Raw genomic sequence first — 57,671 nt, forward strand, 5'->3', positions numbered from 1 at the left:
GTGCAAGCTGCGGATAAAAATGACCAACAATCACCGCAAATACCCAGGCCCCGGCACTGTGCCCCGAGGGCAGACTAAATTTATCACTGGGACGAATATGGGCATAACGGGTTAACACATCACAGGGACGGACACGCTGGAACAGGTTTTTGGTGAAAAAGTAGATAGGCCGCTCAATGGCATAACCAAGCAGCAAGACCAGCAGCAAGGTAATTTGCTCCGGCGTGCTGTAAATCAACAAATAAAGTCCAAACAAAGCATACAAGATGCCGTCGCCGGATCGCGACATCAAACGAATGCCATGATGCTGCCAACGCCGGTACCTAGCTCGAAACAACACCTTAAATAACGCCCGATCAAAACGATCCAATTGCGCAAGTATCATGCTCTTTCGCCTGAAATATGTTCATAGCTTTGAATATAGTCAGCAAAAATAACAGATACATGACGTTTTTTAGACAGTAATATGTCTAACTTTTTTGTTGCTCTTTATAGGTCAATACCTTAGCTTGCTAAGCCCCATAACCTAGGTATACTTGAGACAACAAAGTCTCTAGGAGAGTCCGATGGAATATAGTACCTCTGAACTGTGTGATCACTTTGCTGATGTAGTCGATGTACTCGAACCTATGTTCATTAATTTTGGTGGCCGCGGCGCCTTTTGCGGGCGTATTCGCACCATCAAGTGTTTTGAAAGTAACCAGCTTATTCGCGAAGTTTTGCAACAAGACGGTACCAATTCGGTACTCTTAGTCGATGGCGGTGGTTCAACCCGTCGCGCCCTAATCGACATAGAACTGGCGGAACTTGCGGTGGAAAACAATTGGGAAGGGATCATTGTCTATGGTGCCGTGCGTCATGTCGATGAGCTCGAAGAATTAGAGCTGGGCATTCAAGCCATTGCCTCCATTCCCGTGGCCGCCGATAACCTCGCCCCTGGTGAAGAAGGCGTTCCGGTTAATTTCGCCGGCGTTTCCTTCTATGAAGATGATTATCTCTACGCCGATAGCACAGGTATTATTATCTCCGCCGAAGAGCTTGAACTCGAATATGTCGAGGACGATGAGCTTATTGGCCTAAACGATTAATGCCGCTATGGAATATGCAGTTAATATCTATGACGAACAGAGCATTGCCGATTTAGTCGCCGCCCGCAGCGCCGAGCAGCGAGTATTTCAGAGCATTGCCCTGCTCGATACCGAGGTGGAATTTAGCCAGGCGCTAAAAGACGCCAAAGATTTCGGTATTCGCTATGTCGTTGTCGGCATTCCCGAAGACATAGGCCCCCGGGCGAATCTCGGCAAAGGCGGCGCAGACCAAGGTTTTCGTGCCTTTTTGTCGAAGTTCCTCAATATTCCGGTTAATGAATTTACTCCGGTACAGGATGTCTTACTACTCGGTGAGGTCGATTGTGCCGATCTGCAACAGCAAAGTCAGGCTCTCGATAACGGTAATGCCGACGATTTGGCGAAGTTACGCACCTTATGCGGCGAACTGGACCAGCGTATCGAGCCGGTTATTACCGCCATTTTCGAGGCTGGGCTGACGCCCATAGTTATTGGCGGTGGCCATAACAATTGCTACCCACTGCTGGCGGCCAGCGCCAAGCATTACAATACAGCTGTTAATGCCATTAACCTTGATCCACACGGCGATTTCCGCGCCCTTGAAGGTCGCCATAGCGGCAATGGTTTCCACTACGCGGCGGCAGAAGGTTACCTTAAGCACTATCATGTGGTGGCGCTGGATCAGCAAAAGAATAATGCTGCCATCCTAGCGGCTATGGCGCAGCATCAAAGCACCTACACCAGCTATCACAGCCTTAAGGTGTTGGCACAAACCTCGATTGTGGAAAGTGTTAATGACGCCCTGGACAGCTTTACCCACCAGGCACCATTGGCCATAGAGCTGGATATAGATGCCATTACTTTGGCACCGGCCAGCGCCTTAAATTATCGTGGTATGTCTTTGAATGATGCCGAGCAATATGTTTATAACGCCACCTGCGACAGCGATGTGGCCTATTTGCATTTATGTGAAGCGGCGCCGAGCCAGGACCCTAATGGCCTTAGCGCCGGCTTTAATGCCGCCGGGCAACTGCTTAGCGCTTTAGTGATCGCCTTTTTACGCGCTCGCTACCACAGCTAAGAGCCTGAGCTAAGCACTTGAGCGCCTCTACCAGCTAGGGGCGCTTTGCTGTTCCACTTTTTGCTGCCATTGACGTGTCCAGCTCAATAAGCCATCTGCCGGCAAGGGGTGGGTAAACACATAACCCTGAGCCCCTTGCACATTAAACTCTTTTACATAGCTTAACTGCGTCGTTGTGCCAACACCCTGACAAATCACTTGGGCATTTAGGTGGCGGTGCATATCGATTAAGCCGTTTAAAAGCGCTTTGTTGTTACTGGTGTAGTCGACATCAGCAGTCAGACTTGGGTCAACTTTAACGTATTCGAGATTGATCTTCGGCAACTTGGCCAAGAACAACGGTGTTTCACCCATGCCATCCAGACACAAGTGGATCCCCTTCTGATGCAAACGGGTCAATAACGCCAAGCCGCGCTTATCCAGAGACATAAGCACCGTCAGCGGACATTCGATAATTAAATCTCCCGCCTTTAGCCTGTGCTCACGCAGAATGCGGCCGGCAAACTCAACAAACTCATCGTGCAGTATTTCTTCACCGAAGAGATTGACGCTCACCGGCATGCCCAAGCCTTCCATCTTCAGTCCCTTAGCCATTTCGGCCGCGCGCTCAAGCACATGGAAGGCCAGCTTATAACCTCGGCCCACGGCACGTAAATCGCGGATAAAGTCTTTCGCTTCAACCATGCCACGCTCCGGATGCTGCCAGCGCAGCAGTAATTCAGCATAAAGGGGCTTATTCCCTTCTAGACCAATCACCGGTTGGAAATACAAAGAGAAGTCTCGCTCAAAGTCTACCGCGCTCAGCAAGCGTAGTTGCTGCTGATGAGCGGCAGCCTGCTGCTCAAGGGAGTCATGATAATGGCAAATACGTTGCTGTGGATGAAATTCGATGGCCCTGTAGCCCTGCTGTAGTAAATCATCCAACGAAGTGTCACCGGCCATACCGGTACTTAGGGCGATATGTGGCTTAAGCTCCACCACCCCGTGACGAGAATTAAAGGGTTTTTGCAGCACCGCTGCTATGTCTTCGGCTAGACGCTCATGGCAATGACTGTCCGGACTGATATCTATCACCAGGCCATAACACAGAGGCGCGACCTGAAAAACTTCAATGGCAAACTGCTCTCGCAGCTGCAGATTCAAAACGCTTGGCTGCGCTGCCACCTTATTAATACGCGCCAGACTTTGCATCAAAACCAGTTCGGCAAACTCCTGACCTAGTGAGCGATTTAACTGCTCATAGCCTTCTACCTGTAATAGCAAGAGGGCAACCTGATGATTATTCTTTTGGCGCCACAGGTTGTATTGAGTAACCGCCTGGCCCCAGGAAATAACGGGCAGGCTGCGGGCGTTTAGTTCATTATGCTGAGCCTTTAACAGCTGTTCATCATCGTTGCCTTCCAGTTCCATAAAGGCCATAACTTGCAATATCAAAGGCAGGATGCACAGCCAGGAAAAATGCAATGGCCACACCAGATTGAGTGTAACAACCAGTAATTGCAGGGCCACTAGCGCGCCCCGCACCTGCAGTATTTGAGGTGCTTGATGGCGGTAAAACCACCACCAACGTGCGGTAAAGACTAAAATTAAAATACCGCTGGCGACATGCCATTGACCACCGACATAGGCCAATCCCGCAAGCGAATAGCACATCGCACTGATGCCGTCTTTACGTTCGCTGATCAACACCAGGCTGATCAATAAGGCCATTATAAATAAGCCACAAATAAAGGCACCAAGATGAATACTGGTTATCATAAGTTTTTATTATCACTGTGTGAGTGGCCGAGATCCCGGCCACTTAGGATTTAGTCACTTATGATTAAAAAGCCTTACTTAATACCCCCTGAATCCAAAGCTTTTTCAACGGATTTGTACCGAATTCATAACTTAATTGCGATGGGTGTTCAATATCCCATAAAGCGATGTCGGCACGCATATTAGCAGCCAACTGACCACGGTCATTCAGACCCAGAGCCTTAGCAGCATATCGCGTTACTCCGAGCAGGCTTTGCCCTGGCGTTAAGCGGAACAGGGTGCAGGCCATATTCATCATTAATTGCAGCGAACACAGGGGCGAAGTACCCGGGTTGAAATCGGTAGCAATGGCGATCGGCACCTCATAGCGCTGCAATAGCTCGATAGGTGGGTACTTGGTTTCACGCAGGTAGTAAAAGGCCCCAGGCAACAGCACGGCAACCATGTCTGCGTCCTTCATCGCCTTCACACCTGCTTCATCCAGGTGCTCCAGGTGATCCGCCGACAATGCCTGATAACGCGCGGCCAAGGCCGTGCCATGCATGTTAGATAACTGCTCGGCGTGCAGCTTTACATTAAAGCCCAGCTCTTTGGCACGCTTAAATACGCGCTCGGTCTGTGCCTGATTAAAACCGACATTTTCACAAAAGACGTCAACCGCGGTGGCTAGTTTTTGCTGCGCTACCGCCGGCAGCATCTGCTCGCATACCAGATCGATATAACCATCGGCATCGCCCTTGTACTCAGGTGGCAGAGCATGAGCACCCAAGAAAGTGCTTTCGATATGCACTGGGTGGTGCTCCTGAAGCAGCGCCGCCACTTCCAGCAACTTAATCTCGCTGGCCAAATCCAGACCATAGCCCGACTTGGTTTCCACCGTGGTAACACCCTCACGCATAAGTGCATCAAGACGCTGCTTGGCTTTGGTAAAAAGCTCTTGTGGCTCGGCCGCACGCGTGGCGCGTACCGTGGTGGCAATACCGCCGCCTTGTTGAGCGATGCTTTCGTAGCTTTCGCCCTGCAGACGACGCTCAAACTCCTGAGAGCGATTTCCACCGAAGATAATATGGGTGTGGCAGTCAACCAAGCCAGGCGTCAACCAGGCACCGCCAGCGGAGTACACGGGTAACGACAGCAGATCCACTTGTGGCATCTCAGCCATGGGGCCCACCCAAGCGATCTTATCGCCGCTTAGCAATACGGCGCCGTTTTCGATAATACCGTAGTCATCATTTTCTGATGCAACCATGGTCGCGATATTGGCATCAATAATAACCTGATCAATTTGCATGCGGCTCTCCAAAATTAGCCCTACTTGTATAGACAAGAAAATATGCGCCATGTTACACAGCGCCCGTGGGCAGCGCAAAATTTATAGGCGCGACATAAAACCTGCGTTTACCGAGACTGTTAAGTTAATTGTGCAATTATCTTTGCACTTGCCTTTGCGCTTTGCTGCGCACCTTAGATATCGCGGCTGTAGGTAAAGCCAAGGGCCTGGATGGCGTTGCCATTTATCACTCGCGCCACCGCCTTTTCGGCGCTAAATTGTGGCATTTCACTTCCCAAACGCTGGCAATGCCCACGGTAGTAATCCTGTTTTGATGGGTGGCTTGGGTGTACCAGATTATAAATAGGCTGCGCTTGTGGATAGTGTTGAATCAAGGTCAGAATGCCGGCTATTACATCATCGCGATGGACCATATTGACTACATCCTCAGCATGGGAGGATAAGGTTTTACCGGCAACAAAGCGGCCGGGCTCCCGCTGCGGCCCAACCAGGCCGCCTAAACGCAAGACCTTGGCACCGCATGCCAACGCAACTTGTTCCGCCTCGCTCAGACCTTGCTGACGCGCTGTTTCCAGCGTTAACGCACTGTGCTCATCATACTGGCCATTTTGTTGATCATAAATCCCGGTACTGGAGCACAACACAAAGCCTTTGCCCTTAAGTTCTTGATAGAGGGCCAAGGCCTGTTTCAGGCTTTGCTGATAATTACTGGGTTGGCGTCGGGCGCCCGGGCTCATGGCGCATACCCAATAAGCATCGGTGAGCGAGACATTGTGTACCAGGGTGCCGTCATCTTGCAGTGCAAACTGGCGCTCATGGGCTTGGGGCCCCAGCTCTCTGTGTGTAGCCTCTACCTGCCAGCCCTGAGCCAGAGCAGCTTGTGCCAAGGCCTCACCGAGCCAACCGGCGCCGATTATCACTAGTTTCTTATCCATTTATTGCCACCATTTGCTGCAGGAGCCAAGCCGTGCAGCATATCTGATAGGGTTTATGCACATCATACTATTGCCGCCACAAAGCAAACAAGAGCCCCAATTATTGCTGCAGATCAACAAGCAGCCAGGGACTTTTATTTACACTGCCTAGGGTCTGTTGACCTTTGTTGTTTGTTTCTGCAGCAGTTTGTAGTGAATTTATACAAGGCGGCACCTGTGTGGTGTAGTTATTCTACATAAACATGTAACAACACAGTAGAAATGCGCTACAAACGCTGCCCTGCGGGTTCATCTAAACGCATCCTGCGCTGTGTTACTCGCCATGTACATAGGCGAGCAAGACCGAAGCAATGCTTCGCAGCTTAGCGAGGTGAGCGCATGGATGCGCGATGTAACCAAGCTTCATGGATGAATTTAACCACATGAATCAGTGATTATATTCATCAGAATGCGTTTAGATTGAACATAAAGTAAACCGCAAAGATAAACAGACCCAATTATCATTAACCAAAGTGGATATGCGTCGTGATCAAACAAGTGCAATGGCAAAGCCAGCTAATCAACAAATACAATGTCTCCGGGCCAAGATACACCTCTTACCCAACGGCCTTACAGTTGCAGCCCGGGGCCAATACGCAAACCCTGGTGCAAGCCTTACAGCGATGCCCCAGCGGCGGATTATCCCTGTATATTCATATCCCCTTCTGTCATCAGCTGTGCTACTACTGCGGCTGCAACAAGGTAGTTACCCGCCATCAGCATAAAGCCGATTTGTATCTGGATTATCTGGGTAAAGAAATGGCCCTGCTGAGCGAGCATTGTCGCCACTTAAACGTACAGCAACTGCATTTAGGCGGTGGTACACCTACCTTCCTAGACACAGCGCAGATGGCACGTTTAATGGCCATGCTTGACCAGCACTTTCAGTTCGCCCAAGATGGCGAGCGCAGCATAGAGGTTGACCCCAGAGATTTGCCTCTGGAGCGCATCGATGAATTGCAGCAGCTGGGCTTTAACCGCATCTCATTCGGCGTCCAGGACTTTAATGATGAGGTACAACTGGCGGTCAACCGCCCGCAATGTGCCAGTGAGGTCGAGGCCTTGGTGCGCCGCGCTAAAGAAGTGGGCTTTAATTCGGTTAATGTGGATATGATCTATGGTCTGCCGCTGCAAACGCCCGAATCCTTTGCTGTCTCCATTGAGCGCCTATTGGATATAGGTCCGGATCGGGTATCGGTATTTAACTATGCGCACCTGCCGGACCTTTTCGCCGCACAGCGTAAGATCAAAGACGCCGATCTGCCCGATGCCACGGCCAAACTCACCATGTTTAAACAAACTCTGGAGCGCATGATAGCGGCAGATTATCAATTTATCGGCATGGACCACTTTGCCAAGAAGGACGATGAGCTGGCCATAGCCCAGCGCGAAGGACATCTACATCGCAATTTCCAGGGTTACACCTTGGGTGGCGATCTGCCCTTACTCGGCCTTGGGGTGTCGGCCATTTCGCAATTACACGGACATATCATCCAAAACCAAAAAGAGCTGAAAAGCTACTATGGGGCTTTAGAGCAAAACCAGCTCAGCGCCTGCAAGGAAATCCATTTAAGCGCAGAAGACGAGCTAAGGGCGGCGGTGATCAAGCAGCTTATTTGCCACTTCGAGCTGGATATGGCGGCATTTTCAAAGCGCTATGACTTCGATTTTAAAGAGCATTTTGCCGCTGAATTAGCACAGCTACAGGGCTTTATCGACGACGGTATGCTCACTATCGAGGACGATATCATAAGCATTAACGCCTCTGGCGTACTCTTTATTCGCATCATCTGCATGTGTTTCGATGCTTACCTGCAAAACCAGCTCAATCAGCAGCGCTTCTCGCGGGTGATCTGAAAACGCTAGACAGCAAAAAGCCGCCAAGAGGCGGCTTTTTTTGTGAACATGTTTGCCATGTATGGCACAAATAGCTACATAAATACGTGTTTGCTATTTGGGTCTGCATCAAAATGCATGACCAGCTTTTCGCTGTCGGCCAGGATCTGCTCTTCAAGCTCCTGCTCTTTACGCCAGCGGGCACTGTCCTGCTTAAAAATTTCCTTTTTCGAGTACTTCTTGCGGGCCTCATGAGTCGGCAAGTCTTTCACCGCCTCATACATGGCAAACACACCCGGATATTCCTCTTCCAGGTTAGCTTCCTGCGCCTTGCTGTGTTGGCTCATCAACACCCATACTCGCAAGCAACCCTCTGAGTATTCGCACTGCCCCTCTTTCATCGCCTTGGCGATCAGGTTAATGCTATCGCTCAGTTTGGCGTTACGGGCGGCACGTTTTTTTGCGTATTCGGCCTGTTGTTTTGCCAAGCGCTGATTTTGCTCACGCACCTGCCACAATAAGCGACCGGCATAAAAAGCCAGGGCGGCAATGATCAAGGCGCCAAAAATTAGAGCTATGATCCAGGGGCCACTCATTTTTCGTCCTCGTCATCAAGCCATTCATTGGCCAGAGAGTCATTCATATAGTCATCAAGCAAGTCTTCATCATCCTCGAAGTCGTCATCATCCAAACCGAGGATTTCACATAGCTGCTGATGACGCTCAACCTTGGCATTAAAGTACTTAGCATCTTTACCTTGCAGGATCTCGCCATTGTCGTGACGGTCGATCAAGGCCAACAGACGCTCATCGGACTCTAACTGCTCCAATTCTTGTTCAGGCGTCAACTCCGGCTCTTTGTAGGTGCTAAGTACCGCTTGTGGTTTCAGATCTTTACGCACCTGCGGCTTTTGCGGTTGCGCCGTTGTGACCTCAGGGGTCAGGCTTACCGGCTTTTTACTGCCAACGCGATTATCACCGCTGGCACTGCCCTTGGCCTCTGTGGTTTCCACCTTCAGTAGCTGGGAGTTACGGTTACCCGCCTGGGCACCCTTGGTCTTTTTCTTGGCGCGCAGCTCTTTTAGCGCACGAAGCTCTCTTAATTTGTCTTTACTTAAGCGCGCGGTGCCATTATTAATGACTTTGCGTGACTTTTTCTTTCTGGTCATAGCATTCTCTAGCTTGCGGGCTTTGTTAAAAAGATGACATCGGCCGCGATAAATTCAAGGGTTAATCCAAAACGCTCAGCAATATAAGCAAAGGTTTCTTTGCTATAAAAGGCAATGTGCGTTGGATCATTTTTGTAATGCCAGGTAGCAAAGCGTTGTACATCGATCACCAATTTTGTCATTAACGCTAACGTCCCACCTGGGCGTAATAATTCTAGCCACAAGTGCAACTGCTGCTGCGGTTGTGCTAGGTGCTCGATCACTTCGGTACTACAAACGAAGTCATAGCGAGCCTGTAATACCTCTTGTTGAGGCTGGTAGTACAGATCATATAAGGCCACTGTGTGCCCCTGCTCTCGCAGCATGCTTGCCAATAGTGGCGCCGGGCCACAGCCAAAATCCAAACCTGAACTGGCCGTCGACAAACGCTCATTTAAGGGCGTAAAGATCCGTGTCAGAAAGCGGCGATAACCTTCATCATTGAGGTCATTCTCGTGCTGATCATAAATGGCTTTTTCATCCGCTGCGCTGAGGTGCTGAGGTGCTGCCACAAACACTAAGGCGCAACTGGCACATTGCCAATAGTCGCGTACTTTATCTTGATGATAATGGCTGATTTGCGCACTGTTGCACAAGGGGCAGGAGATCGCTTTCATGGTGCGCATTGTAACAGGACAAATAAAAAGGCGGTAGAGCAAAACTCTACCGCCGGATAACTCGAGCGCCAACTACTAATTGGACACTTCTCCCTTCGACTTTTATCAGTCTGTATTTATTATTTTTATTATTATTACTTTCCGTATTGTTGTTATTTTTCTTCCGTGTGGTGTTTTATTTTTCTCGGTCTTCCTAACGCTTTCTACTTCTTCCTTGTGGTGCATCTATTGATGCTCCCCTAGCGCACTAGCTTGTCGCGCTTCCTATGCTCTGATCCCTGTTGTAATTCTTTGTTGCGACAGCAGATAATTTACTGACTCATAAATTAGTTACAACTAATTTATAACTTTTTTATTAAAAAACACTAATTCAGTTATAGCTAACACTAGCTTTTTCATTAGGTTAGCATCACCCGAACATTAAATTTGAGTAATAGCTCACATGCATATATGGTCAATGTCCTACAGGAAAGTAGGAAATATCCCTAGGTTAGACTACCCACAAAAAAAGCAGCTAATGCTGCTTTTTTTAAATACTTAACCAATGCTTAGTGAAGGCCACCAAGATATTTAGAAAGTACTTCAATATCTTTGTCCGTTAGCTTCATAGCGATATCACGCATCATGCCGTTGTGATCATTACCACGAACGCCGCTGCGGAATTTTTCTAACTGGCTCTTGATGTACTCAGGGTGCTGGAATGACACCTTAGGGAAACCTGCCAGTGAGGTACCGTTACCACGAGGACCATGGCAAGCTGCACAAGCTGGAATACCACGCTCGGCATCACCGGCTTTGTAAAGCTGTTGACCAACTGCTACTACATCTTCAGGAGTCGAGCCTTCAGACATATTTAATGACGCGAAGTAAGCAGCCAAGTCTTTCATATCTTGGTCGCTCAGTGGCATAGCCATACCACTCATTACCGGATCCATACGACCCTCTTTGCCCCCAGAGATCATGCCTACTTTGAATTCTTTCAATTGCTTGTAGATGTACTCGGCATGCTGACCCGCAATCTTGGGGTACATAGTGACAGGCGCGTTACCATCTGGGCCGTGACAAGCAGCACAAGTTGCCGATTTGTCTTTACCAGCGTTAATATCGCCATCGAATGCTGCCGCGTTGTTTGCACTCAACACACCAACCAGCATAGTTAAAGATAAAACTAATTTCTTCATGGTAAATTCTCTGTTCCAGACCCTGTATTCAAATACAATCGTTTCGATGCAATGGCATTATTCTACACGATAAAAATTTCTCTGGCACGTTTTCTACCCATATTAAACTTATAAAAAGCGGGGTTTTAAGGAAAAAAAGTGATGCAAACCAGATTTAAATCAATTTATCCTGCGCTTGTAGAGCCTTTAGGTTCACCCCAATCTGATATAAAATAGCCTTTAGATCAGTTTCGAGCCCCCACTTCAGGAGTCAATGTGGCAAAATCACGTGTCAATTACACCCAAGCGCAATTCATTACCAGCGCTCCGGATATCACTAAGTTACCGGAAGATACTGGTATTGAAATCGCTTTTGCTGGGCGTTCTAACGCAGGTAAATCTAGCTCGCTCAATACCCTGACCGAGCAAAAATTGGCGCGTACCAGTAAAACTCCCGGCCGTACTCAGTTAATCAATGCCTTTGCCTTAGGCGAAGATCAGCGTTTGATCGACTTGCCCGGTTATGGTTTTGCCAAGGTACCGCTGGAAATGAAAAAGAAGTGGCAAAAATCTTTGGGTGAGTACCTGCAAAAACGCCAAAGCCTTAAGGGCCTGGTGGTACTGATGGATATTCGCCACCCGTTAAAAGATTTGGACAGACAGCTTATTGAGTGGGCCAGCGGCAGCGGTATTCCGGTGTTGGCACTGCTTACCAAGGCCGATAAATTCAAACAAGGCAAGCGCAACTCAGAAGTACTTAAGGTACGCCGAGAGCTTGCCGAGGTGTCTGAATTAATCAAGGTGCATGCCTTTTCATCCCTTAAAGGCACAGGCCTGAACGAACTACAAAAACAGCTCGACGAGTGGTTTTTGGGCCCGGTTCAGGTTAATCCGCCGAGCGAAAACGAAGCCGCTCCGGAATAAAGCATAAACTCCTGCTGCGTGGTCTCAATCAATTCCTGAGCCCACGCATAAAATACCGCCCGCGAAATCTTCGCCTCGACATTATGAGGCAACTGCAAATAAGGCACTTGCTGGCCTTGTGCATCCTGATGCAACACCAAGGGATGTGTTTCTCCAACAATAAATTCACGGCCTATATTATCGCGGCAGATCAGCAGCGGATGATGTGTGTCATGCTCGGGCAACTCTTGCAGGCGCCAATCAACAATCAACAAAGGCGCATCGGCTACGCTGATGGCCATTTTCTCAACCGGCGTTTTTAGGTAATACTGATCCTGCTCACGACACAGCACCTTGGCAAAAAGTTGCACCAGGGGCAAACGCTTAATCGCACTGCCTTGATGGTGCCAAATGCCGTCGGCGCTGATATGAATATCAATGGCGCCGCAATGCTGCGGCTGCCACTGCTCCATCGGCGCGCTTTGCTGTTCGATCAAGCGCGACAAGGAAGCTAAGGGGTCGTTATTTTGACTCATTCAGGGTCAGCACAAAGGAGACCGGCACGGCGCGGGTAATGGATTTCAACCCGGCCACTTTTTGCAACTCGTCAATGCCCGAGGTCAGGGCAAAATCAGCAGGCTTTACCAATACAGGTGCCATTGAACTTACCTGGATATTATTGTTTTTATCCAAGCTGGCCAGCAGGTCGATATTAACGGTTTGCGTTTTCCCATGCAGGCTGACGGTCGCATCCAGGTTGGCTTGCGCGCTACCTTGTTGCTTAAGCTCGGCCAAAAGCGCTTTAACATCCGCCTGCAAAGTTAATGCAGGAAATTCTACGGTGTTAAATAACATCTTCTGCATGCGCTCGTTGCGAATAGGGATCTGCGTTTCCACGCTGGCCAGGTCGATAGTTAAATTAAACTGACCGGCGTCGCTCAACACCCCGGAAATCTGCTTAAAGTAATGATTTTCTGCTATTTGGTTATTCTTAACGGAAACAAAATTCACACGGCTTTGGTCATTGGCCACCTGCCAATCGGCATGAGCCTGAGCACCAGCAAATAGAGCAGTGGTAACCAAAAGTGTACGAGTAATAGAATTAAACATAACGCAGTTCCTTAATTAGCGGGATGAACCCTGAGTGTAATTCAGTTAACGGCGAAAGTTAATATAGGAAGAAAAAGCCGGCTTACCAAATAGCAAGCCGGATATAGCAATCTGGGGAGAAGCTATCAATACGCTGTACCATCGCTAAGCGAGTGGCACATCATCAACAGGATGTCCTACAGGATGAGGACGCGCGGACTTTAACAAATCACCCCCCATAAATAAACGCCCCAGCAGCCATTACATGCATATTTAATTCCGTATAAACCAAAAAAAACCAAATATTATACAATTTTACAAAAGGTTAACTATTGGAAAGTTTTTTCAATAAATTTGCGCAGATACCCGGCCACAACCGATTAAGTGAGGTTAAGTGGGCGGACAGAGGCAGAAAGAATAAGGGGAGCCTCTGCCCCCCTTTGATTTTAATTAATGTGCTTGTTGCCAGTTATCACCACTGTCGGCTTCGGCAATCAAGGGCACATCCAGCTTGGCAGCGGCGGCCATTAGGTTACAGATCTGCTCGGTGTAGGCCGGCACATCCTGCTCCTTGATTTCAAACACCAGTTCATCGTGTACCTGCATCAGTATCTTAATGCTGTCCTTGGGTTGTTCTTTTACCCACTGATGCACGCTGATCATGGCTTTTTTTATGATATCGGCGGCGGTTCCCTGCATAGGCGCATTAATTGCGGCACGCTCAGCGGCCTTACGACGCGCTCCGTTACGGGCATTGATCTCAGGCAGATGCAGACGACGACCAAAGAGGGTTTCCACATAGCCTTTTTCGGCGGCGCTTTCGCGGGTGCGCTCCATATACTCTAAAACGCCGGGGAAGCGTTCAAAGTACTTATCCATATAATGCTGAGCTTCGTGGCGCGGAATATCCAACTGACGGGCTAAACCAAATGCCGACATACCGTAGATCAAACCGAAGTTAACGGCCTTGGCCTTACGACGCATATCGCTGGTCACCTCATCAAGCGGCACGGAGAAAACCTCGCTGGCGGTGGCGCTGTGCACATCCAGCCCCTCGGCAAAGGCATTCAGCAGGCCTTTATCCTGAGACAGGTGCGCCATAATGCGCAGCTCTATTTGCGAGTAGTCGGCAGCGACTATCTTATAACCTGGGCTGGCGACAAAGGCTTCACGGATACGACGGCCCTCTTCCGAACGAATAGGAATATTCTGCAAGTTAGGGTCCGTCGAGCTTAAACGCCCTGTGGCCGTAACTGCTTGGTGATACGAGGTATGCACCCGCTTAGTTTTCTCATTGACCATCAGCGGCAGCTTATCAGTGTAGGTGGACTTAAGCTTAGATAAACCGCGATGTTCGATGATCACTTTAGGCAACGGATAATCGTGCGCCAACTCCTGCAACACCTCTTCGGCGGTTGACGGCGCGCCCTTCGGGGTTTTCTTAATAATCGGCAGCTCAAGCTTTTCGAATAAGATGGCCTGGAGCTGCTTGGGTGAGCCAAGGTTAAACTCCTCACCGGCCATATCATAGGCTTCTTTTTCCAGCTCTTGTAAACGCTCACCTAAGCGCTGCGAGTGCTGAGCCAGCATCTGCGAGTCGATCACCACGCCGGTGCGCTCTATATCGGAAAGCACTTCAACCAGGGGCAATTCAATATCGCAGAACACCGACTTTAACTTGTCGTCGGCGGCGACCTTAGGCCATAAATGCTGGTGCAAACGCAGGGTAATATCTGCGTCTTCGGCGGCATAAGGAGCGGCATTCTCCAACTCGATTTGATTAAAGGTCAGCTGCTTTTTACCCTTGCCGGCAATGTCTTCAAAGCTGATATTCTTGTGGCCCAGATATTTTAGCGCCAGCGAGTCCATATCATGGCGGGTACCAACGCTGTTAAATACATAAGACTCAAGCATGGTATCGAAGGCGATGCCGTTAAATTCAATGCCGGCATTGGCTAGTATGCTCTTATCATATTTAAGATTTTGCCCGACCTTGGGCTTATTTTTGTCGCTTAGGATAGGTCCCAGCTTGGCCAGGATCAGTTCTAACGGCAATTGCTCCGGCGCTCCCGGATAGTCATGGGTTATGGGTAAATAGGCAGCCTCGCCCACTTCCACGGCAAAGCTCATACCCACTAACTGCGCCTGCATATAGTCCACACTTGTGGTTTCGGTATCAAAGGCGATCAGCTCGGCATCTTGTAACTTCTTCACCCAGGTATCCAGCTGCGCTTCGGTCAAGATGGTTTCATAATGGGCGTCTGCTTTTGGTACTTCCTGCACCTCGGTAGGAGCGTCCAGGTGAGTGTCTGTGTCCGTGCCCTTATCCAGCAATTCACCAAGCCAACGGCGGAACTCACATTCGCCATAAAGCCTAATCAATGCATCCGTATCCGGTGCAAGCAACTTAAGCTGCTCTAAGTCTTCTTCCACTTCCACATCAAGCTTGATGGTCGCCAGCTCGTAGCTCAATGGCAGTTGACCAACGGCATTGCGTAACTTTTCACCAATTTTGCCTTTGATCTCATCGGCGTGCTCAATAACCCCTTGCAGAGAGTCGAATTGATCCAACCACTTCACCGCGGTTTTCGGACCACAACCTTCAACACCCGGGATGTTATCAACCTTATCTCCCATCAGCGCCAGGTAATCGATAATGCGCTCAGGGCCAACACCGAACTTCTCCTTCACCGAGTCGGGATCGGAAATACTGTTGGTCATGGTGTTGATCAGGGTGACATGCTCGTTCACCAACTGCGCCATGTCTTTATCACCGGTTGAGATCAACACGTGGCGTTTTTGTTCGCTGGCGATGCGCGCATAGGTGCCGATAACATCATCGGCTTCTACACCTTCAATGCTGATCAGCGGAAAACCCATGGCACGGATAATATCGTGCAAGGGGGCAATCTGGCTGCGCAGATCATCTGGCATAGGCGGACGATGCGCCTTGTATTCGCTGTACATATCGTTGCGGAAGGTTTTGCCCTTGGCATCAAACACCACCACCATATGCGATGGGTCGTATTGCTTCACCAGACTTTTCAGCATATTCACCACACCATAGATGGCACCTGTGGCTTCGCCTTTGGAGTTGGTTAAATGCGGTGGCGCATGATAGGCACGAAATAAATAGGAGGAACCGTCAACTAAGATAAGCGGATTTTCAGGGATTTGCGCCATTTTTCAGCACTCAATTAGGGTAATTGCTAATGGCTAAAGGATGCCATAAGGCGACTAAGAAAACGAGCAGCAAAATGGTGCAAACCGTCTTTACGCTGAGTTTTAAGATCTGATCTTGGCCTATTTATTATCGATATGCTGGCCGGCCCTAAATGATCGGGGCAAAGCCGCTTAGCAAGCGCCTGAGAAATGTACTATTAGGGCGCAGTTGCACCATGATAAGCTGTGGATAACTTTGTAGATAAAAAGCACGAGAAAATATCCGAAGTCATAAAACTGACATCAGATTAAATTTAACTTTTTGTTTTTTAACGAAAAAAAGAAGAAACTCCGTATCTTATTTTCTTATTATTTTTTATATCCATTGTGGAAACCGGTTATTTGTGGGTCGTTTTTAGAGTAACCCTTCTAAATAACCAGCTAAGCATTCTAGCATAATGGATCAAAGATCCCAGCGATCCTTTATAACTTTTTTCTCATAAGCTATCGTTCATAAAGCATAAATGAGCATTGACGGGAGCTGGCTTAGCTGGCTACCTTACTGTTTTAGTTATTTTTCAGTTAGGAATTCAAAGTTATGACCAAGGTAGCGATCATCCTTAGCGGCTGTGGTGTATTTGATGGGGCCGAAATTCATGAGTCGGTATTAACCCTGCTTTATCTCGATCAAGCCGGAGCCCAGTACCAGTGCTTTGCTCCCAATATCAACCAACATCATGTGCTTAACCACCTAACCGGCGAAGAGCAAGCGCAAACCCGTAACGTGCTTGAAGAAGCGGCGCGTATTGCCCGCGGTGAGATCCTGGATCTAAAAGAACTGAATGTCGATGACTACGATGCCCTGGTGGTGCCCGGCGGCTTTGGCGCCGCAAAAAATCTCTGCGACTTCGCCTTAAAAGGCGTAAACAGCAGCCTTAATAGCGATGTTGAGCGTGTATGTAAGGCCTTCGCCGAACAGCATAAACCCGCCGCCTACTTATGCATTGCCCCGGCGCTTATCGCCCACATCTACCCCCAGGGTACCAAGGCGACCATAGGTAATGATGCCGATACTGCTGCCGCCCTAACGGCACTCGGCGCCGAACATGTAGCATGCAGTGTTGATAACATAGTGGTTGATGAGCAGGCCAAGGTGGTGTCCACTCCGGCTTATATGTTGGCGGGATCTATTAAAGAAGCGGCCAGCGGCATTGAAAAGGCAATCAACAAGTTGCTTAGCCTGATTTAATCGCTGAGCAAAAAACAAGCAATGGCAAGTTAAAATTTGCGCTAAAGCATAAAATGCCTACTTTTTAACACATTAATAAAGGCTAGGCATTTTATAAATTGTTTGGCGAGGTTATACTTTGCCGATATTTCGTCACCCGGTCACTTTGACCGTTAGCATCCGAATGAGCAAAGAAACATGAAGAAACTATCTGCCGCATTGTTATTGTTATCCACCGCTGTATACGCACAGCCTCAAGACAACGCTATGACCGAAGAAGCGATCAAGAAACGTCTTCAGCCTATTGGCGAGGTTTACCTAGCTGGTCAAACTGCTGCCGTTGATACCGCACCTGCCGGTCCGCGCAGTGGTGAACAAGTGTATCAGGCTTCATGTTTCGCGTGTCACGGCTCGGGCGCACTAGGTGCACCGAAAACAGCGGCCGATTGGGAGCCTCGTCTAGCTAAGGGTGCCGACACTCTGCTTAACCATGCCATCAACGGTTTTAACGCCATGCCACCTCGCGGTACTTGCATGGATTGTTCTGATGATGAGATCCAAGCCGCTATCGATTTTATGACTAAGCAGTAAGCGCTTAGCACCTAACATCTTGTTTAAAGGGAGGCTTTGCCTCCCTTTTTGTTATCTGACTTCCTTGACCTAGGTTACAAAAGGTGAAATATTCAACGGTTAAGATTTGGTCAAAAACCTAGTGATGCGTTCAGTGGATGAGTGTTCAGTAAATAAGTTGCGCAAGCAAAACAAGCGCCTAAAGGAACTGCTGCAAAAATATAAGCATCAGCATCATTTGCAGTATGCACTTATTGGCCTATCTGAGCAGGCCAGTACTCATCCGGATCTTAATTCCTTTTACCCAGCCATTCGGCAGCTCCTGGCCGATTATGTTCCCAGTAAGAACTTCTATGTGGTGTTGCAAAACCCCATTTCAGGGTTACTTGAGCTCTCCTATTTTGTCGATCAAAAAGATGCTCCGTCGCATCCGGAACTTACCGAGCAGCATTTTGAGCAAAGCCTCACCGGCTATGTGTTTCGGTCCCAGGCTACGGCGTACTTTAATCGAGCCACCATGGCAGCGGCGGCGGCAGAAGGTAAATTTAACTTACATGGCACCCGCTCCGAGCATTGGTTAGGTGTGCCCATATATCAAGACACCCAGGTGATTGGTGTCATGGTGTCGCAAAGTTACGAGCAAGAGCTTGGCTATAGCAAGGAACAAATAGAGCTATTCGAGGTGATTGCCCTGTATCTGGCCACCGCCATAGAGCGGGTAAAAAAGCGCGAGCTCTTAGAACGTCAGGTGGAGCAGCGCACCCTGGCGCTCACACAAAGCAATCACGCCCTCAATGAAGAAATAACCCAGCGTAAAAAAGCGCTGGAGCGCCAACAAACCCTGTTTCAAATTGCCGAGCTGGCCACACAGGCGATCAATATAGATGATGTGTATTACCAGGTGCATCAAATAATGAAGAGCATCACCTATGCCCAAAACCTCTATATCGCCCTCTATGATAATGACAAAAACTGGCTGACCTTTCCCTACGCCGTCGATGAAAGCGACCCTGATTTTAGCCCTCGCTCCTTTGCCAAAGGCTACAGTGAGTTAGTGCTTACCAGTAAAAAATGCCAGTTGATCAGCCGTGAACGTGGCGATCAACTCTGTAAGCAAGGCCTGGTTGAACCCACCCGCGCTCTCACCAGTACAGGGCGCTGCACCAGCTGGCTGGGTGCACCACTAAAAACCGCGCAGGGAGTTATTGGCTTGATCGTCTGTCAGGCCTACAACAATAAATATGAGTTTGTGCAAGAAGATGTTGAGCTGATCGCCTATGTTTCCAATCAGATTGCCAACGTTTTGCAAAACCAGCTATCGCAACAGGCCTTAAGGCTAAGTCACCAGCAATTGGAGCTGCGCGTGGCCGAAAAAACCAAGGAGTTGCGCCAGGCTAATATCCATCTGCAATTGCAAATAGACGAACGCCGTAAAATAGAACAGCAGCTGTATCATGACGCTCATCATGATGCCCTCACCAGGCTGCCCAATCGCAGCCTCTTTATCGCCCAGCTCGAACGCACCCTGGCGCATTCTCAGCACCTACCCGAGCAGAATTTTGCCGTGCTTTTTATCGATCTCGATAAGTTTAAAGAGATCAATGATCAACTCGGGCACCAGTTTGGCGATCAATTCCTGATAGCCGTGGCCACCAAACTAAAGCAATGCGTACGTGAGCACGATTTGATCGCCCGTTTGGGCGGCGATGAATTTGTTGTCTTACTGTCGCGCTTGCAAGACAGACAACAGGCTGAGGATGTAGCCAAGCGTATTATCGCGGTGATGCAACAGCCTTTTTGCTATCAAGGCAGCTGTATTCAGGGTGGCGCCAGTATCGGCATTACCTATAGCGATGCCGGGTATAGCGATATAGATGAGGTGATCCGCGACGCCGATGCCGCCATGTATTATGCCAAACAAAGTGGTAAAGGGCGCTTTGAGTTTTATCATCCCCTGCTCAATTACGCCGAGGTGCAAGCGCACGGCCAAAACGAACACCATTTAATGGACTTACACACCCATTTTCAAAGCAGTCAGGTGCTTGATGCCGAGCAGCAGCCAATTTGCCAGTTGCTCAGCGCCTACGGCGAACATCCGGTGCTCGGCAGCACCAGTTTTGAGCAACTTAAGCGCTTTAGCAGCGACAGCTATATGCTCGCCAAGGTAGAACTCAAGTTACTGCAATATGGTTTTGCCGAGCATAATAACCAGGGCTTAACCCTGCTTAAGTGCTCAACGGTGTTACTTGAAGATGAGCATTTCAAGAGTTTGTATTCTTGGATCAGTCAACTCGATATTATCGAGCATTTATGCCTGTTGTTTGATGAGCCGGAATTGAGTTGTGCCAGTGCCAAGCAACTGCACAATCTTGATGCTTTAAGCCAAAGCGGTGTGTATATCGGCCTGAATAACTTTGCCCAGGAGGGCTGCGAGCTTGGGTTGCTGGCGCAATTCCCCTATTACTGCGTGTTACTGAGCAACAACTTTAGTCGCCGCCTGTTACCAGAGCCAAACTATGCGCTTATTCTGCAAGGCATACTGGCGCTGACCAAAGAGGCGCACTGTAAACTGATGACCAAAAGCCCGGACTCCCAGGCCGAGCGCGATAAACTGGAGCGCCTGGGCATTGAATACTTTATCGGCCAACGCTCACCACTGACACAGCAAAGGCCGTTAAGTCAGTTTACTTCTTTAACATCGCCCGTAAGTTAGCGACCCGCGCCTGCCCTTGCTGCATACGCTGCTCCTGGTTTTGCGGCGGCTTTCGCGCCTCAAAGGCAAGATCCTGCTGCGGCAATTCCTCAACAAAGCGACTGATCTCCGGGGTGATCACCTCACCGAATTGGCGACGATTTTTGGCATAGGTCATCACCAATTCCTGCTGCGCTCGGGTAATACCCACATAGGCTAAGCGGCGTTCTTCTTCAACATTATCCTCATCGATACTGCTTTGATGCGGCAATAAGCCCTCTTCCATGCCCACCATAAACACATAAGGGAACTCCAACCCCTTGGAGGCATGCAGGGTCAGCAATTGCACCGCATCGCTGTCGTCCTCTTCCTCGTTACGCTCCATCATATCGCGCAGCGCCAGCTTGGTGACCACCTCGGGCAAAGTTAAAGGCTCATTATCGGCATCGCCGGTAAGCATATCTGTGATCCAGCGATACAGCTCGGAGACGTTCTTCATACGCATCTCGGCGGCCTTGGCACTGGTCGAGGTTTCGTACAAATAGGCTTCGTAGTTTATCTGGCGCACCAGATCCTTGACCGCCTCCAGGGTGTCGCTGCGCTGGGCATTGTCGGCCAGCTCCACCACCCAGCGGGCAAAGCCCATCAAGGCATTAAAGCCACGCCCCTGTAAACGCCCAGCCAGCTCGGGCTCAAAACAGGCGGCAAACAAGCTAATGTGCTTTTCATTGGCCAAGCTACCCAACTTTTCCAAGGTCACCGGGCCGATTTCCCGTTTCGGTGTATTGACGATACGCAAAAACGCATTGTCATCATCCTGATTCACCAGCAGGCGCAGATAGGCCATCATGTCCTTGATTTCCGCACGGGCGAAAAACGACATGCCGCCGCTGATCTTGTAGGGAATACGGTTGCTCATCAGCGCCTTTTCAAATAACCGGGCCTGGTGGTTACCGCGATACAGGATGGCGTAATCCTTGTAATTAGTGCGCTTGGTAAACTTATGGGAGATGATCTCAGCCACCACCCGCTCTGCCTCATGTTCCTCATCCCGGGTGGCGATAACCTTGATCTCCTCGCCATAATTGAGCTCACTAAAGAGTTTTTTATCAAAGACATGAGGGTTATTGGCGATCAGTATATTGGCCGCCTTAAGGATGCGTCCGGCACTGCGGTAGTTTTGTTCCAGCTTGATCAGACGCAAGCCTGGAAAGTCCTTACTGAGCAGCACTAGGTTTTGTGGTTTGGCACCACGCCAGGAATAAATGGATTGGTCGTCGTCGCCTACCACGGTAAAGCGGGCGCGCTGCCCCACCAAGAGTTTTACCAACTGATATTGGCTGGTGTTAGTATCCTGATATTCATCCACCAGCAGATAACGAAACCGGTTTTGCCAGCGCTCACGCACCTCGGCATTGGAACCCAGCAACAGGGTTGGGATCATAATGAGATCGTCAAAGTCCATGGCATTATAGGCGCGCAACTGAGTTTGATAGCGGGCATAGAGCTGAGCAAACAGCGCCTTTTGCGGCTCTCTAGCCATGGCAATGGCCTGCGGCGGCAGGATCAACTCGTTTTTCCAATCGCCAATCTGCATTTTCAGCAGATTGAGTAAATCTTTATCCCCTTGCAATTCATCGGCGGTCAGCTCATTAAGCAGCTGATTGGTATCCTGATCATCAAACAGGGAAAAGCCCGCCTTAAAGCCTAAGGTCTTCAGCTCTTTTTTAATGATCTCCAAACCCAAGGTATGAAAGGTCGATACCCACAAACCCTTGGCCTCTTGCTTGCCCAAGGTTTGCGCCACCCGCTCACGCATTTCCCGCGCCGCCTTGTTGGTAAAGGTCACCGCAGCAATATTTCGCGCCTGATACTGACAGTTTTGCACCAGGTGGGCGATTTTATTGGTAATAACCCGGGTTTTACCCGAGCCGGCGCCGGCCAACACCAGGCAGGGTCCGCTAATGTACTTTACCGCTTCATTTTGCTGGGGATTGAGCTTCATAAACACTAATTTAAATCACATGGGACCGGCTATTTTAGCCTATCTGGGAGCGCGATACAGCCATGATAGGCAGGGCTTGGGAAATTAGTTACACTTAGGGCAGATAAAGATAGGAGCCAGAACATGATTAACCCGAGCAAAATTGAAGAAATCGCCCGCCAAATAGGCAGCAACATGCCCAAGGGCATGCGCGATATCGCCGAGAATTTTGAGAACAAAACCAAGCAGGTACTGCAAAACAAACTGGCGGAAATGGACTTTGTCAGCCGCGAAGAATTCGATATTCAAAGCCAGGTGCTGGTGCGCACGCGCGAAAAACTAACCGCATTGGAAGAGAAAGTAGTTGCGCTTGAAGCCATGCTGGCAGCACAAGCGAAAGACGCTGACGCAGAGTAAGCTTTCTCTAGCTTTCGTGGTACACCAACCACTGATGCCGTTGTTAATATCTTGGCGCGGTTGCGACGACACCTTAGGGGCGGTTTACGCCCCCCTAAGAACCCCAAGACGCCCCAACATTGCATGATTACCTCAACGCGCTACGAGAAATGAACGTAACCAACATGCCCAGGACGTCCATAAATTGTTCCCTTCAACCTAGTTTCTTTCACTTTCCATCTGATTTAACATGAATTTTTACTTTCATTAGTGAAACCTCATTTGTTTAATGCTCCTACCTTACAAGGTAGGCAAGCTTGCAAGGTCTCATTAATACCCTGTTATACGATTTGCAAGTAAGGATGAAACTGAGAATGAAGTTTATTGAATTAGAAGTAAAAACTGCATTTATCGTGCATGGATTTGATGAGAATAACAAAGAAATAATTGAGAACATTTCGGATGAAGTGTTTGTAAAAAAACTTATATCAATTGATAGAATTCAATCAATAAGTGAAGAGTATGTTTTGGTTACTTCATCACATAGTCGAGTGATGTATTGGGAATATAAGTGCTCTATGGTCGAGTTAACTAAAAAATTAAAATCTGCTGGATTATTAATCGCATAACAAACCGTTCAAGGGGACTGCCAACGCCTGGCGGTTTTTGTGCAAATCGGCACTTGTGATTACGGTTTGTTATTTTGAGTTCAGTGTTTTACGTTGTCAGCCCCTTAACCGGGCGTTATACATCTTAATAGATGAGAAATTAGATGAAAAAATATAGCCTTAAAACATTATCCATTTTTATCACGCTAGGATTGCTCGCCTCTTGCTCAAGTGTAAAAGAAGCGGGAAGAGATTTTGGCGGTGCTGTCAAAGAAGTGACAACAGAAATTGGTCATGCTTCAAGGGATGCAGCAAAAGCTATTAAGAAAGAGACGAAAAAAGTAGTCTCAGAAATTAATAATAATGAAGAATGATTAGCATAATGTCTTATCAAAACACTCCGAAACTAACAGGTATCGGTCTTCCCGTTTAGATTCGCGGAGTTTCCAAGGGGCGGTTGGCGCAAACTGCCCTTTGGTTATCGTCGCCAACGCGACAAATTCTTTCGGAGCAGAACCCCACTCACAGTTATCACCAATAATCTTACATATTGATTTATTAACGTTTTTAATAGATTTCCCCGCCATCTATTTATAGACTGCCCGCTCTCCATAGGGTGGCACAGCCAATAAAGCCACCAGCTTCTTAAATGAAAAAGGAAACCACATTTATGCTCGAGTCTGATGTTTTTAAAAGACGAGTCACCAGTAGCCAAGAAATCAGCCCGGCGCTTTATAACCTGACAATAGGGCTATGTTTACTCTGGGGTTTTTCCGTAAACTGGTTTTTGGTCGTTAATATCGACCCGCAAACCCTGTGGGCCATCAACCCTTGGGTCTTCTTTATAGGCTATTTTGCTTCCTGCCTTGCCGGGGTATGGCTTTTTAACGAGTCGAAAAAACCAATTGTCAGCTTTATCGGCTATAACCTGGTGGTTGTGCCTTTTGGCTTAATCGTCAACATGGTGGTGGCGCAATACAATGAGGTTCTAGTTGTTGAGGCGATTCGCCTTACCGCCGGCGTTACCCTGATTATGATGCTGCTGGGCTCTATGTATCCCAAGTTTTTTCAACGCATTGCCGGGGCTCTCAGCATTGCCCTGCTGGCGGTAATAGTAGTCGAGCTATTCCAGATATTTGTCCTGGGGATACATCATGAGTGGATCGATTGGGCCGTTGCGGTGATTTTTTGTGGCTATATCGGCTACGACTGGGGCCGGGCGAACCAAATACCTAAGACTCTGGATAATGCGGTAGACAGCGCCGCGGCTCTGTATATGGATATTATTAACCTGTTTTTACGCATCCTCCGCATTCTAGGGAGAAAGCAGTAACAAAAAAGGGAAGCACTTGGCTTCCCTTTTTCATCTTACCGAGGTTAGTCGGTCAGCTCGCCACGAACGCGCTTAGCTACGTTCTCCAGCGCTTCCTTATAGCTGTCGCCCAGCTCCTGCTGGCAACGAGCCACAGAATTCATATCGTGCAGGCGGCCATTTTCCAGGCTATACACCCAGCCATGTACCGTCAGTTCCTGGCCACGGGCCCAGGCGTCTTGCACTATATTGGTACGACATACATTACGTACCTGCTCGATAACATTCAGCTCGATTAGGCGGGCAAGACGCTCCTGCTCCGGTGCCTGCTCAAGTAGCTCTAGGTGACGCTCTTTAATATCGCCTACATGGCGTAACCAGTTGTCGATCAAGCCAAATTTTGCTTCATCCAGAACCGCTTTAATACCGCCACAACCATAGTGGCCCACCACCATGATGTGTTTCACCTTAAGCACCTCAACGGCATACTGCATGACCGACAAACAGTTATGGTCGGTGTGCACTACTACGTTAGCCACGTTGCGGTGTACGAACAGCTCGCCCGGCATTAGGTCAACGATCTGGTTGGCCGGTACGCGCGAGTCCGAACAGCCAATCCATAAATACTCAGGATTCTGTTGCTCTGAGAGTTTCTTAAAGAACTCAGGATCTTGTTCGGTAGTACGCTTAGCCCACTGCTTATTGTTTTCAAAAAGATGACTTAAGTTTTTCACAACAACTCTCAATTTAATTTCGCTTCTATAAAGATATTTCTGGGTGTCAGTGACGATTCACAGAACTCGAAAATATCCACCCGGTAATTTGCTTGCTGCAAATATAAAGCACGATCGAGCACGAGCCAAACCTCAATTGCCCGACGAAACAGATGTCTTACCAGTTCAATACGGTCGGTCATATGCTTTCGATCAGCACCAAAGGCCAAATAATGCGGGTAATTCAAGCCCTCTGGCAGGGTTAGCCCTTTCTGCTGTGCCGCCCACTGGCAAAAGTCTTTAAACTCACCGCTAAACACCAGCTTACCCACAGAAGGCACTGGGGTATACTCGTTGCGTTTAAATACATCGCGCACCAATTGATCAAAGCCAAGACGCCACTGCACCTCGGTTTGGCGCAGCCGCTGCACCCTCTGCCCGGCGGTCACTGTTTGCTGCAGGGCTAACTTTAAGTCACTGCTATAAAAGCTGTTTTGGCTGGCTTTGGCGGCGCTGCTCATGGCCTGATAATGTTCACCGTCGATAAACAAATGATAGCAGCAAGGAGAAATAGACAAACGCTGGGTGCCCAAACGGCTGGCCTGGCGCATAAGTTCCTGATGCAAACCGCCACAGGCATGCAGGGCCACAGCATGATCACACTGCTGCAAGTAGCTCTGGCAATCGTCCTCAAGCACATTGGCGACATTAAAACGTATCGGCAAGGCAAAGCGCTGCGCCAACTCTTCTCCCTGAGCGCATAGCTGTGGCTGAATTTCGACACTCTGTACGCCAATACCGTATTGATGCGCCAACAAACGCCCTAAATGGCCCTTGCCCGCACACCATTCCAATACGGTTTTGGTATTTTCTTGGGGTTGTAAATGAGCGACAAAGGCCTGAAGCTGAGTCAGCTTTCTGCCCTTAATGCCATTACTTAACCAAAAGGGTAAGGTCGGCTGCTCGGCCTCGCCTTGACGCAGCGGCAGAGCACTTAGTTTATCCAGCTGTGCCAGCTCGGGAATATAGGGTTGAAAAAAACGCAGCAACTGCTTAGGGTCGGCTTCAAGCTCAGCCACCTGCTCATCGCTTAAGCCATCAAGCACCCCGGCCAGCTCAGGCCAGGGGTATTGGCCACAGGAAAAGGCTACACACTGCCAGTAACGGCGAGTTTGATATAAGAGGTGATCCAGCGCTTCAAAGTGCGCAAGCAAGGCAGGCATAAGGGTACGGCGGTTAACAATTTGCCGGCGATTATAGCAAAGTAAGTGCCGGTACGCCGCAGTAATTCTATGCCTTCTTGGAGTGCCGAGCGCAGAAAAATAAATGAAGATAGGCAGGCACCGCCACCATCATCATCACCAGAGCCAGCACCATCATCCAGGATAAATTCATCGGTGAGTGCGGCGGCGATGGCTGATAAATAAAGCCATCAAAATGCTTCGCCAGCTTATCCGACTCTAAATGGTAGAGCTCAGTGATCACCCGCCAACGGGCATCCGACATAGCCCCTATGGAATTCCCCGACTGCATGATCAAGGGCTTGAGCTGATCCGCCTCAAATGCCAATTGTTCCAAGGATTTATTGGGAGCGTAATGTTGCTGCGTAAGGGCAATGGCATGGTCGAGATTCAGTAAGGCATAGCGCCAGCCGCGCATACTCGCCTGATAAAAGCGTTCAACCACCTCAGGGGAGTGAGTAATCAGGTGTTTCGAGGTAAAAAGCACATCGCCATATACATTCAGGCCATAACGTTTTGGGCACACCAAACGATAGTCCATGCCCAACTGGCTTAATTGATAGGGTTCATTGGTGACATACACCTGCATGGCGTCAATTTCTTGCGCCAGCCAGGCATCTAAATTGGACTTGCCAAGATGCTCTACCACCTCAACATCAACCTGGCGATGATCCAACAAGCTCATTAGCTCGGCATCTTCGCCCTTGGTCAGCAAACTGATACGCTGGCCTTGAAAGTCTTCGGGATTAAAAATGCCAGAGTCTTTACGCACCAGCCAGCAATAGGCTGAAGACTGCAATAAGGCCGCCAGTGCCACCACCGGCTTGCCTTCCAACCTTTGCTTGATAATGCCCGAGTGAGTCACTCCGAAATGAGCCTTGCCACTGAGCACCTTGGCCATGGTATCAGTGTCCGTTGGCGACGCCGGTACTATATTGACTTCTAAACCCACATCGCGGTAATAGCCCAGCTCCTTGGCAACATAATATCCGGCAAACTGAAACTGATGCTGCCACTTAAGCTGTAAGGTTACGTTTGTGGGGGAGTCAGCCCAAGCCCATGGCATGGTGCACAGCAGCAAGAAGCAAACACAGTAGCTAGCGAATACGGTGGCTTTGTTCACGATTCATCCCTGATTACGTTAACTACTCCACTATAAGCAAGCTTCGCTGATATTGCCAGTTGCGCCACCTTGGCGATGGGCCAAAAACTGGCGATAACAAGGGTTTTGCGTTTCATCTATGTATTGATAGCCCAAACGCTGCAAATGCTGGTTAAAGGCCCCCAGCTCCACCTCGGGCACCTCAAATGCCGCCAGTACATTGCCGGTGGCAGCTCCATGGTTGCGGTAATGAAACAGGCTTATATTCCATTTACTGCCCAGGGTATCCAAAAAGCGCGCTAAGGCGCCAGGATATTCAGGGAACTCGAAGCGCAACAAACGCTCTTCAAGCTGGTCGCTGGGCTTGCCGCCGACCATATAACGTACATGCAGCTTAGCCAGCTCATTATCCGACATATCAACATAGTCGTAACCTTGCTGATCAAGGGCTGCCAGCAGCTCTTGCAGTTCACTGGCGCCCTGGCGCAGACCGATACCCACAAAGATTTGTGCCTCGCCCGGACCGGCATAACGGTAGTTAAATTCGGTGATGGCACGGCCGCCCAAGGACTGACAAAAATGCTTAAAACTGCCCTTTTCTTCCTTAATGGTGACCGCCAGCAGGGCCTCATTTTTCTCACCCAGCGCGGTGCGCTCGGCGACATGGCGTAAACGGTCAAAGTTGAGATTGGCACCGGAAAGCACAGCCGCCAGCTTAAGCCCCTTCACACCCGAGTTATTCACCCATTTTTTCAAACCGGCCAGCGCCAAGGCGCCGGAAGGCTCGGCCACGGCGCGGGTGCCAACAAAAATATCCTGTACCGCAGCACAAATTTCATCGCCGCTGACGGTGACTACTTCATCGCAAAACTGCTGCGCCAGCCTAAAGGTTTCGGTGCCGATGATCTTCACCGCCACACCGTCGGCAAAGCTGCCGACGCGCTCCAGTTCCACCGGCTTCCCGGCGGCCATGGCCGCTTGCAAGCAGGCACTTTCTTCGGCTTCAACGCCGATAACGCGAATGTCCGGGCGCAAAGACTTGATATAGACCGCCATGCCGGCGAGTAGACCGCCGCCGCCGACCGGCACAAACACAGCATCCAGCTCGGGCAACTGCTGCATCAGTTCGCGGGCTATGGTGCCCTGGCCGACGATCACATCCGGGTCATCAAAGGGTGGCACAAACACCGCCCCCTGACGCTCGGCAAGAGCCAGCGCATAAGCCTTGGCGGCATCGAAATGATGACCATGAAGTATCACCTCGGCACCAAAATTACGCACCGCATCCACCTTGATCTGCGGCGTGGTCAAGGGCATCACGATAGTGGCCTGATGACCCAGCTCGGTGGCACTTAGCGCCACCCCCTGGGCATGGTTGCCCGCCGAGGCGGTAACCACCTTAGAACCCTTGGGTAACTTGCTCAGCTTGTTATAGGCACCGCGCAATTTAAAGGAATATACGGGTTGCTGATCTTCCCGTTTAAGCCAGATTTTTGAACCCAGCTTGGCTTCCAAGGCACTGAGTTCACTGACCTCGGTCACCTTGACCAGGGGCTCCATATTAGCCTGTATGATGGCGCGAAAATAATCGAGTTCAGTGGCCGCCATCAGCTTAACTCCTCAAGCTTTTGCAGATCGCGCACCGCGCCCTTATCGGCACTGGTGGCAAGCAAGGCATAGGCTTTAAGAGCCGGGGTCACCACACGCTCACGAGCAAGCGGCTTATAGGCCTGCTTACCACGAGCCTCTTGCTGGGCGCGTCGCTCTGCAAGTTGCTCTTCGCTCAGCGCCAGGTTGATGCCACGGTTGGGGATATCTATCACCACCTGGTCACCATCTTCCACCAGGGCAATGGCACCGCCGCTGGCCGCCTCTGGCGAGACATGGCCGATGGATAAGCCTGAGGTGCCGCCGGAAAAGCGGCCATCTGTGATCAGCGCACAGTCTTTATCTAGGGCCATGGACTTAAGATAACTGGTGGGGTAAAGCATTTCCTGCATACCCGGGCCACCTTTAGGGCCTTCGTAGCGAATGATCACCACGTCGCCCTTTTGTACCTTGCCCTCAAGAATGCCATCGACGGCATCATCCTGAGATTCATAAACCCGGGCGGTACCGGTAAATACCAGCATGTCCTCGGCAACGCCGGCACTTTTTACGATACAGCCGTTTGGCGCCAGGTTACCGTAGAGCACGGCCAAACCGCCGTCCTGACTAAAGGCATGTTCAACACTGCGGATACAACCCTGCTGGCGATCCAGATCTAGCTCCTTCCAGCGATAATCCTGACTCATAGCCTTTGTAGTACGAATACCTGCCGGGCCGGCGCGATAGAAGGTTTGCGCCTGAGTATTTTCTGAGTCAGTAGCATCGAAACGGGCGATCACTTCGGCCAAACTCTTGCCTGCCACATGACCTACGGATAAATCGAGCTTATCGGCCTTGGCCAGCTCATTGAGTATGGCCATGATGCCACCGGCACGGTGCACATCTTCAATATGGTATTGCTGGGTGGCAGGTGCCACCTTACAAAGGAATGGCGTGCTGCGGGACAGTCTGTCTATGTCCGTCATATCAAAGTCAACGCCGGCTTCTTGCGCCGCGGCCAGTAAGTGCAACACAGTATTAGAGGAACCGCCCATGGCGATATCCAGGGTCATGGCATTCATAAAGGCCGCCTGATTAGCGATATTGCGCGGCAGTACAGACGCATCATCATCACCATAAAAACGGTTACATAAATCGACGATACGCTGACCCGCTTCCACATAAAGCTGCATACGATCCTTGTGGGTCGCAAGCGTGGTGCCATTACCAGGCAGAGCCAGACCTAAGGCTTCGAGCAAGCAGTTCATGGAGTTGGCGGTAAACATGCCGGAGCAGGAACCACAGGTAGGGCAGGCGGAGCGCTCAACCTGCTCCGAGTCTTCATCGCTAACCGTAGGATCGGCGCCCTTGACCATGGCATCCACCAAATCCAGCTTGATATCTATATTGGCCAAACGGGTTTTACCCGCTTCCATGGGGCCGCCGGAGACAAAGATCACCGGAATATTTAAACGCAGCGCGGCCAGCATCATGCCCGGGGTGATCTTATCGCAGTTAGATATACACACCATGGCATCGGCACAGTGGGCATTGACCATGTATTCCACCGAGTCGGCAATGAGGTCGCGTGATGGCAAGGAGTAAAGCATGCCGCCATGGCCCATGGCGATGCCATCGTCTATGGCTATGGTATTAAACTCACGAGGTACGCCGCCGGCGTCGCGAATGGTCTGCGCCATCAGATCGCTGAGCTGGTTAAGATGCACGTGTCCTGGCACAAATTGCGTGTAGGAGTTGACCACAGCGATTATTGGTTTTTTAAAGTCGCTGTCGGTCATCCCGGTTGCTCGCCACAGGGCACGGGCGCCCGCTCTTTTACGTCCTTCGGTTGTTGTTGCACTGCGTAATTTAGCCATGGTTACCTCGATATTTTTTGCGATTCACTGAATCGGCTTTCCTCATTCCCAAAAATTCGGCAACGCCCATGCGCTGCCACAAACTTAGTCGTTTACGTATTCCAACCAGCCGCGAGGGTCTGGGCTTTGCCCTTTAACCAAAGCAAAATATGCTGCTTGCAGCTCTTCGGTGATAGGGCCTCGCGCACCTTGACCAACAGGGATCTGATCCACGCTGCGCACCGGAACGATTTCTGCCGCTGTGCCTGTCATAAAAAACTCATCGGCCAGATATAAGGCTTCACGAGCAATTGCCTCTTCGCGCACCTCAAAACCACGCTCTTTAGCCAGCGTCATTATGGTGTCGCGCGTCAGGCCAGGCAGGATACAGGCTGTGGTCGGCGGGGTATAAAGCACACCGTTTTTGATCACGAAGAGGTTTTCACCAGCGCCTTCACTCAGCAAGCCATTGGTGTCCAAGGCGATGCCTTCAACATAACCGTTACGCTTGGCTTCACCTGAGATAAGCTGTGATGACAAGTAGTTACCACCTGCTTTAGCGGCGGTTGGCATGGTATTCGGAGCCAGACGGTTCCAAGAAGAAATACACACATCCACACCCTGCGCCAATGAGTCTTCGCCCAGATAGGCACCCCATTGCATCGCCGCAACGGTGACATCGGCAACACGGGATTTAGGGTTGATCCCCAGGCCCACATGACCCAAAAATGCAAACGGACGCAAGTAAGCATCGCTAAAGCCATTTTGCTTTACCGCATCCTTACAGGCCTGGGTGAGTTGCTCTAAGGTAAAGGGAATTTCCATACGGTAGATCTTGGCCGAATCATAAAGAGCTTAAGGTGATCGGTTAAACGGAAAATTGCCGGACCGTTTGGCGTGTCATAGGCGCGAACACCTTCAAATACCGAGCTGCCATAGTGCAGCGCATGGCTTAATACGTGCGTCGTTGCTTGCTGATAGGGGATCATTTCGCCGTTATGCCAAATCAGTTCAGAGCTTTGTGTCATGTGTTGTACCTTCTTTAAAATTCAATTCTCGCGTTGCCATTGGACGCGGACTAACTTGCTTGTTGCTGTAGCTGTGCCGTGGTGACACTGTGCACATCTACTAATTTATTGAGCTGCTGTGTTAAAAGATAGATAGGTTTATCGCTATCTACCGTGATATTGACCGCAAATTGATCTTGGTCACAGGCCAATTCCAGGGCGGTCAGTTTAAAACCACGGTGACGAGCCACTCGCAGGAAACGCTCCACGGCCACGGTTTGATTCGCTAAGTTTAGGGTTAAACGGTGTTTCATGGTTTTTTCTCGCTATTGGCTTGGGTCATCATTTGGTCATTGGCGGCACCCGGTGGAACCAGGGGCCAAACATTGTCTTTATCGTCTATGCATACATGCAGTAAATACGGGCCCTTACTGCTGAGCATGGCATCTAACGCTTCATCTACCTGCTCATGATGGGTGATGCACTGTCCATCGATACCGAATACTCGCGCCAAAGCGACAAAATCCGGGTTATCCGAAAGATTAGTTTCACTGTAGCGCTCGGCGAAAAATAACTGCTGCCACTGGCGTACCATGCCAAGACGCTGGTTATCTATCACCACAATTTTCACATCCAAGTTATTGCGGCGTATGGTGGCCAGCTCTTGGATATTCATCATGATTGAGCCATCGCCGGATACTGTCAGCACCATATCGTTCGGGCGCGCTATTTTGGCGCCTATGGCCGCCGGCAGGCCAAAGCCCATGGTGCCAGCACCGCCACTGCTTAAGTGATTGCTGGGGTGAGAGAACTGCATATGCTGGGCCACCCACATCTGATGCTGACCCACATCACAACAAACCACCGCATCGGCACTTAAGCGCTGTGACAGTTTGTTCAACAAGGCTGGGGCGTAAACCGTTTCTCCAGGATAGTCATAGCGCCATGCATGCTGCTGTGCCAAGGCGGTGATATGCGCGCACCAATTCGGCTCGGTGACAAAACAGTGCAGCTGCGGCAAAGAGGCTTTTAAATCAGCCACCAAAGAGGCGGCGGCAGGCTTGCGTTTACCCACCTCAGCGGCATCTATATCCAGGTGAATAACCTGGGCATTGGGGGCAAATTTAGTCAGGTTACCGGTCACCCGGTCGTCGAAGCGTGCGCCGATACACAACAATAGATCGCATTGCTGCACCGCCAGGTTGGCTGCTTCACCACCGTGCATGCCTAGCATGCCAAGGTTCAGTTCATAGTCTGGTGTCACACTGCCTAGGGCTTTTAGCGTTTGTACCGCCGGCATCTGGGTTTTATACAAAAACTGCATCAGTTGGGCTTGCGCATCCGCGGCCTGAACGCCGCCACCGATATACGCGACCGGGCGCTGGCATTCGCTGAGTAGCTGATTGGCGTTGTTCACCTGTTCCTGACACGGCTGCTGTCGCGCCTCGCTATCGGCCAGCCAGGGCTGATAGCGAGCTTCACCCATTTGAATATCTTTGGGGATATCCACCAGCACAGGGCCGGGACGACCGCTTTGAGCAAGATGAATGGCCTGTTGCAGTATGGGCGCCAAATCTTCGCTGCGCTCTACCATAAAGCTGTGTTTGGTGCAGGACAGCGACATGCCCAAAACGTCCACCTCTTGGAAGGCATCGGAGCCGATGGCGGCGGTGGGAACCTGACCTGTGATCGCCAACAGAGGCACAGAGTCCATCATGGCGTCGGCTAAAGCGGTGATCAAATTGGTTGCGCCCGGGCCACTAGTGGCCATACAAACTCCCAACTTACCACTGCTACGGGCGTAGCCTACTGCGGCAAAACCGGCACCTTGCTCGTGACGAGTAAGATAGTGAGTTACCTGAGATTCATACAAGGCGTCATAAATGGGCATGATGGCTCCGCCTGGGTAACCAAATACCTCATTTATTCCTTCCCTTGCCAATATCTCTACTACTAATTCTGCGCCGGTCATTGTTCCTCATTCCTCAATGTGATGGCCCTGAAACGAAAAAGCCCCCCGAACTTTTCAGTGCGGGGGGCCTTAAGCGTGTTAATTTTTTAACGCACTACGAAGCCCCCGCGGTAATAATAATCACCACGGTGTTAATCACTAGGATTAGGCTTGATAGCAGGTTAAGCATAAATTAATTCGTTCTAAGTCTAATTAAAAAATCTAATGGACGGCTGGGCCGTCGCTCTTTTTCTATTAGTACCGCGAGCACCTGTGTAAGTCAACTACAAAAACAATGCAAAATCCCAATCAAAGAAGGACTAAAAAGCATAAAAAATCCCTTAAACAACCTAAAATTTAAACCTATCAACCTTACAGCCCTCAACTGCATATAACTTACCTTCACTTACCGATAGCACTAGCTGATTAATTTCTCGCAATTATTTTTCGGTCAATGGGTTTTATGAGTTAACTCGGGTACACTCAGAGGCGACTCTAGTTTAAGGATGACACGATGAAAAAATTAACTGCATTTTGGCTCTTTTGCCTGTTTATTATTTTTACCCAGCCCGCTTTCGCCGAACTGACACCGGCTTTGTGGCAGGTGGAAAAGCAGGGAAAAACCTCGTACTTATTCGGCACAGTACATGTTGGCGACACCAGCATGAAGGGCCTGCCAAAAAAGATAGAAAAAGCCATAAGCAACAGCGATGCTGTGGTGGTGGAAGTTGATTTAACTGCCCTGTCTGCGGTGCAAATTCAACAGCGCTCCATGCCGTTTTTAATGCTGCAAAATGGCCGTACTCTGGACTCGGAGCTAAGCCCGCAAAGCTACCAGAAGCTGGACCAATACTTTGGCGAAAAAAATATTAATATCAAGATGTTTTCCTCGTTAAAACCCTGGGCCGTGCTACTGACAATGATGCAGATTGAGCTGCAAAATGCCGGTTATTCAGACGAATTCGGCATAGATAAGCAAGTACTGGCCAGCGCCAAACAAAAAAACAAGGCCATTATCGAGCTGGAATCTCTCGAACAACAACTGGAAATGTTTACCGTACTAGAAGAGCATTCGGACCTCATGGTTGCCGATACCTTCCGCCAGCTCAATCAATTTGATGAGAGTTTTTTACGTCTGATCAACGGCTGGAAAAAGGGCGAGACATCCGTGCTCACCGAGGCCTATGAACAGTCCTTCGACGACTCCGAATATGGCCAGCTTAATGAACATGTACTCTTAATTGAGCGCAACCATAAGTGGATAAAACAATTGGAAAAAACACTGCAGAAGCAATCATTATTTATCGCCGTTGGCGCCCTGCATCTGGGTGAAGAAAACGGCTTAATCAAGCTGCTACAGGCACAAGGTTTTAAGGTCTCGCGCATCTAATTTCAAACCCATGCGCGCCAAACAACATGGGGAGGCGTGAAAATTTGTGTCGCCATGGGCGTTGACAGCGTGGCATGGAAAGTGTTTGAATAAAAAAGCACCCTATTGATTCGGCCATTTAGATGGCCGCAAGGGCTAGAAGAGGTGCGTCATCCAGGTAGTTATGATGAGGAGAGCAAACTCCAACGACTCATAATGAGGGGGATGTACGCCGAGAGGTGAGGTAAATTGCTTAATACTCCCTCGGGCGCTTGGGTTGAATCCCGGCGACTGTCACCAATAGCACACATTGCTATATATTTGGTGGAGAGCTTCTGGTCTTAACATAACAGGCCGGCAGGCTTTGTTACGTCTAAGCCCATTCGCTCTTCGAATTTAACCTGTTCGAGTCGGCGAATGCGGAAACCACTTCCCTTTGTTGCTCTCGAACTCGCACTAAGTTCGGATGAGATGACAACTACTCAATCGTTATCACACACTGTGCTGTGGACAGCACTGATCACCCCGCTGCTTGAAGATGGCGGTATAGACTTTGACGCCCTAAGCGCGCTGGCACAAGAGCAAGCGGCAGCCGGTAATGGCGTGTTGATCCTGGGCTCCACAGGCGAAGCCCTTGCCCTAGATCTGGCCGAGCAACAAGCCGTGGTGCAACACATTTGCGCCCTGGAACTGAACACCCCGATTATGGTCGGTGTAGGTGGCTACAACCTTGAAGCACAGCGCCAATGGCTGACCTTTTGCAATGACTACCCGATAGACGCCTATTTGCTTGGCGCCCCCTTGTATGCCAAACCCGGTCCAGTAGGGCAAGAGCTATGGTTTCGCGCTCTGCTTGATGCCAGCAAACACCCCTGCATGCTTTACAACGTCCCCGGCCGCGCCGCGGTCAGCCTGGACCCACAGGTACTCGGCAAGTTGCAAGATCACCCGCGCTGCTGGGCACTGAAAGAAGCCAGCGGCAGCATCGACTGCTTTGAGCAATATCGTCTTGCGGCACCGCAACTGGCTATTTTCAGCGGCGACGATGCACTGATCCCCTATTACGCTCAGGCCGGCGCCGCCGGTTTGGTCTCGGTTGCTGCCAACGTGTGGCCGCAAGCAACGCACCGTTTTGTGCAGTTAAGCTTGCAAGGGCAAAGCCACAATGCCTTTTTGCATTGGCGCGAGGCGGTGGCGGCGCTCTTTCATGTTAGCAACCCGATTCCGACAAAGTACTTGTTACACGCCCTTGGGCGCATCAATACGCCAACTCTGCGCGCCCCGTTAACTCATGCGGAGCTAAGCGATTTACGACCACTTTTACGCGTACACGACAGCATCACATCTTGGCATTCAACACAGGTTTAATATTTTCATGAGCTGGTTAGAACTTCTTAATAATTTAGAAACGGGCGCCGTTCGCGCCGCATCACAAGACGAAAATGGTCAATGGCAGGCCAATATCGAGGTTAAGCAAGGCATTCTTGAAGCCTTTAAAAACGGCACCAATACCGAATTCCCTGGCGGTTTTGTCGATAAAGACAACCTGGCACCGCGCGGTTTTAGCGCCGAAGACAACGTTCGCATGGTACCGGGCGGTACCTCGGTGCGTCGCGGCGCCTATGTGGCCCCTGGCACCATCATAATGCCACCGGCCTATGTCAATATTGGCGCCTTTGTCGATGAAGGCACCATGGTCGACAGCCATGCGCTTGTGGGCTCTTGTGCTCAGGTGGGTAAAAATGTGCACCTTAGCGCTGCGGTGCAACTCGGTGGCGTATTAGAGCCTATCGGTGCCAGCCCTGTGGTGATCGAAGACGACGCCTTTATTGGCGCCGGCTGCGTTATCGTTGAAGGCGTGGTAGTGAAAAAAGGCGCAGTACTGGCGCCGGGTGTGCGCCTAAGTGCCACCATTCCGGTGTACGACTGTGTCAATGAGCGTCAGCTCGACAAGGGGGAACCCATCCCGGAAAACGCCATAGTGATCCCGGGCTCACGTCCAAGCTCAAGCGCCTGGGGGCGTGAACAAGGCTTGTCGATGAGTTGTGCCCTAATCGTGAAATACCGCGATGAGCAAAGCGATGCATCACTCGCGCTGGAAGAGGTATTACGCTAATGCTTCCTGTCGGTACCGAGCTGCAAACGCACCTTGAGTGCATCGCCCAAGAGCAGATGGAGCCATGCTTTGTCTACCATCTTGACGCCTTACGCCAGCACTTGGATAAGCTGATGGCCCAAGACGTGGTCAAGCTCTGGTATGCGGTTAAAGCCAACCCCTTGTCGCGTATTATCCGCACCCTGGCCGAGGCGGGCTTTCAGTTTGACGTGGCCAGCAGTGGCGAATTGCATCAGGTACTGGCACAACAAATTAACCCGGAGCAGGTGTTGAATACCGGCCCGGCGAAATCAAAGCGACAAATCGATGAGTTTATCGCCCTTGGCGTGCGCACCTTTGTGGCCGAAAGCCTTAATCAAGTGCGCTGGCTAAACCAAGCGGCGCAGACTCATAAGGTACAGCTTAAGCTGCTACTGCGGGTGCAATTGCGCTGGCCCAAGGGTGAAAAAAACCCCTTGGGCGGTGATACCCTCACCCCTTTTGGTCTCGACCCGCAGCAGTGGCATGGCCTTTACCTGGCGGACTATCCGGCACTGACCTGTATCGGCGTGCATATTTTCCAATGGGGCAATATGCTTAGCGCCGACAAGCTATTACATCTATGGCAACAAATGCTGCCGCCACTTCAGGCCCTAAGTGAGCAGCTTGGCTTTGCCATGCAGGTGCTGGACTTAGGTGGTGGTCTGGGCGTGCCCTATGACGACGAAAGTGAGCCCCTGGCCTGGCAGGATGTACTGACGGCGCTTGAGCAAATCAAGCGCGAAAGCGGCGTGCAGGAGCTATGGATGGAGCTAGGTCGTTATGCGGTGGCCGAATGTGGCTATTACCTCAATCCCGTAGTCGAGCAAAAGGAAAACTATGGCGAGCAGCAGTTAATTGTCAGCGGTGGCATCAATCATATACTGCGCCCTGCTGTGGCAGGCCAGGCTTTCCCTTGCGCCCTATTGCGAACAAGTACAGCGCCGACCCGGGCCTTCAATATTCACGGTCCCTTATGTACGGCATTGGATTCTTTGGGCACGCACATGCTCCCCGAAGATATTAACGAGCAAGACTGGCTGGTGTTTTTTCAGGCCGGTGCTTATGGCTTTACCGAGAGTATGCCGTTTTTCCTCTGCCACCCGCTGGCGGCCGAGTATGTAATAGCCGACGGCAATTTACACCTATTGCGCGAAAGCGCTGCGCCCAGTAGTTATTTGAGATAGCCGCATGAACAAAATTGAGCAACAAAATATTCAGGTTGGTGAAATCGCCAATGGTTTACCCCTGACCATTCCCGTGTACCGCCTAAAAGGCGATGGCAGTGGCAAGAGCGTCTATATTCAGGCCAATATGCATGGCGCCGAGGTACAGGGTAATGCGGTTATTTATCAGCTGCTTGAGCAACTTAAAAACTTAGGGTTACGGGGCGATATCACCCTGGTTCCTTATGCCAACCCCATCGGCTGTAACCAAAAGTCGGGGGAATTTACCCTAGGTCGTTTCGACCCCATTACCGGCGTAAACTGGAACCGCTTATATCATTACAATACCGAGCTGGTAAGGCGTTTTGCCGAGCAAAGCGACGGCCTGTCCGATCAAGAATTGCGGGACGCCTTTAAAGCGGCCTTGGTTGAGGAAGTGGAGCAGCGTTTAAACGGCCCACAGCATGCCTTAACTACCGGTAAGCGTATCGCCCTGAATCTACAACGCCTAGCGCATAAGGCGGATATAGTACTCGACCTGCACACAGGTCCTATTTCCGCCAAGCACCTGTATTGCCCCGAGTATGCCCGTGCCAGCGCCCGTTATTTTAATATTGAGCACGTGCTCTTGATCCCCAATGAATTCGACGGCGCCATGGATGAAGCGGCATTTTGCCCCTGGTGGCAGCTGCAAACCCAGCTAAAACGTCAGGGCCGCGACTTCGAAGTACCAGTAGAAGCCTACACGGTGGAGCTGGGCTCACAGGAGCGCATTGATTTGACCGAAGCCTTGGACGATGCACAAAGCATACTAAGCTATTTGAATTATCAGGGCGTGTTTGTGGATGCGGCCTATCAGCCTAAAACCATGCAGCGCCACGCCTGTTATCTGAAAGACTATGTGGCCTATTATGCGCCCATGGGCGGGATGATCGAATATCTGGCAGGATTGGGCGAGCACCTGAAGGCGGGTGATGCCTTTGCCCGCATTCTTCGAATGGAGCGCTATTTAAGTGAAGAGCCACTTCATACCCTGCGTTTCGACCAGGATGCCATCGCTATTTTGCACTTTGCCTCGGCCAGTGTGAATCAGGGCACCGAACTCTACAAATTCTTTACTAATACCTTCGAGTTATAACCGATTGCGTGAGAGTCAGTGAGAGGTACTCACTGCTAATGGGCGGCCTAGCCGCCCATTTTTTCAGCCTAAATTCACGCAAGTGCTGCGAAAGTATCGCACTAACAGTATAATTCCTTGTACCTTATACAATTAAATAACAGGTAAGTTATGGATTGGCGCTATCTTATTGCCGGTTTAGCCACGAGCACACAGCTCTGGGCCGCTCAACCGGAAGCTGAAGAAAAAAGTTACCAGCAAGAAGAACTCAATATCGTTAAGCAATGTATTCTCAATGAAGCCATTGCCGGAGATGGCGAGCAAACTCTCGCCCAGTTGCGAGAAAAATGCACTGCACTTGAGGTAAGCAAACAACTCAGCGCCATAGATAAACGCAAGGCTCGCGAGCAAGTGACGGAAAAAAACCGTAACGTGATAACCCCGCACAATCGTAACTATATTTTGCCCGTCACCTATATCAAGCATCCCAACGAGGAGCCCTTTGGTGCTGATCTTGAAAACCTCTCCACAAATGACGAGAGCGAAAACCTAGATAACGTCGAAATTAAATACCAGCTTTCGCTTAAAGTTCCAGTTTTCGACGATTTTAGCGACAAGGATCAGGCCGTTTATTTCGCCGTCACCCTGCAATCGTACTGGCAGTTTTATAACGACGATATTTCCTCGCCGTTTCGCGAGACCAACTATGAGCCGGAAATCTTCTGGATTAACTACCTGGATGAAGAAAACGTCTGGTGGGGCGATGAGCTTGCCGTAGCTTTGGGGATTTCACACCAGTCTAACGGCCGCAGCCAGCCTTACTCGCGCTCCTGGAACCGCGTCTATGCCAACTTTATCTGGGAACAAAACGGCTATGTATTTAGCTTCAAGCCCTGGTACCGCCTTCCCGAAGACGAAAAAGACGATCCGATGGAAGCCAAGGGCGATGATAACCCGGATATTCACAAGTACATGGGTTACTTTGAGTTTCGCGGAGTGCGCCGCTTTGAAGACCACGAGGTCAGCTTTATGCTGCGCAATAACCTAAACTCGGACAACCGTGGTGCCTTACAGCTTGATTGGTCCTTCCCGCTTTGGGGCCGCCTGCGTGGCTATGCCCAATACTTCAACGGTTATGGCGAAAGCATGATCGACTATAACGCCGATATCGAACGCTTTGGCGTGGGTATCCTGTTGACTGACTTGCTGTAAAAAGCAGCCATTATCATTAAAAAAGCCAGCATTATGCTGGCTTTTTTGTCGATATTATCGAGTTAACGAGGTAAAGGCTATTTCGCTATAACAACAAAGCGCCCTTCAAACTCGCCAACCAGGGTGTCGCCATCATAAATCTTCACCGGTACCTTATAACTGGCTTTACCATCACTTTCCAGCTGCTCAAAGCAACCTTCACATACCTGTTGATCTACATGCGCTCTGGGCAGTGACTTAATTGGCTTGAGGTATTTAATATTGGCGTCGGCTAAAACAATGTCGCCCTCTTTACCTGCCTCTCTCAAGGCAAGATAAGTGGCCCCCCATCCAGCCAGGGTTGCCATGGAATACACTGAACCGGCAAACATGGTGTTGTGCACATTGATATTGGCATCCAGATCGGCCACCACACTAAACTGCCAATCCGTGTAGGATTCCACCTTAATGCCCATCTTATCGCTGATGGGGATGGATTCACGCCAGGTATTTTGCAGCACCTGAGTCCAGTCCGGGTGACGGAACCAACCGGGCTCGCTGGGGCGTTGCTTAACCATGCGCCAATGCTGCACATCGCCAAAAGCCAAATGCGCTTTTTCTTTTAATTCATAGCCATGACGCCTATAGAATTCAAGTGCTCGCTCGCGGGCAAAGAGCACCAACTCATCGGCATTTTGCGTCCAGGCAACCTTCTCTAATTCATGTAATAAACGGCTGCCTAAATGCTGGCCTCGGTGCTCTTCAGCCACCGCCATATAGCGCACCTGAGCCTGCTGGCCATTGTTAAAATGTAATCGGGCGACGGCAAGCACCTCACCTTCTTTATTTTTAATAAAGCGATGTTCTGATTCCTGCTCTAAATCATCCTGCTCACTGCCACGAGGCTGATCCCAAGGCGCTCGTAAAACCTGCCAGCGCAGTTGGTAATACGCCTGCCAATCATCACTACTTTGTGGGGTGGTTACCTGGAACATACTTCCTCCAATCACTTTTTTGCCATCCACCTTACAAGATTTAACGCTTAGGGCAAATAACACTAAAGCACAACTAGCCAAACAAGCGTAAATGATTATGCACGGCTAACAGTATGGGTCTATGCTGAGCTAATGAAAGCTGCACTTATACACAATGATGCCGCATCCAGGCACTTTATTACCAATTGCGCCCACCTGGGGCATTTACTTTATTGGTATCGCCAAGGGGGCACCCGCCTTGAGGTGCGACAACAGCAAGAGTTTCGCTGGCTGTTGCTCAATCACACCCTGCAATCCGTCATTGTCGCCAATCAACCACAAAGATTGCTGCTCCCCCATCTGCATATCCTGGCCCAATACTGGCAAACCCTTAAAAAGCCGCAAAGGGTGCTGGAGCTGGGCCTTGGTGGCGGCGCCATTCGTAATTACCTGCAATACTCCTATCCCGAGGCCGAGCTGGTGTCGGTGGAACATAATGCCCAAGTGATCCACTGCTATAAACGCTTTTTTAGTGCCGGGCAAAGCGATAACCTCTGCTGCCTTGATGCCGAGCAAGCGCTTAACCGCTGCGGTCGTTTTGATTGGTTGATCTTGGATTTATTTAGTGAGCTGGATGCGCCGATGTTTTTATTCCAGCAGCGCTTTTACGAGCTTTTGAGTGCAGCATTGGCGCCGCACGGATATGTTTTTATTAACTTTCTAGCCCATCATCACAGCCAGTTAACACGCTTAGAACAGCTGCTTGCAGCCACCTTTGGCAAGGCGGCAAAAGTTATTACTGTGCCCGGCTACGCCAATCATTTGCTCTTTATCAGTCGCTAAACCGTTAGGTTAAAAGTGACCGGACCATCATTGGTTAAACTCACCTGCATATCTGCCGCAAACTGGCCGGTGGCTACGCTGATCCCTTGCTCCTGCGCCTTGGCGACAAAATATTCATACAGGTGGGTAGCCTGATCTGGAGTTGCGGCACTGGAAAAACTCGGGCGCATGCCCTTTTTCGTATCCGCTGCCAGGGTAAATTGCGACACTACCATAAGCTGGCCGCCTATATCCTTAAGGCTGAGGTTCATCTTGCCCTGCTCATCGGTGAAAATCCGGTAATTGCTGACCTTGTGCAGCAACTTATCCGCCTGGGCTTCGTCATCGGCTTTCTCTACCCCAAGCAACAATAAAATGCCCTGGCCTATTTCCCCGACTAGCTTGCCTTCCACTTCCACTTTGGCGCCACTTACACGCTGAATTAATCCTTGCACTAAGACCTCTTTAACTGCAGATACAAATGGTCGGTCGCCCGACATAGAGCCTGACAATATACCTCATTTTCGAGAGTGCAACCAAGCTCGGCGACTATCTGCAATTGGGCCTGAAGCGCATTTGCCAAACGCTGTGCCTGGGCAAAGGAGCAGCGTAAATCATAACGGCCATGAACCATATAAGTTGGCATCTTGTTGAGGCTGTAAGCCCCTTTCAGCAACTGCTCTTCCGCTAAGAAAAAGCGGTTCACCCGATAGTGCAGATGCAATTTTGTCAGCTGCAGATGATTATCATGCTCCATGGTTTGCCGCCCCAATTGCTGCTGCCAGGCTCCCCAAGCTTTGGCGGCTTCTATTTGAACCAGCTCATTGGCATCGAAAAGGCGTTGATAGTAGTCATCTACCAACTCGTCCGGGGCAAGCAGTATTGGATTAAAGAGGTGATACTGCTGCGGATAAAATTGTGCCGCCGCCCCAGATGAGCCCAAGCTCCATGCACAATCCTCGCGGGTACCTAATAAGCTCGCCCATAACAATAACGCGGACACCTGCTGAGGATGCGCTAAGGCATAGCTCAGCGCCAACATGGCGCCAAAACCTTCACCGGCAAGAATTACACGGCTTAAACCGAAATGCTCACGTATCAGCTCCAGATCGGCAATCAATAAATCGAGATTGTTGTGCTCGCAGGTATGCGGGGTGGAGTTACCACAGCCGCGCTGGCTGTAGAGAAAGATACGATAATGACGGGGATTAAAATAGGCACAAGGAGCGCGATTAAGGCCTGCACCGGGGCCATCATGGCAGACAAACACAGGAAAGCCGTCGCGATTACCATGCTCTTCAATTTCGAGTTGGTGGCCATGAGCCACGGCAAGATGATAAACCTGCCGCGGCGCGTCTATAGGATAGCTGAACGCCATGCTCACTCCTTGCGAGCGGCAACCTCCTCGGCAACGATATCGTCAATGGGTGGCCGACTCACACTAATACATACGGTAAATTCCGCGCCCAGCAAGACCACAATCCACGACAGATAAACCCAGACAAACAAAATAGGCACGGTAGCCAAGGCGCCATATATCAGTTCGTACGAGGGAAAATGACTGATATACAGTGCAAAGCCTTTCTTGGTCAGCTCAAACAGCAGCGCCGCAAAAATAGCGCCGGGGATCGCCGCCCTAAAGGGAACGCGGGTGTTAGGTACTAGAGTATAGAGCATTATAAAGCCCGCGGTGGACATCACATAAGGCAGCGACTTAATCACAAAGCCGCTGAACCCGGGGATCCCTTCATCGGCAAAGGACACCAGAGACACTATATAAGACGTCGCGCCTATGCTTAGACCAAGCAGCACGGGGCCAAGGCTGAGCACCATCCAATAAACGGCGAAGGAAATCATCGCCGGGCGCTTTTTCTTAATGCGCCAGATACGATTTAAGGTGGCATCTATATTGCGAATCAAAAACAGCGCCACAACCGCCAAAAAGCTTATCCCCACCGCGGTCATCTTATTGGCATTACCGGTAAAGGCACCTATATGCTCTTTGATCACATCCGTAGAGGTAGGCACCATGTTAGTGAAGATAAAGTTTTCGATATTAATACGTATGTCTTCAAAGCCGGGAAAGGCGGAAAAAATAGCCACACCCACCGCGATTAAAGGCACCAGGGATAATAAGGTAACATAAGCCAGGTAGCCGGCATTCACGGCGATCTGGTCTTCACCACAACGGGTAAAAAAGTAGCGCCACCAGCGCGGCTGAGCTTTAACCCAAATTGCCAGGGTTGTTTTTATTTTGTCACTATCCCACTTCATTGCGAACTCAAAGAAGAAAATCTTTTGCTTATCATAGCAATCAGCCACATAATTTACAGTATCAAGTTTAGAGACAGGACACTCAAATGCTCAAAAAAATAGCCCTAGCAACGGCTTTTCTCTCCCTTAGCGCATGCCAATCTGCCTACTATTCGGCCATGGAATCCGTAGGCGTACACAAGCGCGATATTCTTGTCGACCGGGTGGAAGAAACCAAGGAATCGCAACAAGAGTCTCAAGAAGAGTTTCAGTCCGCCCTTGAGCGCCTAAGCACCCTGATCAACTTTGACGGTGGCGATCTGCAAGACGCCTATGAACAACTGAACGATGATTATGAGGCAAGTTTGGCGGCCGCTGAAGAGGTCAGCACCAATATCGATAAGGTTGAAGATGTGGCCGAAGCCTTGTTTGAGGAATGGGCCGACGAACTCGAAGAATACAAAAGTGCGTCTTTAAAACGCGAAAGCACGAAAAAGCTGCGCGCCACTGAGCGTCAGTTTGCCCAGTTGCTGCGCTCCATGCGTGCCAGCGAAGCAAAAATGCAGCCGGTGCTGGAATCGCTGCAAGACAATGTGCTTTATCTGAAGCATAACCTGAATGCTCAGGCCATTGCCGCCATCAAGGGCGAATTTGCCAACCTGCAGCGCGATATCAAGGTGCTAATAGATGATATGAACCGCTCTATCGCCGACTCTAACCGCTTTATCGAGCAAATGAACCAAGGTTAAGCCTGATACTAATTCACTTAAACAGCCATCATTCTAGCGGGCTAAAGGTTGTGCTCACATACTTAACAGAATTGGTATTAAAAAAAGGAGTCTTGCGACTCCTTTTTTACTTGTATCGGCTAATTAGCTTGCGCTTTCATTGGTTTGACCGCAGCCACCGCAACATGAACCCTTCTCACTTTCTTGCAGTTCTGCGCCCGCGAAGGCAGCAGAAGCTCCCCCTGTAGTCACAGGCAAGGCTTCATCCTTATCTAGGCCAAAGACCCCTTTAACTACCTGCCAGGTAACCGCAACGGCACCAATAATGAATACCACATCGCCAATGGTGCGGATCCAACGCAATGCCACCAAGACATCGGTTTGTAATAATGCCTCTGAGCGGGCATACCACAGACCTTGGGAAGCGCTAGCATAAAATTGAATTAAGCCCACAGGCAGTAAACTGGTAAACAACATTAGAGCAAGGCCTATATTCATCCACCAGAATGACGTTTTCATCAGCTTTTCATCAAACTGCATGCTTGGGCGGATATAGCGCAGTACCAACAGGGTAAAGCCCAGAGCAAGGAAACCATACACGCCAAATAGTGCTGCATGAGCATGCGTTGCCGTAGTGTTTAAGCCCTGCACATAGTACAAGGAAATAGGCGGATTGATGGCAAAGCCCAGCACGCCCGCGCCCAACATATTCCAAAATGCCACGGCAATGAAGAACATCAAGGGCCACTTTACGTTTGCCATCCAAGGGCTACGTTCTTTCAGCTTGTACTGCTCCCACGCCTCATGACCTAGCACTATCAAGGGCACTACTTCCAGCGCACTAAAGGTTGCACCAACCGCCATCACAGGTGTGGTTGTGCCTGAGAAATACAAGTGGTGGAATGTACCGGGCACGCCTCCAAGCATAAAGAGCGATGCAGACGCCAAAGAAGCTATTGTTGCAGAGCGCTTAGAAACCAAGCCCATGCTGTGGAAGATAAAGGCCAATGCCGCAGTTGCGAACACCTCAAAGAAGCCTTCAACCCAAAGGTGGACAATCCACCAGCGCCAGTACTCCATTACCGAGATATGGGTGCGTTCACCATAGAAGAAACCGGCACCATAGAATAAGCCAATAGCCACTACCGAGGCGCAGAATAAAGCCAACAGGTTTTTATCACCTTCTTGCTTAAACACAGGAAGAATCGCTCGCAACATCAGTACCAGCCAAAAGACTATGCCGGTAAATTTACCTATCTGCCATAAGCGGCCCAGATCAACAAACTCATAACCCTGATGCCCTAACCAGAAGTTTAAATGCGCAGGCATAATTTGTGCGATAGCCAGGTAGTTACCAACAAATGAGCCAACGACAACGACCACTAAGGCCCAGAATAAGATATCTACCCCCAGCTTTTGGTATTTGGGGTCACGCCCACCATTGATAATGGGAGCGAGGAAAAGACCGGCAGCCAAAAACCCGGTTGCTATCCAAAACAGTGCTGCTTGAATATGCCATGTACGCACTAGGCTGTATGGGAACCATTGTGATGTTTCAATGCCATAAAAGCCCTGCCCTTCGACCGTGTAGTGTGCCGTAAAGCCACCCAGTAAGACCTGGAAAGTAAATAAGGACACCACCAGAAATAGATACTTACCCAAAGCTTTTTGCGATGCTGTTAGGGAAAATGATGCTATGGGGTCTTGCTTAGGCGGAGTCGGTGCTTCTTCATCTTTATGCAGGAAGGACCAGGCCCAAACGAGCGCACCAACACCGGCGATCAGCAAGATAACGCTAACAATCGACCACACCAGGTTTTCCGCAGTGGGTTCATTATCGATCAGCGGCTCATGAGGCCAGTTATTGGTATAAGTAGACGAACCATCGGGGCGCTCTGTGGCCGCAGCCCAAGCCGTCCAAAAGAAGAACTCGGTGAGTTTTTCGCGACGCTCTGCACTGGGCAAAGTGCTTTCTTTCATCGCATAATGTTTACGGGTTTGCTGTAATAACGGGTCGCCACCGAACAGCGCATGGTAATAAGCCGCCGTTTGCTCAATGGCAGCCAGGCGACGGGAAGACAGAGTTACCGTACCCGTATTTTGATCATAGGTATTGGTCCTGTACTCTTTTTTAAGTGCCCAGAGTAAAGGCTGTTGTAGCTCTTCAGACAGGTCATCAAAGCTTACTCCATGTGCCTCTTGAGCAGCAATATCCAGCCACTGGACGAGTTCACGATGCAGCCAATCGGCGGTCCAATCTGGCGCCTGGTAGGCACCATGCCCCCAAATTGAGCCGAGTTGCATCCCCCCGACCGACTGCCAGGCCGTTTGCCCATCTAAAATCGCATCCTTAGAGGTGTAAACCTGACCATCCTGACTAACAAACTGCTCGGCAATAGGCGGCGCAACACGATAAACCTCACGACCAAAATAGCCGAGAATGGCGAAAGTAACGGCGAGCACCCCAAGCAGCGTCCACCACAGTTTTTTATATTCTCTCATCGTCTTTCTTCCTTAAACCCTTGTGAATAAGGTCTTGTTTTCAAAGTTAATTCGGTTAGCGAATAAAAGAGCTGCAACCCTGGGTATAGGGTCGACGGGCCAACTCAGATAAGCTTCCAACGGAACCTCAATAACATGCATTCAAAATGAATCTTCAGGAAGTTTACACATCACACCCAAAGATGTAAAATAAATACATGTTTAAATATCATCAAAGGCGCTTTGACGCTAAGGTCTTTCGTTAATGAATATCACCCGCTTTACCGATTATTCGCTGCGCACCCTGATCTATGCAGCCTTGCATCAGGACGAGACGGTCACCATACAGGCGGTGGCCGATAAGTATCAGATCTCCAAAAACCACCTGATGAAGGTGGTACAGGTGCTGAGTAATAAGGATTACCTCACTGCCACCCGAGGTAAAAATGGCGGTATTCGCCTAAGCCGCGAGCCGGCGCAAATCAATATAGGCGAACTGGTGCGCCTGCATGAGCAGGACTCGACCCTGGTAGAGTGTTTTGGTGCAGATAATCACTGCGTGATCTCTCCCGCCTGCCAGCTTAAGGGGATTTTGGCGCAGGCCATGGAGTGTTTTTTTGCCCATTTAGATAATTTCACCCTGGCCGATTTGGTGAATTCGAACACGGATTCAGAGCTCAAACAGTTACTACAGATAAGCGAACCATCTAAATTTTGAGATAACAAAGAGAGGATGTCATGGCCGTGTTACTACCCAGTGGACAAATTGCAGAACCCGATGAAAAGGCCCGTGGTTGGGCCTTTATGCGCTTAGCGTTTCGACCTCTATTTTGGCTTGGCGCCCTGTTTGGCATGCTCAGCATAATCACCTGGAGCCTTACCTATACGGGTCACCTAGCGTTTTCACCTTATGGCGGCGGCTATTTCTGGCATACCCATGAAATGCTGTTTGGCTTTGCCGTGGCCATTATGTCGGGCTTTTTATTGACCGCGGTGCAGAATTGGACCGGAGTGCCCAGCATTAAGGGCAAGCCCTTGGCAGCCCTGGTGTTACTCTGGTTAAGTGCGCGAATACTGATGGCCCTGCCCGGTTCATGGGTTCCCAGTGCCCTAGTGATTGCCGTGGATATCGCCTTTCTACCCGCCGCGGCACTGTGTTTTGCCTTACCCATTATCAAGGCTCAGCTAGTGCGCAACCTGTTTTTTGTGCCCCTGTTACTAATGATGGCGGCTCTTAACCTGTTAATGCACTTATCCCAGCTTCAGTGGGTAGCGCTGAACTTTATTACCCTCAGCCATACCATGGTGTTAATGGTGGCCTTGGTAATGGTGATTATCGGTGGTCGGGTATTCCCCATGTTTACCGCTAATGGCACACAAACTCCAAAAGTAGACAATATCCTGTGGCTGGATAAGGCCGCTATCATCTCGGTATTGGTGTGCGCTTTGCTGACCCTGGTCAACAGCGAACAAGGTATTGCACTGCAAGGTATGGCCTTTATCGCTGCGGCCTTGATTAACTTTGTGCGCGCCTGGCGCTGGCGCATCTGGGTTACCTTTGGGACCGCCTTAGTATGGCCGCTGCATCTCAGCTACTGGGCCATTTGTATTGGCCTGTTGATGCTGGGGCTGATGAGACTGGAAGTATTAAGCAACCCTTCTTTGGCCTATCATGCCATTACCGTTGGCGGCATGGGATTAATGATATTGGCTATGATATCTCGGGTGTCTCTCGGTCATACCGGACGCATGATCAAGGTAGGCTGGGTGATCAATAGCGCCTTTATCGCCCTGTTTAGCGCCTTTGTGATCCGGGTGTTTGCGCCCCTGGTGAGTGACCAGTATCAAAGCCTAATCTTGGTGTCTGCACTCTTGTGGACCCTTGCCTACCTGATTTATATCATCGCCTATGCCCCCGTGGTATTTAAGCCCCGCGTGGATGGCCGCGATGGTTAAGCATGACATAAACAAGACGGCGTCAATACGCCGTCTCTGCCTAACGCTTTTTCCTTCGCCCATTTAAGACAGGCGTTACGGCCAGCATCACGCCGCTGACAAAAGCAAACACAGCGATAAAGGTCAGCACACCGTTTATCGTCCTTGGGTGTTCAATCACGGTACTATGGAAAAACACCCGTCTTCCACCATCAACCTGCTCTTCAAATTTTATCCCTAGCATATCAAAACTGTATCTATAGGTTTTATCGGCTCGCAGAGACATTTCCTTTCGCTTTTTATCCACTTCTACGTGGTCTTGCTCATCAGGTATTAAATGGCGCCATCTTGAAAAAACATCGTCCGGCTCAGAGTCTTTTATCACCCCTTGCGACTCGTAAACGATTTGTCGCTCCGGGAACAGTAAGGCATTGTGGGCGCAATAAAAAAGTGCGCAGCCTAATGCAACCAGGGCGATGGCCCAAATCTGTATCTGTGCTCGGCGGCGCTGTATCGCACTTTGCTGCTGTTGCAGATATTGCTTGGTTTGCGTGATTTGGTTCAGCTGCCCGAGGTCTATGTCTTCACCCCACTGCGCCATAAATTGCTCCAAGGTAAGATTGAATGCACTTAATAAGCGTTCAAAAATATCTTGAGAAGGGGTCGATTTATCATTTTCAATTTTGGATAAATAGCTTTGCTCAATGCCTACCTTGACCGCCAGCTCGGGCTGGCTTAATTGATACTGCTGACGCAAATTTTTTATTGCAGTTCCTAAACTCATTTCTGCTCTCCATGTTAATAGTCAGCTCAAGTCTTTCTAATTCCTTAAAGAATAAGAACATGAATAGTGATGAATACTCAAGAATATTCAATGGGCTACACAAGCATCTAGAAATTAACTGACGTTTGCGGCGACAACTTTTCAAGGCGCACAAAAAAGCCCGCAGCAATGTGCGGGCTTTTCATTATTCGCTGTAATTAGCTTTTTTTGCTTTCGCGTGAAGCGCGCTTACGTTCGTTTTCCGTTAGGAAACGCTTACGAATACGAATGCTTTCAGGCGTTACTTCTACTAATTCGTCATCATCGATGAACTCAAGCGCTTGCTCTAGCGTCATCTTGATAGGCGGCACAAGTGTTTGTGCTTCGTCAGTACCTGATGCACGAACGTTGGTTAACTGCTTACCTTTAAGGGCGTTAACAGTTAGGTCATTGTCACGGCTGTGAATACCGATAACCATACCTTCATACACTTCAACACCATGGCCGATAAATAGTTTACCGCGCTCTTGTAGGTTGAATAGTGCGTTAGTTAACGCTTTACCTTGCGCGTTAGCAATCAATACACCGTTTTTACGTTGACCAATCTTACCGCCTTTATGAGGACCGTAGTGATCGAATGTGTGATACATCAGACCTGAACCAGACGTCAACGTCATAAAGTCAGTTTGGAAACCGATTAGACCACGGCTAGGAACTATAAAGTCCATACGAATACGGCCTTTACCATCTGGAGACATGTCGGTCATTTCCGCTTTACGCAGACCAAGTTGTTCCATGATTGAGCCTTGGTGCTCGTCTTCACAGTCGATTGTTACTGTTTCATACGGTTCTTCAAGAACACCATCCACTTCGCGAAGGATTACTTCAGGACGTGAAACTGCAAGCTCGTAACCTTCACGACGCATATTTTCAATCAATACGCCTAAGTGAAGTTCACCACGACCTGATACACGGAAGCTATCAGGGTTGTCAGTGTCTTCTACACGTAGTGCTACGTTGTGAACAAGCTCAGCGTCAAGACGCTCGCGGATATTACGTGAAGTCACGTATTTACCTTCTTGGCCAGCAAACGGTGAAGTGTTTACTGAGAAGGTCATGGTAACTGTTGGCTCGTCAACGCTTAACGGAGGAAGCGCTTCAACATTGTTTACGTCACAGATAGTGTCTGAGATTTTCAGCTCACCAAGACCTGTGATAGCTATGATATCGCCCGCAGTTGCTTCTTGCGCTTCGTGACGATCTAGACCCAAGTAAGTCAATACCTGGCCAACTTTACCGTTGCGTGTTTTACCGTCAGCACCGATAACAGTGACTTGCTGGTTCACTTTAACAGTACCGCGCTTGATACGACCAACACCGATTACGCCTACGTATGAGTTGTAATCAAGCTGAGAGATCTGCATCTGCAATGGACCTTCAGGATCAGCATCCGGCGCTTCAACTTCGTTAACGATCGCTTGGAACATAGGTTCCATGTTGTCAGAAGGCTCATCTAAATCTAATGTTGCCCAACCGTTGATAGCTGACGCGTAGATTACTTTGAAGTCTAGCTGTTCGTCAGTTGCACCTAGGTTATCGAATAGATCGAATACTTGGTCCATAACCCAATCAGGACGAGCACCAGGCTTGTCGATTTTGTTGATAACAACGATTGGCTTCAAACCCTGTGCGAACGCTTTCTGCGTAACGAAACGCGTTTGCGGCATAGGACCTTCTTGAGCATCTACAAGAAGAAGTACTGAATCAGCCATCGATAGAACGCGCTCTACTTCACCACCGAAGTCGGCGTGTCCTGGAGTATCTACGATGTTGATGTGGTAATCGTTCCAGTTGATTGCCGTATTTTTAGCTAAGATGGTAATTCCACGCTCTTTTTCAATGTCGTTAGAATCCATCACTCGCTCTTCGTTACCACCGCGAGTTTGCAGTGTGCCCGATTGCTCAAGCAATTTATCAACCAGAGTCGTTTTACCATGGTCAACGTGCGCGATGATCGCGATATTTCTTAACTTTTCGATGCTCATATATCTACTTAAGAGGCAAGCCTCATTGTTCCTAGAGGATCCACGCTCGGCAAACAACTACCTGCGTTGGGTTTAAAAGGGCGCGTATTATCCCTTATAACGTCACTAGATGAAAGTTTATCCAACATTATTTTTCTGTGACTGTGACCTAATTGTCATAACGCACCGTTAGTATGGATAAAAATCAACCACAGAAAAATCTTAGCAGGTATTTTTCAGCTAACCTATTGCACCTTGCACAAGGTAAGCGCTTTAATCTAAAACAAGCCTTGAGTGAGCCGTAAACCATGGCTTAAAAAAGGGCAAAACAAATGCACCAAAGCAATGCAACTACGCACCAAAAGGGTGCATAATAGCTTTATTGAAATAACACGTTTAATTAAAACCCCTTAAAAACATGCAGTTAAATAGTTGGCACGATTTAAGCTTATGAGTGCACAATTGCAGTAACATGCAGCACACAAAATATTCCTAGTTGGAGGACACATGTCACATACGGTTTTAACTTTTATTAAAGAAAATGACGTTAAGTTCGTAGATTTACGCTTTACCGATACCAAGGGTAAAGAGCAGCACCTTTCTATCCCACATCACCAAGCAAACGAAGACTTCTTCGAAGAAGGTAAGATGTTCGATGGTTCTTCAATCGCTGGTTGGAAAGGCATTAATGAATCTGACATGGTACTTCTACCAGACGTAAACAGCGCCAAGCTTGACCCGTTTGCTGAAGAAACCACACTGATTGTACGTTGTGACGTAGTTGAACCTTCAACACTACAAGGTTATGAGCGTGATCCTCGCTCTGTTGCTAAGCGCGCCGAAGAGTACATGCGCTCTACTGGTATCGCCGACACAGTTCTATTCGGTCCAGAGCCTGAGTTCTTCCTATTTGACGATGTTAAGTACAAAACCGATATGTCTGGTTCTATGTACAAGATCGATGCCGAAGAAGCGTCTTGGAACTCAGACCGCGACTATGAAGGCGGTAACACTGGCCACCGTCCTGGCGTAAAAGGCGGTTACTTCCCGGTTGCGCCTGTTGATTCATCACAGGATTGGCGTAGTGCAACCTGCTTGGTACTAGAAGAGCTAGGCCATGTAGTAGAAGCACACCATCACGAAGTAGCCACTGCCGGTCAAAACGAGATTGCCACTCGCTTTAATACCATGGTTACCAAAGCCGATGAAATCCAAGAGATGAAGTATGTTATCCACAACATGGCTCACCTTTATGGTAAAACGGCTACCTTTATGCCTAAGCCTCTAGTTGGCGACAACGGCTCAGGTATGCACTGTCACCAATCACTAGCTAAAGATGGCAAGAACCTTTTCGCTGGTGACAAGTACGGTGGTCTTTCAGAAGACGCGCTTTACTACATCGGTGGTATCATCAAGCACGCTAAAGCGATCAATGCCTTCACCAACCCGGCAACTAACTCTTACAAGCGTCTAGTTCCTGGCTTCGAAGCACCGGTAATGCTTGCTTACTCGGCACGTAACCGCTCTGCATCAATCCGTATTCCAGTGGTTCCTTCAGAGAAAGGTCGTCGTATCGAAGTACGCTTCCCTGACCCTGCGGCTAACCCATACCTGGCGTTTGCAGCTCAGCTTATGGCTGGTCTTGACGGCATTAAGAACAAGATCCACCCTGGCGATGCCATGGACAAGGATCTATACGACCTACCTGCGGAAGAAGCGGCTGAAATCCCAACTGTTGCCTCTTCACTAGACGAAGCCCTTGCTTGTCTTGATGCAGACCGTGAGTTCTTAACTCAAGGTGGCGTATTCACTAATGACCTAATCGACGCTTATATCGCGCTGAAGGCCAAAGAAGTTGAAAAGCTAAACATGACAACTCACCCAGTTGAGTTCGAAATGTACTACAGCGTATAAAACAGATAATGACAATTTAGTTATATCATGTGTGTTCTCAAAGCCTGCTCTGCGGGCTTTTTTTATGGAAAAAATACAACCTTTGGACTAAAGTTAATACCTAGCCAGTAACTTGGCTTATTTTGCTAACTATAAGAATAACAACCATAAATAGGATTTCACGTGAACACAAGGCTGTATATTTTAAGTATGGTCGTGCTGCTAACTATTTTTAGTACAGCATGGGCCGCACCGAGCAAAGACATCTACGTGTACAAGGATGAGAATGGCGTATTGGTATTTTCTGACACCCCGCGCAAGGGAGCAGAAAAAGTCACCCTTAACGCTCCGGTAATGAATATGCCAAGCATCGACACCAGTGTTCTCGATGAAGTCGATGATGAACTGGAGCAAGTCAAATTTAGCATAACTATCACCTCACCGACGCAAGAAGAAACCATTCGCGACAACACCGGCTCAGTGCATATCAGTGGCCAGGTGAAACCAAGATTTTTACAAGGACATAGCGTACAGCTGTTTATGGACGGCCAAGCCTATGGCGAACCACAAAGCTCCAGCCTGTTTGCCCTGCGCGATATTGATCGCGGCGAGCACAGCCTGGTTTTAAAACTACTCAATAGCGAGGGCGAAGTATTGGCCAGCTCCAAGGCCATCACCTTCTTTATGCATCGCCGCTCGATGATCACCGGCCCTTAATTGCAATGCAGCTAAGGAAATGGCTGCGCACAGCCTAATAAACCTGCTAAGATAGTTGCACCATACTGGTGCAACTTATTACTAAAGATGAAACTTCACGGCGATTTCTTCCAGCAGATGTGGGAAAACCTGCACACTGCCATACTTATTTTAGATAAAAATTTTAATCTGGTTTACGCTAACACCAGTTGCACCGAGCTGCTTGGACAAGGCTTAAAACGCATTCAAGGCCAGCCCTTCGAATCCCTATTTAACTATCACTCGGTAGAGCTTGAGCGCATCGCCAACTACACCCTCAAGCAAGGAGTGGATTGCCACCAGCACAGGGCTGACGTGGTGTTCGTAGATACCCGCCATGCCAACCTGGCGCTCAATAGCCGCCGCATCAACTACCAGGGTGAGGTATTTTTACTGCTTGAAATCCGCCAAACGGATGAAGAAATCCGCCTCGATCAAGCCTCCAACCAAATGCATCAACACCAAGCGGCTAGAACCCTGATCCGTAATTTAGCGCACGAAATTAAAAATCCACTCGGTGGAATTCGCGGAGCGGCGCAATTATTGCAGTATGAGGTTGATCAGCAGGAACGCGATGAGTGTGCACAGCTAATTATTCACGAGGCGGATAGATTAAGGCAATTGGTCGACAGGCTGCTGGGGCCAAACCAGCGCTTACAAAAACAGGCGACCAATATCCATCAAACCCTGGAGAATGTATTAAAGCTCTGCATGCTGGATAACAATAAAAATATCGACCTGATTAAAGACTATGACCCGAGTATTCCGGATGTTGTGGTCGATGGCGATAAAATCCAGCAGGTCCTCCTTAACATAGTGCGCAATGCCATGCAGGCGCTCAGTGCAGGAGGCGAAATTAAAGTATCAACCCGGGTACGCTATCATGTGCGCCGCTACGATACGACACTCAAAAAAGCCCTGCAGATCAAAATTTGTGATAATGGCCCAGGCATAGCGCCGGAGGTAAAGGAAACCCTGTTTTATCCCATGATAACCAATAAAGAAGGTGGTTCGGGACTAGGGTTGTCGATCGCACAAACCTTGATCGATCAGCATCAAGGCTTTATCGAGTGCGACAGCTGGCCGGGCCATACTGAGTTTACACTGTATTTGCCACTGTAAGCGGCTAAGAGGGCTATGATGAAATCTGTTTGGTTGGTAGATGATGACGCATCGATTCGCTTTGTGCTGCAAAAGGCGCTGACGCGCAGCGGTTATGATGTAGAAAGTTTTGATAACGCCCAAGATGTGTTAACCGCCCTGACCTTTTCACAACCGGCGGTCTTACTCTCGGATGTGCGCATGCCCGGAATGGACGGCATGGCCTTGTTAGAGCAGATCAGCGAAGAAAATCCCAATCTGCCGGTAATCATCATGACCGCCCATTCGGATCTGGACTCGGCGGTACAGGCCTTTCAAAAAGGAGCCTTTGAATACCTGGCCAAACCCTTTGATTTAGAAGAAGCGGTGAGCGTGGTTGATCGCGCCGTACGTGCCCACACGCAAAAAAAGGCCAAAAAAGTCACCAAGGAGCAAAAACGCTCTGTGATTATCGGCGAAGCACCGGCCATGCAGGAGGTGTTTCGTGCCATAGGTAAGCTTAGCGCCTCAAGCATGAGCGTATTGATCAATGGCGAGTCTGGTACGGGTAAAGAGCTGGTCGCCAGCGCCCTGCACCAACATAGCCCACGTAA

General features: G+C 49.6%; 51 protein-coding genes, 1 pseudogene and 1 riboswitch (2 of these 53 running past the window's edge). Of the genes and pseudogenes, 25 read left to right on the forward strand and 27 right to left on the reverse strand.

What is annotated here, in order from left to right; all coding sequences use genetic code 11:
• Nucleotides 1-385, reverse strand: partial view of a phosphatase PAP2 family protein gene (locus tag C2M34_RS03530; RefSeq protein ID WP_105199333.1) — the 5' portion only. Its footprint begins 140 nt before the window's first position; only the first 385 of its 525 coding nucleotides appear in the window; the start codon lies at nucleotides 383-385; its stop codon lies off the left edge, out of view.
• Between the two features lie 181 nt (nucleotides 386-566).
• Between C2M34_RS03530 and rraA the strand changes: the two genes are divergently transcribed.
• Both rraA and C2M34_RS03540 read left to right on the forward strand, forming a co-directional pair.
• A complete protein-coding gene (gene rraA / locus C2M34_RS03535) occupies nucleotides 567-1,088 on the forward strand; it encodes a ribonuclease E activity regulator RraA (protein WP_105199332.1) in 522 nt (173 codons plus the stop codon).
• 7 nt (nucleotides 1,089-1,095) lie between these two features.
• Nucleotides 1,096-2,148 carry a formimidoylglutamase gene (locus C2M34_RS03540; protein WP_105258081.1) on the forward strand — a complete coding sequence of 351 codons (1,053 nt, stop codon included), beginning with the start codon at nucleotides 1,096-1,098 and terminating at the stop codon, nucleotides 2,146-2,148.
• A 27-nt stretch (nucleotides 2,149-2,175) separates the two neighbouring features.
• On the opposite strand, the gene C2M34_RS03545 is transcribed toward C2M34_RS03540, so the two are convergent.
• The 3 genes from C2M34_RS03545 to C2M34_RS03555 all read right to left on the reverse strand — a co-directional run bounded on the left by C2M34_RS03545 (nucleotide 2,176) and on the right by C2M34_RS03555 (nucleotide 6,132).
• Nucleotides 2,176-3,906, reverse strand: coding sequence for an EAL domain-containing protein (locus C2M34_RS03545; RefSeq protein ID WP_105258082.1), 1,731 nt, complete (start codon nucleotides 3,904-3,906; stop codon nucleotides 2,176-2,178).
• A gap of 64 nt (nucleotides 3,907-3,970) precedes the next feature.
• A complete protein-coding gene (gene hutI / locus C2M34_RS03550) occupies nucleotides 3,971-5,197 on the reverse strand; it encodes an imidazolonepropionase (RefSeq protein ID WP_105199330.1) in 1,227 nt (408 codons plus the stop codon).
• Between the two features lie 173 nt (nucleotides 5,198-5,370).
• On the reverse strand, nucleotides 5,371-6,132 hold the full coding sequence (locus C2M34_RS03555; RefSeq protein ID WP_105258083.1) for an NADP-binding protein: 762 nt from the start codon (nucleotides 6,130-6,132) through the stop codon (nucleotides 5,371-5,373).
• 525 nt (nucleotides 6,133-6,657) lie between these two features.
• Between C2M34_RS03555 and hemN the strand changes: the two genes are divergently transcribed.
• Nucleotides 6,658-8,028 (forward strand): oxygen-independent coproporphyrinogen III oxidase, encoded by a 1,371-nt coding sequence (gene hemN / locus C2M34_RS03565; RefSeq protein ID WP_105258085.1) that lies wholly within the window; start codon nucleotides 6,658-6,660, stop codon nucleotides 8,026-8,028.
• A gap of 74 nt (nucleotides 8,029-8,102) precedes the next feature.
• Here the strand turns inward: hemN and C2M34_RS03570 are convergent, their stop codons facing one another.
• The 4 genes from C2M34_RS03570 to C2M34_RS03585 all read right to left on the reverse strand — a co-directional run bounded on the left by C2M34_RS03570 (nucleotide 8,103) and on the right by C2M34_RS03585 (nucleotide 11,012).
• Nucleotides 8,103-8,603, reverse strand: a complete 501-nt coding sequence (locus C2M34_RS03570) for a DUF2489 domain-containing protein (RefSeq protein WP_105199326.1) — start codon at nucleotides 8,601-8,603, stop codon at nucleotides 8,103-8,105.
• Complete coding sequence (yihI, locus tag C2M34_RS03575) at nucleotides 8,600-9,175, reverse strand: Der GTPase-activating protein YihI (protein WP_105199325.1); 576 nt, start codon at nucleotides 9,173-9,175, stop codon at nucleotides 8,600-8,602. Before yihI ends, C2M34_RS03570 begins: the two co-directional genes overlap by 4 nt.
• A gap of 8 nt (nucleotides 9,176-9,183) precedes the next feature.
• The gene (locus tag C2M34_RS03580; protein ID WP_105199324.1) at nucleotides 9,184-9,840 is read right to left on the reverse strand and encodes a class I SAM-dependent methyltransferase; all 657 of its coding nucleotides are present in this window, start codon (nucleotides 9,838-9,840) and stop codon (nucleotides 9,184-9,186) included.
• 539 nt (nucleotides 9,841-10,379) lie between these two features.
• Entirely contained in the window at nucleotides 10,380-11,012 is a 633-nt protein-coding gene (locus C2M34_RS03585; RefSeq protein WP_105258086.1) for a c-type cytochrome, read from the reverse strand.
• 255 nt (nucleotides 11,013-11,267) lie between these two features.
• On the opposite strand from C2M34_RS03585, the gene yihA reads away from it, so the two are divergent.
• On the forward strand, nucleotides 11,268-11,915 hold the full coding sequence (gene yihA, locus C2M34_RS03590) for a ribosome biogenesis GTP-binding protein YihA/YsxC (RefSeq protein ID WP_105199322.1): 648 nt from the start codon (nucleotides 11,268-11,270) through the stop codon (nucleotides 11,913-11,915).
• On the opposite strand, the gene C2M34_RS03595 is transcribed toward yihA, so the two are convergent.
• From C2M34_RS03595 to polA, 3 genes are all read right to left on the reverse strand, one after another.
• Entirely contained in the window at nucleotides 11,873-12,430 is a 558-nt protein-coding gene (locus C2M34_RS03595; RefSeq protein WP_105258087.1) for a DUF1285 domain-containing protein, read from the reverse strand. The two genes, yihA and C2M34_RS03595, sit on opposite strands and share 43 nt — an antisense overlap.
• Entirely contained in the window at nucleotides 12,417-13,004 is a 588-nt protein-coding gene (locus C2M34_RS03600) for a YceI family protein (protein WP_105199320.1), read from the reverse strand. Before C2M34_RS03600 ends, C2M34_RS03595 begins: the two co-directional genes overlap by 14 nt.
• 429 nt (nucleotides 13,005-13,433) lie before the next feature.
• Nucleotides 13,434-16,166: a DNA polymerase I gene (gene polA, locus C2M34_RS03605; RefSeq protein WP_105258088.1), complete on the reverse strand. Its 2,733-nt coding sequence runs from the start codon at nucleotides 16,164-16,166 to the stop codon at nucleotides 13,434-13,436.
• A gap of 577 nt (nucleotides 16,167-16,743) precedes the next feature.
• Between polA and elbB the strand changes: the two genes are divergently transcribed.
• The 3 genes from elbB (at nucleotide 16,744) to C2M34_RS03620 (ending at nucleotide 20,656) form a co-directional block, all read left to right on the forward strand.
• Nucleotides 16,744-17,394, forward strand: a complete 651-nt coding sequence (gene elbB, locus C2M34_RS03610; protein WP_105213473.1) for an isoprenoid biosynthesis glyoxalase ElbB — start codon at nucleotides 16,744-16,746, stop codon at nucleotides 17,392-17,394.
• A 177-nt stretch (nucleotides 17,395-17,571) separates the two neighbouring features.
• Entirely contained in the window at nucleotides 17,572-17,964 is a 393-nt protein-coding gene (locus C2M34_RS03615; protein ID WP_105199317.1) for a c-type cytochrome, read from the forward strand.
• 124 nt (nucleotides 17,965-18,088) lie between these two features.
• Nucleotides 18,089-20,656, forward strand: a complete 2,568-nt coding sequence (locus tag C2M34_RS03620; RefSeq protein ID WP_105258089.1) for a diguanylate cyclase domain-containing protein — start codon at nucleotides 18,089-18,091, stop codon at nucleotides 20,654-20,656.
• Here the strand turns inward: C2M34_RS03620 and rep are convergent.
• Entirely contained in the window at nucleotides 20,628-22,640 is a 2,013-nt protein-coding gene (rep, locus tag C2M34_RS03625) for a DNA helicase Rep (protein ID WP_105199315.1), read from the reverse strand. The two genes, C2M34_RS03620 and rep, sit on opposite strands and share 29 nt — an antisense overlap.
• Before the next feature lie 123 nt (nucleotides 22,641-22,763).
• Between rep and ubiK the strand changes: the two genes are divergently transcribed.
• From ubiK to C2M34_RS03650, 4 genes are all read left to right on the forward strand, one after another.
• Nucleotides 22,764-23,036, forward strand: coding sequence for a ubiquinone biosynthesis accessory factor UbiK (ubiK, locus tag C2M34_RS03630; RefSeq protein ID WP_105199314.1), 273 nt, complete (start codon nucleotides 22,764-22,766; stop codon nucleotides 23,034-23,036).
• Between the two features lie 353 nt (nucleotides 23,037-23,389).
• Nucleotides 23,390-23,644: a hypothetical protein gene (locus tag C2M34_RS03635; RefSeq protein WP_105258127.1), complete on the forward strand. Its 255-nt coding sequence runs from the start codon at nucleotides 23,390-23,392 to the stop codon at nucleotides 23,642-23,644.
• 143 nt (nucleotides 23,645-23,787) lie between these two features.
• Nucleotides 23,788-23,997 carry a hypothetical protein gene (locus C2M34_RS03640; RefSeq protein ID WP_105199313.1) on the forward strand — a complete coding sequence of 70 codons (210 nt, stop codon included), beginning with the start codon at nucleotides 23,788-23,790 and terminating at the stop codon, nucleotides 23,995-23,997.
• Nucleotides 23,998-24,293: 296 nt separating this feature from the next.
• Complete coding sequence (locus C2M34_RS03650) at nucleotides 24,294-24,956, forward strand: Bax inhibitor-1 family protein (RefSeq protein WP_105258128.1); 663 nt, start codon at nucleotides 24,294-24,296, stop codon at nucleotides 24,954-24,956.
• A gap of 44 nt (nucleotides 24,957-25,000) precedes the next feature.
• Here the strand turns inward: C2M34_RS03650 and can are convergent, their stop codons facing one another.
• The 8 genes and pseudogenes from can to ilvG all read right to left on the reverse strand — a co-directional run bounded on the left by can (nucleotide 25,001) and on the right by ilvG (nucleotide 34,413).
• Nucleotides 25,001-25,669, reverse strand: a complete 669-nt coding sequence (gene can / locus C2M34_RS03655; protein ID WP_105199311.1) for a carbonate dehydratase — start codon at nucleotides 25,667-25,669, stop codon at nucleotides 25,001-25,003.
• An 8-nt stretch (nucleotides 25,670-25,677) separates the two neighbouring features.
• On the reverse strand, nucleotides 25,678-26,871 hold the full coding sequence (locus C2M34_RS03660) for a methyltransferase (protein WP_105258091.1): 1,194 nt from the start codon (nucleotides 26,869-26,871) through the stop codon (nucleotides 25,678-25,680).
• Nucleotides 26,872-26,938: 67 nt separating this feature from the next.
• Complete coding sequence (locus C2M34_RS03665) at nucleotides 26,939-28,012, reverse strand: ABC transporter substrate-binding protein (RefSeq protein WP_234000061.1); 1,074 nt, start codon at nucleotides 28,010-28,012, stop codon at nucleotides 26,939-26,941.
• A gap of 30 nt (nucleotides 28,013-28,042) precedes the next feature.
• Complete coding sequence (gene ilvA / locus C2M34_RS03670) at nucleotides 28,043-29,599, reverse strand: threonine ammonia-lyase, biosynthetic (protein WP_105258092.1); 1,557 nt, start codon at nucleotides 29,597-29,599, stop codon at nucleotides 28,043-28,045.
• Nucleotides 29,599-31,455 (reverse strand): dihydroxy-acid dehydratase, encoded by a 1,857-nt coding sequence (gene ilvD, locus C2M34_RS03675; RefSeq protein WP_105258093.1) that lies wholly within the window; start codon nucleotides 31,453-31,455, stop codon nucleotides 29,599-29,601. The genes ilvA and ilvD overlap by 1 nt, the downstream gene beginning before the upstream one ends.
• Nucleotides 31,456-31,539: 84 nt before the next feature.
• Nucleotides 31,540-32,462 (reverse strand): annotated as a pseudogene (locus tag C2M34_RS03680) (branched-chain amino acid transaminase).
• Between the two features lie 50 nt (nucleotides 32,463-32,512).
• Nucleotides 32,513-32,755 (reverse strand): acetolactate synthase 2 small subunit, encoded by a 243-nt coding sequence (ilvM, locus tag C2M34_RS03685; protein WP_105199307.1) that lies wholly within the window; start codon nucleotides 32,753-32,755, stop codon nucleotides 32,513-32,515.
• Nucleotides 32,752-34,413: an acetolactate synthase 2 catalytic subunit gene (gene ilvG, locus C2M34_RS03690; RefSeq protein WP_105258094.1), complete on the reverse strand. Its 1,662-nt coding sequence runs from the start codon at nucleotides 34,411-34,413 to the stop codon at nucleotides 32,752-32,754. Before ilvG ends, ilvM begins: the two co-directional genes overlap by 4 nt.
• A gap of 493 nt (nucleotides 34,414-34,906) precedes the next feature.
• On the opposite strand from ilvG, the gene C2M34_RS03695 reads away from it, so the two are divergent.
• The 6 genes from C2M34_RS03695 to C2M34_RS03720 all read left to right on the forward strand — a co-directional run bounded on the left by C2M34_RS03695 (nucleotide 34,907) and on the right by C2M34_RS03720 (nucleotide 41,390).
• Nucleotides 34,907-35,782 carry a TraB/GumN family protein gene (locus C2M34_RS03695; RefSeq protein WP_105258095.1) on the forward strand — a complete coding sequence of 292 codons (876 nt, stop codon included), beginning with the start codon at nucleotides 34,907-34,909 and terminating at the stop codon, nucleotides 35,780-35,782.
• Between the two features lie 131 nt (nucleotides 35,783-35,913).
• A riboswitch (Lysine riboswitch) is annotated at nucleotides 35,914-36,104 on the forward strand.
• A 128-nt stretch (nucleotides 36,105-36,232) separates the two neighbouring features.
• Entirely contained in the window at nucleotides 36,233-37,129 is an 897-nt protein-coding gene (gene dapA, locus C2M34_RS03700) for a 4-hydroxy-tetrahydrodipicolinate synthase (protein ID WP_105213482.1), read from the forward strand.
• A 7-nt stretch (nucleotides 37,130-37,136) separates the two neighbouring features.
• Nucleotides 37,137-37,877 carry a 2,3,4,5-tetrahydropyridine-2,6-dicarboxylate N-succinyltransferase gene (locus C2M34_RS03705; RefSeq protein ID WP_105258096.1) on the forward strand — a complete coding sequence of 247 codons (741 nt, stop codon included), beginning with the start codon at nucleotides 37,137-37,139 and terminating at the stop codon, nucleotides 37,875-37,877.
• Nucleotides 37,877-39,082 (forward strand): PLP-dependent decarboxylase, encoded by a 1,206-nt coding sequence (locus tag C2M34_RS03710; protein ID WP_105258097.1) that lies wholly within the window; start codon nucleotides 37,877-37,879, stop codon nucleotides 39,080-39,082. Before C2M34_RS03705 ends, C2M34_RS03710 begins: the two co-directional genes overlap by 1 nt.
• A gap of 4 nt (nucleotides 39,083-39,086) precedes the next feature.
• Nucleotides 39,087-40,199, forward strand: coding sequence for a succinylglutamate desuccinylase/aspartoacylase family protein (locus C2M34_RS03715; protein WP_105258098.1), 1,113 nt, complete (start codon nucleotides 39,087-39,089; stop codon nucleotides 40,197-40,199).
• A gap of 150 nt (nucleotides 40,200-40,349) precedes the next feature.
• Nucleotides 40,350-41,390: a phospholipase A gene (locus tag C2M34_RS03720; RefSeq protein WP_105258099.1), complete on the forward strand. Its 1,041-nt coding sequence runs from the start codon at nucleotides 40,350-40,352 to the stop codon at nucleotides 41,388-41,390.
• Nucleotides 41,391-41,467: 77 nt separating this feature from the next.
• On the opposite strand, the gene C2M34_RS03725 is transcribed toward C2M34_RS03720, so the two are convergent.
• Nucleotides 41,468-42,364 carry a bifunctional GNAT family N-acetyltransferase/hotdog fold thioesterase gene (locus C2M34_RS03725; protein WP_105258100.1) on the reverse strand — a complete coding sequence of 299 codons (897 nt, stop codon included), beginning with the start codon at nucleotides 42,362-42,364 and terminating at the stop codon, nucleotides 41,468-41,470.
• A gap of 132 nt (nucleotides 42,365-42,496) precedes the next feature.
• Between C2M34_RS03725 and C2M34_RS03730 the strand changes: the two genes are divergently transcribed.
• The gene (locus tag C2M34_RS03730; protein WP_105199298.1) at nucleotides 42,497-43,186 is read left to right on the forward strand and encodes a spermidine synthase; all 690 of its coding nucleotides are present in this window, start codon (nucleotides 42,497-42,499) and stop codon (nucleotides 43,184-43,186) included.
• Here the strand turns inward: C2M34_RS03730 and dtd are convergent.
• The 3 genes from dtd to C2M34_RS03745 are packed head-to-tail and all read right to left on the reverse strand — an operon-like array spanning nucleotide 43,183 to nucleotide 45,439.
• A complete protein-coding gene (gene dtd, locus C2M34_RS03735) occupies nucleotides 43,183-43,620 on the reverse strand; it encodes a D-aminoacyl-tRNA deacylase (protein ID WP_105199297.1) in 438 nt (145 codons plus the stop codon). The two genes, C2M34_RS03730 and dtd, sit on opposite strands and share 4 nt — an antisense overlap.
• On the reverse strand, nucleotides 43,620-44,543 hold the full coding sequence (locus tag C2M34_RS03740; RefSeq protein ID WP_105258101.1) for an alpha/beta fold hydrolase: 924 nt from the start codon (nucleotides 44,541-44,543) through the stop codon (nucleotides 43,620-43,622). Before C2M34_RS03740 ends, dtd begins: the two co-directional genes overlap by 1 nt.
• A 2-nt stretch (nucleotides 44,544-44,545) precedes the next feature.
• Nucleotides 44,546-45,439, reverse strand: a complete 894-nt coding sequence (locus C2M34_RS03745; protein WP_105199295.1) for a virulence factor BrkB family protein — start codon at nucleotides 45,437-45,439, stop codon at nucleotides 44,546-44,548.
• 86 nt (nucleotides 45,440-45,525) lie between these two features.
• Between C2M34_RS03745 and C2M34_RS03750 the strand changes: the two genes are divergently transcribed.
• Nucleotides 45,526-46,167 carry a DUF2959 domain-containing protein gene (locus C2M34_RS03750; protein WP_105199294.1) on the forward strand — a complete coding sequence of 214 codons (642 nt, stop codon included), beginning with the start codon at nucleotides 45,526-45,528 and terminating at the stop codon, nucleotides 46,165-46,167.
• Between the two features lie 123 nt (nucleotides 46,168-46,290).
• Here C2M34_RS03750 and C2M34_RS03755 read toward each other — a convergent pair whose 3' ends face one another.
• On the reverse strand, nucleotides 46,291-48,648 hold the full coding sequence (locus C2M34_RS03755) for a nitric-oxide reductase large subunit (protein ID WP_105258102.1): 2,358 nt from the start codon (nucleotides 48,646-48,648) through the stop codon (nucleotides 46,291-46,293).
• Between the two features lie 244 nt (nucleotides 48,649-48,892).
• Between C2M34_RS03755 and C2M34_RS03760 the strand changes: the two genes are divergently transcribed.
• Both C2M34_RS03760 and C2M34_RS03765 read left to right on the forward strand, forming a co-directional pair.
• Nucleotides 48,893-49,345, forward strand: a complete 453-nt coding sequence (locus tag C2M34_RS03760) for an Rrf2 family transcriptional regulator (protein ID WP_105199292.1) — start codon at nucleotides 48,893-48,895, stop codon at nucleotides 49,343-49,345.
• 20 nt (nucleotides 49,346-49,365) lie between these two features.
• Entirely contained in the window at nucleotides 49,366-50,583 is a 1,218-nt protein-coding gene (locus C2M34_RS03765; RefSeq protein WP_199878769.1) for an NnrS family protein, read from the forward strand.
• Between the two features lie 40 nt (nucleotides 50,584-50,623).
• On the opposite strand, the gene C2M34_RS03770 is transcribed toward C2M34_RS03765, so the two are convergent.
• Both C2M34_RS03770 and typA read right to left on the reverse strand, forming a co-directional pair.
• A complete protein-coding gene (locus C2M34_RS03770) occupies nucleotides 50,624-51,346 on the reverse strand; it encodes a helix-turn-helix domain-containing protein (protein ID WP_105258103.1) in 723 nt (240 codons plus the stop codon).
• Between the two features lie 197 nt (nucleotides 51,347-51,543).
• Nucleotides 51,544-53,370: a translational GTPase TypA gene (gene typA / locus C2M34_RS03775; RefSeq protein WP_105199290.1), complete on the reverse strand. Its 1,827-nt coding sequence runs from the start codon at nucleotides 53,368-53,370 to the stop codon at nucleotides 51,544-51,546.
• 486 nt (nucleotides 53,371-53,856) lie between these two features.
• On the opposite strand from typA, the gene glnA reads away from it, so the two are divergent.
• The 4 genes from glnA to ntrC form a co-directional block, all read left to right on the forward strand.
• Entirely contained in the window at nucleotides 53,857-55,263 is a 1,407-nt protein-coding gene (gene glnA / locus C2M34_RS03780) for a glutamate--ammonia ligase (protein ID WP_105213490.1), read from the forward strand.
• A gap of 162 nt (nucleotides 55,264-55,425) precedes the next feature.
• Nucleotides 55,426-55,959, forward strand: coding sequence for a DUF4124 domain-containing protein (locus tag C2M34_RS03785; protein ID WP_158677991.1), 534 nt, complete (start codon nucleotides 55,426-55,428; stop codon nucleotides 55,957-55,959).
• An 87-nt stretch (nucleotides 55,960-56,046) separates the two neighbouring features.
• Nucleotides 56,047-57,099, forward strand: coding sequence for a nitrogen regulation protein NR(II) (gene glnL / locus C2M34_RS03790; RefSeq protein ID WP_105199287.1), 1,053 nt, complete (start codon nucleotides 56,047-56,049; stop codon nucleotides 57,097-57,099).
• An 18-nt stretch (nucleotides 57,100-57,117) separates the two neighbouring features.
• Nucleotides 57,118-57,671, forward strand: the 5' end (the start) of a protein-coding gene (gene ntrC / locus C2M34_RS03795; RefSeq protein WP_105213491.1) for a nitrogen regulation protein NR(I). Its footprint extends 838 nt past the window's final position; only the first 554 of its 1,392 coding nucleotides appear in the window; the start codon lies at nucleotides 57,118-57,120; the stop codon falls past the right edge of the window.

This window comes from Pseudoalteromonas sp. T1lg88 (genome assembly GCF_002964765.1).
In the GTDB taxonomy this organism is placed as follows: domain Bacteria; phylum Pseudomonadota; class Gammaproteobacteria; order Enterobacterales; family Alteromonadaceae; genus Pseudoalteromonas.

Coding starts and splice junctions, on each gene's coding strand:
- C2M34_RS03770 (WP_105258103.1), bottom strand. CDS start 51,346: ATGAGTTTAGGAACTGCAATAAAAAATTTGCGTCAGCAGTATCAATTA.
- hutI (WP_105199330.1), bottom strand. CDS start 5,197: ATGCAAATTGATCAGGTTATTATTGATGCCAATATCGCGACCATGGTT.
- C2M34_RS03545 (WP_105258082.1), bottom strand. CDS start 3,906: ATGATAACCAGTATTCATCTTGGTGCCTTTATTTGTGGCTTATTTATA.
- C2M34_RS03730 (WP_105199298.1), top strand. CDS start 42,497: ATGAAAGCTGCACTTATACACAATGATGCCGCATCCAGGCACTTTATT.
- glnA (WP_105213490.1), top strand. CDS start 53,857: ATGTCACATACGGTTTTAACTTTTATTAAAGAAAATGACGTTAAGTTC.
- C2M34_RS03650 (WP_105258128.1), top strand. CDS start 24,294: ATGCTCGAGTCTGATGTTTTTAAAAGACGAGTCACCAGTAGCCAAGAA.
- C2M34_RS03760 (WP_105199292.1), top strand. CDS start 48,893: ATGAATATCACCCGCTTTACCGATTATTCGCTGCGCACCCTGATCTAT.
- C2M34_RS03725 (WP_105258100.1), bottom strand. CDS start 42,364: ATGTTCCAGGTAACCACCCCACAAAGTAGTGATGATTGGCAGGCGTAT.
- C2M34_RS03555 (WP_105258083.1), bottom strand. CDS start 6,132: ATGGATAAGAAACTAGTGATAATCGGCGCCGGTTGGCTCGGTGAGGCC.
- C2M34_RS03660 (WP_105258091.1), bottom strand. CDS start 26,871: ATGCCTGCCTTGCTTGCGCACTTTGAAGCGCTGGATCACCTCTTATAT.
- ubiK (WP_105199314.1), top strand. CDS start 22,764: ATGATTAACCCGAGCAAAATTGAAGAAATCGCCCGCCAAATAGGCAGC.
- ilvG (WP_105258094.1), bottom strand. CDS start 34,413: ATGACCGGCGCAGAATTAGTAGTAGAGATATTGGCAAGGGAAGGAATA.
- C2M34_RS03585 (WP_105258086.1), bottom strand. CDS start 11,012: ATGAAGAAATTAGTTTTATCTTTAACTATGCTGGTTGGTGTGTTGAGT.
- C2M34_RS03580 (WP_105199324.1), bottom strand. CDS start 9,840: ATGCGCACCATGAAAGCGATCTCCTGCCCCTTGTGCAACAGTGCGCAA.
- C2M34_RS03745 (WP_105199295.1), bottom strand. CDS start 45,439: ATGAAGTGGGATAGTGACAAAATAAAAACAACCCTGGCAATTTGGGTT.
- ilvA (WP_105258092.1), bottom strand. CDS start 29,599: ATGGCGGCCACTGAACTCGATTATTTTCGCGCCATCATACAGGCTAAT.
- C2M34_RS03600 (WP_105199320.1), bottom strand. CDS start 13,004: ATGTTTAATTCTATTACTCGTACACTTTTGGTTACCACTGCTCTATTT.
- C2M34_RS03765 (WP_199878769.1), top strand. CDS start 49,366: ATGGCCGTGTTACTACCCAGTGGACAAATTGCAGAACCCGATGAAAAG.
- C2M34_RS03695 (WP_105258095.1), top strand. CDS start 34,907: ATGAAAAAATTAACTGCATTTTGGCTCTTTTGCCTGTTTATTATTTTT.
- polA (WP_105258088.1), bottom strand. CDS start 16,166: ATGGCGCAAATCCCTGAAAATCCGCTTATCTTAGTTGACGGTTCCTCC.
- ilvD (WP_105258093.1), bottom strand. CDS start 31,455: ATGGCTAAATTACGCAGTGCAACAACAACCGAAGGACGTAAAAGAGCG.
- C2M34_RS03540 (WP_105258081.1), top strand. CDS start 1,096: ATGGAATATGCAGTTAATATCTATGACGAACAGAGCATTGCCGATTTA.
- C2M34_RS03620 (WP_105258089.1), top strand. CDS start 18,089: ATGCGTTCAGTGGATGAGTGTTCAGTAAATAAGTTGCGCAAGCAAAAC.
- C2M34_RS03720 (WP_105258099.1), top strand. CDS start 40,350: ATGGATTGGCGCTATCTTATTGCCGGTTTAGCCACGAGCACACAGCTC.
- C2M34_RS03750 (WP_105199294.1), top strand. CDS start 45,526: ATGCTCAAAAAAATAGCCCTAGCAACGGCTTTTCTCTCCCTTAGCGCA.
- dapA (WP_105213482.1), top strand. CDS start 36,233: ATGACAACTACTCAATCGTTATCACACACTGTGCTGTGGACAGCACTG.
- C2M34_RS03570 (WP_105199326.1), bottom strand. CDS start 8,603: ATGAGTGGCCCCTGGATCATAGCTCTAATTTTTGGCGCCTTGATCATT.
- C2M34_RS03715 (WP_105258098.1), top strand. CDS start 39,087: ATGAACAAAATTGAGCAACAAAATATTCAGGTTGGTGAAATCGCCAAT.
- rraA (WP_105199332.1), top strand. CDS start 567: ATGGAATATAGTACCTCTGAACTGTGTGATCACTTTGCTGATGTAGTC.
- C2M34_RS03615 (WP_105199317.1), top strand. CDS start 17,572: ATGAAGAAACTATCTGCCGCATTGTTATTGTTATCCACCGCTGTATAC.
- elbB (WP_105213473.1), top strand. CDS start 16,744: ATGACCAAGGTAGCGATCATCCTTAGCGGCTGTGGTGTATTTGATGGG.
- glnL (WP_105199287.1), top strand. CDS start 56,047: ATGAAACTTCACGGCGATTTCTTCCAGCAGATGTGGGAAAACCTGCAC.
- C2M34_RS03595 (WP_105258087.1), bottom strand. CDS start 12,430: ATGAGTCAAAATAACGACCCCTTAGCTTCCTTGTCGCGCTTGATCGAA.
- typA (WP_105199290.1), bottom strand. CDS start 53,370: ATGAGCATCGAAAAGTTAAGAAATATCGCGATCATCGCGCACGTTGAC.
- C2M34_RS03755 (WP_105258102.1), bottom strand. CDS start 48,648: ATGAGAGAATATAAAAAACTGTGGTGGACGCTGCTTGGGGTGCTCGCC.
- rep (WP_105199315.1), bottom strand. CDS start 22,640: ATGAAGCTCAATCCCCAGCAAAATGAAGCGGTAAAGTACATTAGCGGA.
- C2M34_RS03705 (WP_105258096.1), top strand. CDS start 37,137: ATGAGCTGGTTAGAACTTCTTAATAATTTAGAAACGGGCGCCGTTCGC.
- C2M34_RS03635 (WP_105258127.1), top strand. CDS start 23,390: ATGAAGTTTATTGAATTAGAAGTAAAAACTGCATTTATCGTGCATGGA.
- C2M34_RS03640 (WP_105199313.1), top strand. CDS start 23,788: ATGAAAAAATATAGCCTTAAAACATTATCCATTTTTATCACGCTAGGA.
- yihI (WP_105199325.1), bottom strand. CDS start 9,175: ATGACCAGAAAGAAAAAGTCACGCAAAGTCATTAATAATGGCACCGCG.
- C2M34_RS03740 (WP_105258101.1), bottom strand. CDS start 44,543: ATGGCGTTCAGCTATCCTATAGACGCGCCGCGGCAGGTTTATCATCTT.
- C2M34_RS03710 (WP_105258097.1), top strand. CDS start 37,877: ATGCTTCCTGTCGGTACCGAGCTGCAAACGCACCTTGAGTGCATCGCC.
- ilvM (WP_105199307.1), bottom strand. CDS start 32,755: ATGAAACACCGTTTAACCCTAAACTTAGCGAATCAAACCGTGGCCGTG.